This is a genomic window from Candidatus Cyanaurora vandensis (genome assembly GCF_013285555.1).
Taxonomy (GTDB): Bacteria; Cyanobacteriota; Cyanobacteriia; order Gloeobacterales; family Anthocerotibacteraceae; genus Cyanaurora; species Cyanaurora vandensis.
The window spans coordinates 1-41611 of the sequence record NZ_JAAXLT010000147.1 but is presented as its reverse complement, the minus strand read 5'-3'; the positions used below and the strand labels follow the sequence as shown (position 1 = coordinate 41611).

The following is a 41611-nucleotide window of genomic DNA, read 5'->3' as shown; positions in this document are numbered from 1 at the left end:
TGTCGGGCACAGGCGAGCAGGGTAGGGGAGCAAGAATAAGTTCTTTTCTGCCTTGGTCCCCCGTTTACCTGTGCCCGTCAGGGTACGGGGCGGAGGGGCAGCTGTTAGCGAGCTACTGAGATTTTATAATTCAACTCGGATTGCTATATAAGATTGTTGAATCTCTGCTGTAAAAAAGTTTATGGGGATGCTAATTTCAAGCCCAGGACACCCGCCACAATCAGCATTAAACAAAAAAACCGCCCAAGATCGCGGGACTCCCCGAGCAGAACCATCCCCAGCACCGCTGTCCCTACCGTGCCAATTCCTGTCCACACCGCATAGCCCGTCCCAATGGGGAGTGATTTGAGGGCTTGGGCCAGTAAAAAGAAACTGGCAACCATCGCCGCAACCGTCCCTACGCTAGGCCAGAGCTTCGTGAATCCGTCGGTGTACTTCAACCCAACGGCCCAACCTATCTCAAACAGACCAGCCAATACCAAATAAATCCACGCCACAACCTACCCCCTATTGGTCAATCTCCACTACTTTATGGCGAGAGGTAAACCCTGCCACAATCGTCACCTGAGCCTTCGTAACGTTGAAATGGTCTGCCAGCAGATTAACTAACTCCTGATTGGCCTTGCCCTCCGTAGGCGGGGATTTGAGATGAGCGATGAAACTACCGTCCAACGCTCCACTCAAGAGTTGATGTTTCGCATTGGGCTTGACTTTAACTAGCCGCATCATCCTAGAGCCAACCTAGGGCTAGATTCACTAAGATAATTGTCCCGAACCCCAGCCGATACCAGACAAAGACCCAGTTACTTTGCGTCTGTAAAAACCGCAATAACCACGCAATGGAAGCATAGGAAAAAACAAAGGCCGAAATAATGCCGACTAGGACTAGCCCTAAATCCACCCGTCCTGGAGCCTCCTGAATAAACTCATAAAGGGTGGCAATCGTCAACGCGGGGATGCCCAATAGAAACGAAAACCGCGCCGCCGCCCGTCGTTCCAGTCCCAGGAACAACCCTGCCGTCAAGGTTGAACCCGACCGTGAAGCTCCCGGTATCAGAGCAATCATCTGGCCTAACCCCATCCATAACCCATCTCTTACCCGCAACTGCTCAAAGTTCCGCTTGCGTGTTCCCAATTGTTCTGCCAGACCCAAAAGTAAAGCCATCACAATCGAAGTTACGGCTATCGTCGGTAGACTATTGATATCGGAGCTATCATCATTCAGGACTTTACGGATGATGAAACCCACCGCGAGAATTGGTATCGTTCCCAGGGCAATCCCGACGAGGAGTTGGTATTCAGTGCGCCGCCAGTCTTTTTCGCGGAAGCCCGCCCAACCACCCTTCAGGATGCTGACGATATCCTGCCAAAAATAGAGGACCACCGCAATCACACTACCGGACTGGATCGTCGCCACAAAAGGCTTAGACCCCACCTCCGCCCAACCCAGGACCTTGGTGAGGACCTGGAGGTGAGCGGTACTGCTAATCGGCAAAAACTCAGTCAGCCCCTGCACCAATCCCAGCACGACCGCCTGCAACCATTCCATCCCCACACCCGCGCCTAAACCTGCCTATTTTGGCAAACTTTAGGGCTGGTGCCTATGACTCGACTTCTTCATCGGGACCATAGGGACCGTATTCATGGCTGTACTGTTTCAGTTTCCAGCGGAGGATGTCGAGTCCCAGCCCGTTTTGAGCGGAGATGAAGACAGCTTTGGGGTGGGCTTGGCGGGCGAGTTCCTGTTCGGCGGGAGCCGCGCGGTCCACTTTATTAAAAATCAGCATCTGGGGACCGCAGGCGACGGGCATCTCACTGAGGATCTTCTCCACCGCCTCAATGTGAGCAGGCCAGGAAGGGTTGGCGAGATCCACCACATGCAACAACATATCCGCCTGGGTAATCTCCTCCAGGGTCGCCCGAAAAGCATCTACCAACTGGGGCGGTAGGTCGTGGACAAACCCTACGGTATCAGTCACCAAGACCTTGAGGTTGCGATGGAACTCCAGACGGCGAGTGGTGGCATCCAGGGTGGCGAACAGTTGGTCCGCAACGAAGGTATCCGCCCCGGTCAAGGCGTTGAGGAGGGTGGACTTCCCGGCATTGGTATAGCCGACCAAGGCGAAAACCGGGACATCATGGTGCTGCCGCCGTTGGCGCATCCGGTCGCGGTGATGCTGGAGTTGGGTCACTTGGCGTTGCAGATGACTGATGCGTTGGCGGATGGCGCGGCGGTCGGTCTCCAGCTTGGTCTCCCCCGGTCCCCTAGTCCCAATCCCGCCCCCCAAGCGTGAAAGAGCCTGTCCCCGTCCGGCAAGGCGAGGCAGTAAATATTCCAGTTGGGCCAACTCCACCTGCATCTTCCCCTCGTGGGAGTGGGCGCGACGGGCAAAGATATCCAGGATTAATTCCGTCCGGTCTACGACGCGCACGCCCGTGGACTGTTCGAGGTTGCGGGATTGACTGGCGGAGAGGTCTTCCCCGACGACGACGAGATTTGCCCCGAGTTCTTGGACGCTGAGAGCCACTTCCAGGACTTTGCCCTCACCGATGTAAGTGCGTGGGTGGGGCCGTTCCCGGCGTTGAGAGAAGGTTTTGAGGACTTCACCCCCGGCACTGGTAATCAATTGTTCTAGTTCTTCAAGCTCCAGTTTCAATTCATCCATGGGCAAGTCCGGCGGGAAAACCCCCACCAAAACCACCCGCTCCCGCCCGGTATCCACGGTGCGTGCGGCCCAACCCTCCCGGAACTCCGCCTCCAGCCCGTTCAAAAATTCCTCGAAGTCCTGATCCGTCAACTGGGGTAAGCGCAACGGGGCCGTGACCACCCAACGCACATCCGGTTCAGGGACGAGGTTGGCGATATGGACCTGTCCGATAAACCCCGTCGGGGCCGCACTCTGACGGCGTTTCCCCGCCAAGGAGACCTCTAGGGTTACGAGAGCATCTAATCGTTGTAGGGCCAGGGCGGTCAGATCGGCTTGGGAGGGGCTGTGGGCAGTGAGTTGGGTACTCAGGCAACGCAGGCCACAGAGCCGTTCTGCACCTTGCCGGGGGAGTTCGTGGGCCGGGATTTGCGTCTGGTGGGGGGTCCCCACGGCGACCCGGACGACTTGGCCCCGGCGGTTGAGGTAGACACTAATTCCTTCTTCGATGTCAGCGGTGATTGCGCCGAGCCGTTCAGCAAACTCTAGGGTACAAAAAACCGAGATGGGCTGGGTCCGGCGGTACAGTTCCAGGAGTTGCCGTTCCTGGGCGGACTTGAGACCCCGTGTCTGACCGAAGATTTTTTCGATAGCCGTCACCTGTGGGACTATCTCGATTTTAGCGAGTGGGGACTAACTCGACCAAAAGTCCTCCCCCAAGCGGCGGCGGAGACGGCGGAGAGCTTGGGTTTTGAGTTGGTGGACGCGCACGGGGGAGATCTTCAGTTGTTGGGCGATCTGCCGTTGACTGTGGCCCCAAAAGAAAATACCGACGACGACTACCCGTTCATTAGTCGGTAGTTGGGCAAGTTGGGTTTGTAACCGGGCTTGACAAAAGGAGTCGGTTTCCGGGACCGTCGGCTGGGGCATAGGCAGGGTTTCAGGATAGCGAATCGAGAGAAACCGTTGTCCCTGGGCACGGTGGGTGGTGACGCGCTGGAGTTCGGTCTTGGCTTGGACGGGACTCAAGGCGGCGACATACTCGGCGAGACGGGTCCCACGTGGTAACGCACTTTGGCTGGTCCGCGCTTCTAGTAAAAGTAAGTATTGCTCTAGGGACACCAGCCGGTAATTAAGCTGACGTAAATGTTCGCGGAGGACAGGGCGGACACAGCAGTGATAGAGCCAGGTCGTGAAGTTGCCCCGGCTGGGGTCAAACTGAGGGAGTTTCTGGACCATCTGTTCGAGGGCACGGTTCACGAGGTCCGGGATCTCTTGTTGACTCGCCGGGGTGAGGGGCAGACGACGATGGAAGGTCGCCCGTAGGTAATGACTAGCTTGGACGCTGAGGACCCGGAGGACCCGTTGTTGCTCCAGTCCGGTCAACCCCTGCCATCGGCTCACCCACTCGTCCAAAGAACAGAGGAGAGCCTGGGGCGGGGCTGTGCGGGGGGAAAGGGAAGCATCACAGGTATCTACCTGAAACTACCCGTGACTATGCATGACCTTGAGGGTAACGAGAGGGTAACGAGTTAGCGATGAGCGACAGGGCTGGCGAGGACGGCTTGGGCACAGAGCTTCCCGGAGAGGACCGCCCCTTCCATCGAGTCAATGTAATCCTGAGCTGTGTAGGAGCCTGCCAGGAAAAAGTTAGGAATAGGCGTGGTTTGGCTGGGGCGGTTGCGCTCCATACCCGGTGCCTCCAAGTAGAGAGAACGGGCTAGTTTCACCACATTCCAGCGCAGGAGGCTGTGTTTATGAGTGCTGGGTAACAGTCGGCGGACTTGGGCTAGGGTGTGTTCGGCTACCTTGTCATTCGCCATGGGCATGAAGGGGTCGCCGGGGGTCAGAACTAGTTGCAACAGAGAACCCTCGCCTTTGACGTAGTAATCCTTGGGGCTAGTGAGGGCCAAGTCCGCGAAACAGGAGAAATCCGCGTCGGCGGTGTACATCAGGTTATCCACATCACTCACCCAGCCATCGAAACGCAACTGCACCGTCGCCACAGGGACCGATTTGAGTTGGAAGATGCGGTCAAAAATGCCGTGTTTACGCCAATGAGCGGGCAGGATGCGCTGGATGCCATCGGCGGCGGCGGCACTGACGTAGGCATCGGCTTGAATTTGCTCCCCAGATTTGAGAAGGAGCCCTTCCACGCGGTCGCCAGTACTGACAATCTCCCGCACACTGGCACTGGTTTTGATGACCCCGCCCCGGTCGGTGATGTAGTCTACAAGCGGTTGATGTAAGCGAGTAGCGGGGGCACCGTCCAAGAAATTGAGCTTGGAAGCATCGGTCTTAACCGCAAAAATCTGGAAAATGGTCAGCATACACCGAGCGGAAATATGTTCAGTATCAATGAACCCCAAGGCGTAGGCAATCGGGTTCCACAAACGGGTCAAGCTGCCCTGAGACCCGCCGTGACGACGGAACCAATCGGCAAAGGTCACATCGTCCTGGGCACGGATATCCGCTAGGGCCGCATCGTAGTTAAGCAGTCCTTTCACCAAGGGCACGAGGGCCAAGCCGTTGCGGAGTTTGTCTACCGTGGAGATTTGTCCAGTGGTGACAAAGGCTTTGAGGCCATGGAAGGGTGCCCCACCAAAGTTACGAAAATCGAGGCTGGTCTGTTCGCCACCTTGGTTGATGAAGACGTGGGTGTGTGCCTTGGGTAAGAAGTGGTCGCGAATGCCAAGCTTTTCGATTAGGGCAAAGAAGTTCTCATAGCAACCAAAGAAGACATGGAGTCCCATCTCAAGGTGGTCGCCTTGGGCGTTCTGCCAGCTTGCGACTTTGCCACCGACGAAGGGTCTTTCTTCTAAGAGGGTGACTTGGTGGCCCGCCTCAAGCAGTTGCACTGCTGTACTCATCCCCGCTAAACCCGCTCCAATTACGGCAACTTGCACACGCATTTCCTAACCCTCTGTCCCTTGTAACATTTCTTAGTGTGGGTCGGCCTATGCTGGTAAAAAACAGGGCAGACCGATGCAGGCAGGGATTATCGGGACGGGTTATGCGGCGCGGGCGCGGGCGCGGGCTCTCCAAGCCGATGGACGGGCGGAGTTGGCCTGGGTAGTGGGGCGCACCGCGACGACGGTGACGGCTTTTGCTGAGGAGTTTGGGGTGCAGGGCCGGTTGGATATTCCCGAAGCCCTCAGAGACCCGGCGGTGGCGTTAGTTTTTATTTGTACGGCGAATCATACCCACAGTGCTTGGGTGGAGGCGGGGCTTTTGGCGGGGAAGCACGTGGTAGTGGAGTACCCGTTGGCTCTTGAGTATAAGACGGGCGTGGCGTTGGCTGAGTTGGCGGCGCGGCAAGGGCGACTTTTGCATGTGGAACATATCGAGCTTTTGAGTCCGATTCACCAGAACTTGCGGGCGGGTTTGGCCCAGGTAGGAGAGCCATTGTACGTCCGCTACAGTACCCAGACAGCGACCCGTCCGGCTCCGCAACGGTGGAGTTATCATCCCTTGCAGTTTGGGTTCCCGTTGGTAGGAGCGGTCTCGCGGCTCCAGCGGCTGATTGACTTAGTTGGGCCAGTGGCGCAGGTGAGTTGTGAATCTCGTTATTTGATGCGGGGGGAGTATTTTCACACCTGTTACTGTGCGGCGTTGCTTCAGTTTCAGGGGGGCGCAGTGGGAGAGGTAGTTTTTGCGAAGGGGGAGGGGATCTGGCAGTCGGAGCTATTTTTGTCGGTCCAGGGGACCTTAGGGGGGGTAGTTTTAGCAGGGAATACGATTACGGTCACAACAGCGGCGGGGGAACAGACCTTGGCAGCGGGGGAGCGTCAGGGATTATTTTTGCGGGATACTCAAGCGGTGTTGGATTATTTACTGGGGGGGGTGCCGTTGTACATGTCGTTGGCGGCGGATTTGCGTGGGTTGCGGGTGGCTTCGGCCTGTGCTGAGTCGGCAGCTAGTGGGAAATCAGTGGCAATTCACGGGAGCTAACCGCTGCCCCCTATCCCACCTATGGTCTAGGAGAGAGCAAGCGTGCTTATTTCTGTCTTAACTCCCCCTGTTTACTCGCCACAGTCAGGCACGCCGGGTCGGGGCCGGCGGTTGCTAACCCCGATGCACTCGTAACGAACTGTAACGATTCTCAGTAGAGCATTGGAGACCCCCGGTACTGCACGTTAAGATTCAAGCGAAAGACAGGAGAACGATGTTGACGATCAGAGTTGCGGTGGTCGGGGGCGGTCCGGCGGGTTCCTGTGCAGCAGAAGTTCTGGCAAAGGCCGGGATTGAGACTTATTTATTTGAAAAAAACCTCAACAACAGTAAGCCCTGCGGCGGGGCGATCCCGTTGTGCATGGTCAACGAATTCGACTTGCCCCCGGAGATCATTGACCGTCAGGTGCGGAATATGACGATGATTTCCCCCTCCAACCACCACGTCAACATCAACCTACCCAACCAGGGTGAATATATCGGGATGTGCCGCCGGGAAGTGTTAGACCGCTTCATGCGCGAACGCTCTGCCCACTTGGGGGCTAACCTCATCGAAGGCGTTTTAACCGATATCCAGATGGGCCATCCCTACACCCTCAACTACCGCAACCCCAAGACGGGCCAGAGTGGTTCCGTCAAAGCGGACTTGATTATCGGGGCGGATGGTTTCCACTCCAAGGTCGCCAAGGCGATTGATGCCGGGGATGTGCCTTACGCCATTGCCTATCAGGAGCGCATCAGGCTCCCCGCCGACAAGATGAAATATTACGAAGACCGCGCTGAGATGTATCTCGGCGGCGATGTCTCTCCAGACTTTTATGCTTGGGTTTTCCCCAAAGCTGACCATGTGGCGGTCGGGACCGGGACGATGATCCCCAACAAACACGGCCTCCCCACAATGCAGGAATACCTGCGCCAACGGGCCGGGACCAAGATTGAGGGCGGCGAGATTATCAAAATTGAAGCCCATCCCCTCCCCGAGTGCCCGCGTCCGCGCCGGGTGGTGGACCGGGTGATGTTGGTCGGGGATGCGGCGGGGTACGTCACCAAGTCTTCGGGGGAAGGGATTTATTTCGCGGCTAAATCTGGGCGGATGGCGGCGGAACTCATCGTCGAACTCAGTCAGGGCGGGAAAATCCCGGAGGAAGCCCAACTCAAGGAATACCTGCGCCGTTGGGACCGCGCCTACGGCTTGACCTACAAAGTCTTGAATATCCTGCAAAACATCTTCTATCGTTCCGATGCCAGCCGGGAGGCTTTTGTGGAACTGTGCGGGGACCGGGATGTGCAACGGTTGACTTTTGATAGCTACCTCTATAAAACCGTCGTCCCCGCCAATCCCTTAGTCCAACTCAAACTCACCCTCAAAACCCTGGGTTCTCTAGCACGGGGTCAGGCCCTCGCGCCTGCACCCCGCCGGAGTGCCTAGACACGATTTACCCTGGTCCATAACCCTCCTGCGGAGGTCCATCAAGCGAGACGGGAACCGGGTCTAATTACGCCACTTGAACTGCAGTGAGGCTTTTTTCTTTTTCTCTCTGTTTCGAGAGCGACAGCCTTAACATCCCCAACAGCCTACGAGGACAGGACTAAGGTTCTGCCCTCATGCTCCCGCCGACCCGTGAGGGCCGCGCACGGCCCCCATGTGCAACTAAAGCTAAGAGAGCCCCCTAAATCCCCCTTAAAAAAGGGGGACTTAAGAGATTGTTGAACAGAGCAACTCAGATAAACTCTAACTCCCCTCTTTTTAAGGGGGCTGGGGGGGAGGAGAGCTCTTCTGCCTTGGTCCCCCATTTACCTGTGCCTGGCAGGGTATGGGGCAGAGGGGCCTCTAGCCTGGGAAGCCATGATTAGCACTTAGATCTACAAGTAGCTGTGGGCAAAATGACTATGATGAACATTAATTAGAGCCGGAATCAGCATAAATTAACGAGGTCTTGTCCATTGCATGGCTCTATGACTGCCCCCTTGTCGCAAATCGCCCGTGAAAAAGGCATCCGTTACTTCTTAATCTCCTTCACTGACTTTATGGGAACCCAGCGGGCCAAGCTGGTTCCGGCCCAGGCGATTGATACGATGGTGGCGAATGGGGCGGGCTTTGCGGGGTTTGCGGTTTGGCTCGATATGACCCCGGCTGACCCCGATATCTTGGCGGTTCCTGACCCAACCAGCCTGTTTCAACTGTCCTGGAAACCCGAAGTTGCTTGGCTACCCGCCGACCTCTACACCACCACCGGGGAACCCATCGCCCAAACCCCGCGCCTCGTCTTGAAACGAGTCCTCAAGCAAGCTCAGGACTTGGGTTATACCGTCTGTACGGGGGTCGAGTGTGAATATTTTTTACTTGCTCCCGACGGTCAGCAACTCGCCGACCCCCAGGACCGCCAAACCAAGCCCTGCTACGACCAACAAGCCTTGATGCGTCGCTTTGCCGTCATCGCTGAAATCTGTGATGCCATGCTCGCCCTAGACTGGGGTGCTTATCAAAACGACCACGAAGATGCCAACGGTCAGTTTGAGATGAACTGGAAGTATGCCGACGCGCTCGTGACCGCCGACCGCCACGCCTTCTTCAAGTACATGGTCAAATCCATTGCTGAGAACCACGGACTCCGCGCCACGTTCATGCCCAAGCCCTTCCTCCAATTCACCGGTAATGGCTGCCATACCCATCTTTCGGTCTGGGATAGCACGGGTACCACCAACCTCTTCCACGATCCGGCGGGCGCACTGGGGTTATCGACCTTGGCCTACCACTTCATCGGCGGGGTCTTGCACTCCGCAGCGGCCCTGACCGCCTTCGCCAATCCCACGGTCAATTCCTACAAGCGCATCAACGCCCCAGTGACGGCCTCGGGTGCCACCTGGTCTCCTAACACGATTAGCTACAGCGGGAACAACCGCACCCATCTTATCCGCATCCCTGACCAAGACCGCTTTGAACTGCGCCTCCCCGACGGGGCTGCCAATCCCTACCTCCTCCCTGCTGCCCTCATTGCCCTGGGTCTTGATGGCATCACCCAGCAGCGGGACCCCGGACCCCGCAATGACCGCAACAGCTACACCGACCCGTCCGCAACCAGTACCCTCCCCGCCAACTTGCTGGATGCTTTGCGCTGCCTCGAAACAAACTCAATCTTGTCTGAGCGGTTAGGGCCTGAATTTGTCACTTCTTACCTGAAGCTTAAGCATCGGGAATGGCAGGACTATAGTAGTCACATCAGCCCATGGGAGTTAGAGCACACGCTCGATTGCTAAATCCGTTAGGTGATGCCGGTTGGTACCGCGAGTGTGGACATGTCAATTACCAGACGATAATGCACATCACCCCGCTCAAGTCGTTCAAAACCATCGTTAACATCTGTGGCCTTGGTGGTCTCGATATCGGCTGAGATATTGTGTTTGCTACAGAAATCCAGCATCTCCTGCGTTTCAACGCTACCCCCAGACCCAGAACTCGTCAGCCGCCGCCATCCCATGGTGAGGAGGAGCGGGGTGAACCCCATGCCGTCAGGAATACCAAGACAGCAGAGCGTACCATCCAGCGTGAGCGCGAGCAGATAAGGATCTAGCTGATGTCGGGCTGACACGGTCAGGACTTACGCAGAGCAAGAGGAGTCGATCGGATAGTGGAGCCGTGACCTGCCCCTCAGCTGTGGATGTCAGCTGTGGATGATTGATGCTATGCAGAAGACCGATTCCTGTCCTAGCAAAAGAAATCGGCTTGTGGATGACACCCAAGGGGCACAGCCCGCTCCACGAGTCCGGGCCTTGACTGGGACCGAAACGGAGTTAGACGGTGGCAAAGTCCTCAAGCGTAAGAAGTTCCCTGGTGACCAGCGCGTGAAACGATGGCGGGTCACGGTCTGCTGCGAGCGAAGGGACGATGTTGTACCCAACCACGTGTGATGGCTATTTCTTCATTAGGGACTATGGGCTGTACGTAAGTCCTGTTGCCCTCAGGACTTACCCAAAGCGACTTGGGAGGCTCATTTTGGCAATGCTCCGAAAAATCCCCCCAGCCGGAGCCAGGGGGACTTTTCGGAGCATCGGGCTAGAACGTGGCTTCTACCCCGAACCGGAAGCTGATGGGCGCACCGGGGTAATTGAAGGAGGCGATGGCATCGTACTGTTGGTTGAGCAGGTTGAAGACCCCGCCGTTGATAGTAATCGCTGGGGTAATCGGGACACTGGCGGTCAGGTCAAAGCGAGTGAACTCCCTGGCGATGAAGCTCGTGGCTGCAATCGGCCTTCTACCCACTAAAACCCCGCTCAAGGCCGCATTGAACCCAGAGGAGTTGTAGCGCAGGGCGACGTTGGTGGTGTTGAAGGGCACATCGGCGAACTGTTGCCCATAGAAGTAGCCCCGCGAGATGAAAAATGGCAATCCGTCATCAACTGCGTTACCCACGGGTCGCGCATCCAAAATTGAGTGATTGACCTGGAAGCTGATGGTCGGGTCAATCTGCCATTCGAACAAGAACTCCCACCCGTTGGTGAGGGTCGCCTGTGCGTTGATGGTTTGGCTCTCGGTACGGATTCCATCATTGAAGGTCTGTACGCCCTCTAGAACGGCATTGACGACATCAGTGCGGAAGTAGGTTGCCCGCAATAGAGCTGAAGGTCCAATCTGAATGTCCAGACCGATATCAAAACCCTTACCCAGTTCCGGCTCTAGGTTGGGATTGGGCAAGGCGGTGTTGCGGCCCGAGGTGAAGGTGGCGTAGAGCTGAGAGAGGCCCGGTGCCTTGAAGGACTCGGAGTAGTTAAACCGTAAACCGAAGGGTTCGCGGCCCCTTTCTCCCCCGAAGTTGTACCGTAGCCCCGCCCCCAGGGAAGTGTAGACCCCGAACTGTACGTCAGAAGTGGTCCGTGCCCCGAAGTTGGTAATCAACGCATCGTCAAAGAAGCGCAGGTCCTCCGTGAAGAAGACCGCCACCCGACTAATCTCCCGGTCAAAAGCTAGCCGTAGACCGGGTGGCGTACCGGGCAGCAAGACACTGGGCCGTCCAATCTCCGGGCTTTGGACCGAGCGGTTCGTGATGAACTGAAACCCGGCGTTGAGCGTATTGCCTCGGTACAACTCCGCCACGTAACGGATTTGGGCTTCGTAGGTACGGTTGTTGAGGTACCTTTGGCCCCCGCTCGTGGGGTTAAACGAGGAGGTATGTTTGTAGGAGAATTGAGTAGTAAGGGTGTTGAGTTCGCTCAGGTTCCAATCCCAGGTCACGTTTAGCCCCGTGTCGTCTTCCTGGGAATCAGCATCCCCGAAGATACCCGGAATGGATTGGTAATACTCAGTGGAGAAGACGGCGGCACTGTAGCCCCGTGGGTACCCGAAGTAAGGGTCATTGGGATCAATGATGTCATCGTAATAACTGACCAACCCCGAGCCGGACCCAAAGCCAAGCGAACCCCGGCGGGTATTCTGTTGCTGGGCATAGACAGTAACGGTGTGGTCTTGACCCGGTTTGAAGACTACCTTGCCGAAGTACAGGTCACTGAAGACGTAGTTCTGGATGGCCTTGGACGTGAAGGTGTAGCCGCCGGGTGAGAAAGTAGCTGAACCCCCCGCGCCTAGGACCAGCACATCTTGCCCGTTGTAGCTCTGGACATCGGAGGTAAATAAGAAATCATTGATCGCCGAACGCCGCTCATAACCAATGTCATAGGCGAAGTTACCAGGAGTCGTCAGGGGTCCGGTACTGCCCGAGTAGGACAAAGTGTACTGAGCAAAGCCAAAGCTACCAAAGGTTGCCGAAGCACTGACCTGGGGTGGGCCTTCCGGGACACGGGTAATGATGTTGATGACCCCCGCCACCGCGTCTGCCCCATAACGCAGGGTTGCCCCCCCGGTCACGACCTCGATGCGCTCAACGTTAACAATTGAGAGCTTGGAGATATCCGAGGCGCGGTTGTTGGAGGCCCGGGTCAGGGGCCGACCATCCTGGAGAATAATAAAACGGGCATCGTCTAGACCCCGCAGGAAGTTGGAACCCCGCAAGTCCACCCCGCCCAAGGTCTCAATCAAGGTGAAGCCCGGTACTAGGCGCAGGGCATCGGAGACGGTGGTGGCACCGAGGGCGCGGATTTCTTCGCGGTTGACAATATAGGTCGTCTGGGTGTTCTCCCGTTCCGTGGTCCGGCGGCGTTGGGCAGTGACGTTGAACTCCCCCAAGAGGTCTACAGGTTCCTGGCTTTCATCTTCTTCAGTGGTCGTTGGCGCGGGGGTCTGGGCCATCAGGTCCGGGGTCAAGTCCGAGTAGGTCCCCGTCGCGCCGAGCAACGCTTGGGCTTGGCTGGTCGGTTCGAGATCATTAGCTTGGGCAATCGGTTCAGCTTGGACTTGGCCTAAGCCCAGCCCCGCGAGTAGGGTCACGCAAAATAATTGGGCACTATACCCAAAGCGGCTGTACCCGCGCACCGTGCCTTTACGCAAAAAGTAGCTCATCCTCACACACCCGAAACAGAAAGTTCGTACCATTTATGCTCAATCCTGCACCGCAAAAAGTTCAATATCAACATATTGCTAAATCTCGCCTGGATATTTCTCTCCTGCGATAGCTGAACTTCTCCCAATTGATGGACGTTTACGCCAGCTAGAGTCAGCAAGATGGACTTAAGAACTTAGGGGAATATCATGATTGCACGAGCGAGTGCTTTGCTGTTGGCGGGTTTAATGATGGTGACGATGCTGCCGGCGACCGCACAGAGTAAACAGGAAGCCAATGTCAAGACGAACCAAAAGAAAAAAACCAATACGGGTATCAACAAAACCCTCAGCCCTAACCTATCCTGTGGTCCCGACGAAAAAAACAATAACGTCACCAAGGGCGCACTCTATGGTGCAGGGACAGGTTTGGTGTTGGGTGGCGGTCTCCTTGGGGGAGCTGTCGGGGCTGGAGCCGGGGCCGTGGTCCAACAGGAGCAAAACAAAGACGCTTGCAACAAGGGTTAAGCTCTCTACCCTGTGTACAGCGGGCACAGATGAGCAGGCGAGGAATAAGATATAACCGCCTTGCCTACTGAGAGCATGAGCGGTAAACCGAGTTGTGTCTGATGCTAGACATCGCGTAAAAGCTCGGGTTACCACTTATTCCCTATCAAGCAACATAGTCGCTTCTCTGGCTTAGCTACCCACTATTCACGCTCTTCTGCACTTTTCATAAATCGGGCGGTAAGGTCTGGAGAGCCTGTTCAATTAGGTCCTCAGCTTGGGCCACGGATTCTAGACGGGCGAGTTGACCACGGAGTAGACCCGCTCCCGGCACGCTCTTGACATACCAAGTGGCGTGTTTACGTGATTGTTGCAGACCCCGTTGGCCCTTGTAGCCGTGCAGGAGTTGGATGTGTTCACGGGCTAGGCGGAGTCGTTGAGCGGGGCTGGGGTCGGGCAACTGCTCTCCAGTCTTGAAGAAGTGGTCAATCTGACCGACTAGCCCTGGATTGCCCATCGTCCCCCGCGAACACATTACTCCGTCAGCCCCAGTGAGGGCTAGACATTGTTGAGCTGCGGCAATTGAGAAGATATCCCCATTGGCGATGACCGGGATAGTAAGCTTTGCCTTGACGCGGGCAATCCACTCCCACCGGGCGGGACCATCGAAGCCTTGGGCGCGGGTCCGGGCATGAACCGTAATTAATTGGGCACCGCTATCCGCCATGCGTTGGGCGAAATCCAGGATATTGATGTCCTGGTCAGACCAGCCAATCCGGGTCTTGACCGTGACCGGGACGCTGACTGCTTCGGCCACACGAGCGACAATCTCCCCAGCCAGTCGGGGGTCCTTAAGCAGACTAGAGCCGCCGCCGTTCTTGGTAATCTTATTGACCGGGCAGCCCATGTTGATATCAATAATCTGTGCGCCCTCTCGTTGAGCCAAGACCGCTGCCTCCACCAAAAAGTCCGGGCGGCAGTCAAATAGCTGAATACCAATGGGTGTTTCACCCTGGCCCACATCCATTACGTAGGGCAGTTCCTTGGCGTAATGTAACCCTGTGGCACTGACCATCTCGGTATAGCTCAGCGAATCCGGGGCAAAGCGGCGCACCAATTGCCGAAAAACCCGGTCTGTCACCCCCGCCAAGGGTGATTGGAAGACCCGGCTATGGAGCGTAACACTACCTACTTGGAGGGGCTGGGCCATCATGGACACGGGTAGACACAGAGCGTACGACCCCATCGTGCCATAGGTCCGCTGACCACATGCCCAGACCGACTCACGCTAGTCCACATCCCCAAATACCAGCCCCCTCATAAATGAGTCTTAAAGACTACCGGACTAGTAAAAAAGACTACCGCGCTACCATTTGTTCAGGGAGTGTGAGGAATCAGGAAAGCTGCTGTAACTGACGCTCTAGCTGAGGCTACTAAAATAGGAAAAGCTTTTTAATACGCCACCATGGAAACAACCCCAGAAACTCCCCCTAAATACGGTGAACGGGCCATTGCTGGAGGGGAATTTGTCCTGTTTGACAACCCCCGTCCAGGCCGGGATTACCAGATTCACATCACCCTGCCGGAGTTCACCTGTAAATGTCCTTTCTCTGGCTACCCTGATTTTGCCACCCTCTACTTGACCTACACCCCTTACCTCAAAGTCGTAGAACTCAAGTCTCTCAAGCTTTATATCAACAGCTATCGCGACCGCTACATTCCTCATGAGGAAGTGACCAATCAGATCCTTGATGACCTCGTAGGAGCAATGGACCCCCTCAACCTCCATCTCAAAGCGGACTTCAACCCCCGTGGCAATGTCCATACTGTTGTAGAAGTGCGCCACCAGCGTTAGGTTTTGCGGCCCACCGCTAACCCATCCGCCGTGGGGATACAGACCGCCTCACAGTGCTGGGACAGTAACTCGTGGAAGTGACGCATCCCGGCAATCGCCGCCAGACTAGTCTCACTATCGGGCTCCCGTCCCGCCAGATATCCGAAGAGATAGGCATTGTCCCCAATCACCAAGCCCCCCGGCCTCAGATGTTGCAAGGCCCACTGTCCGTACCGACCATAGTTATGTTTATCGGCATCAATGAATACGGCGTCAAAGGGGGCCTGGTCCTCAATGATGGAGAGGTTAGCCAGAGCCGCACCCACCAAAACCGTCACCCGCTGAGCCAGCCCTGCCCGTTGGAAAACTCCCTGGGCGACAGCCGCATGTTTGGGGTCGTACTCAAAAGTCCAGAGGTGCCCGTCCTCGGGTAAAGCCCCCGCCAGCCACAACCCCGAGTAACCCGAGAGCGTACCCAATTCCACGACTTTTTTGGCCCCGATGAGCTTGAGTAACAGGGCCAACAGCTTCCCCTCCGTGGGCGCGATCTGGATCTGGGGCATCCCCATGGTTTCCAGTTGAGCCAACGCATCATTTAAAGCCGGGGTGGAGGGACTGTACAAACCCTCCAGATAAGCCTTGATTGCCGCAGAACCGTAGGTCCCGGCATTACGTGAGAACTCATCCGCCATGACGGCCTCCCATCGCTGAGCGAATCGCTTGGTCTTGACTGAAATCCGCCGCACTATTCGCCCGTCCGCTCGCTTGGTACCACTGCCAGGAATCCGTCAACCCCGCCACCAGACTGAAGTCCGGCGACCAAGCCAAGTCCCGCTCAGCCTTGGCAATACTGCTGAAAAAATGCTGCTGACGCAACGGGAAGAACTTACGGCCTAGCGACGCACTGTCGAAATAGAGCAGTTGCGCCGATTTTTGACAAGCTTCAGCACAAGCCAGGGCTAGCCCCGTAAAGCTGACAAAATGACTACCCGAGACGTTATACACCTGTCCCACCGCCCGTTCCTTACCCAAAATCGCGGTACAGGCACGGGCGAGGTCTAGGGCATGGCCCAACTGGGTCAAGGTCTGCCCGTCACCGGGGATGAGGATGGGCTGGTCGCGTACCAAACGGTCAAAGAACCAAGCCTCAATATCGTTGTAGTTCTGGGGACCATAGATATAGACCGGACGGATACTCGTCGCCCGGAGTTGGGGGTCACTGAGGAGATAATCGTCGGTCTCCCATTTCCCAATGTGGCGGCTTTTGGGATCAATCGGGCTAGCTTCCGTCAGGGGCCACTCTTCCGCCAAGGCATATACCCCCGCCGAACTGATATAGCCAAAATGCTGTACCTTGCCCCGGAGGAGTTCAGCAAAGAGGGCCGTCTGTTCCCGTTTACGACCACTGGTATCAAACACGGCATCGAACTGTTGGTCTGCGAGCAATTGCCGGACCTGCTCGGGTTGGTCGCGGTCCCCAAGCAAACGTTCAACGCCCTCGGGTAGGACCGCTGCTTGTCGCCCCCGGTTGAAGAGGACCACTTGATGCCCCTCCCGGACCAACTGCCAAGTGAGGTGATAGCCGACAAACCGTGTGCCGCCAATAATGAGTACGCGCATCCCTAGACCTCCAGAACGTCTCCATTCTCCCAAGCTCGGGGCGACTCGTCCATCCTGTCGGGAGCCAATAACTCAGTGAGGACGGGTAATAAGGTCTTACCCAGACCCAAGGGCGGCGCAATCGTCCAACCGGGGTAGGCCTGGACCTGCTCGGCAGCCCAATCTGTCAACCCGCCCGTAAATAAAAACAGGGGTAAAACGAGTCCCGGCCCCCTGGCCTGAGCGAGAAGCTGGGGGAGGCGGTGGGGGTCTTGCTGATGAAACACGGTCTGCGTCGGCCAGCCTCGTTCGCTCAACTGCGCTTGTAATTTCAGAATGGGCGTTTGGGCCGCGATTCGCCGAGAGCCGTGAACAAATAGGATTAGCTGCGCTTGGTCCGTGGCCTGACTCGCCAATATCTCAACTAAAGCCCTACTCTCGCCAATCGTCCTAGTCTGCACCCAAGGCCCGACCACCGCCAACGCCTCGGGTAAGTCGCGCTCCACATGGTTGCCGGGGACCAAAAAGAGCGGCACTACCACTAGTTCCGTACATTGAGTTTCGGCAATCACCTGTTGAACCTGAGCGGTCAACGAAAGCTCCCCCGCCTCCAGGACCCCAGAGCGGACGGGGTGGGCGGACTGGCCTTGAACCAGGGTCGTCAATTGGCTGAGTTGCACAGCGGCCCTGGGGTCTGGACTGCCATGGGCACATAAAAAAATCGTTCGGCCCATTTATCCCCGTACATTCACGGACCCAGCTTAACAAACCAAGAAACTGTGCTAAACATGGGGGGCTATTCTCAAAGCCACCGGCGGGAGTGCAGGATGTCAGCCGTATTTCAAGAAGGGGTCCGGGCTTTTGAAGAAGGCAACTTTGGGGAAGCGCGACGACTCTTTGAGCTTGCCGTCAACGATGACCCCACCGAACTAAAAATACAGGTCTGGCTAGCCCACACCCACCAAAAACTAGAACAACTCCCTGAGGCCCGCCGCCTCTACGAACAACTCGCTAATCATGAAGACCCAGTACTACGCCGTGTCGCCTTGAAGGGCCTGAGTCAATGTCAAGCGGGAGCAGCCTGGGTCACGAGCCCACCACCCGTATCTAGTCGTCCGCGTGACCGTGCCCCAGTCCCGACCCGACCCCGCAGTGCTGGGGATATTGTCTCGGCTGGGGTCAATGCTTACCGGGCGCGATTCAAGGAATATGTACTCCTCTCGGGGATAGCCTATCTGTGGCTCATCTTGGGTTGTACGGCGGGAGGCATTGCCGCTGGGATCGTCTTGGCTGTATTTGGGGGGGCAGCCCTCGGGACGGCCTTCATGGTCAACCCGACGTTTTCGCCCGTCTTATTCTGGCTTTTTCCCCTAGCCCTGCTCCTTGCCTCGGTGCCCTCGACCTTTGGGTTCCGGGAATTCTGGCTCCGGCAGTGCGCGGCCCATCTTGTCAGCTTTGAGGAATTGTCCAACAAGGATTACAGCCTCAAACAAGCTCAAGTCCAGATGCGAACGAAGAGTTGGACCTTAGTTTGGGCCTCTTTTCTCGTCGGCGGGCTGGTTTTCTTGCCCTATATTGCGGTGCTTGTCCTCTCATTCATCGCAATTTTGGTGGTAGGCCTTAACGGAATCATGACAACTGCCCCAGAGCAGGGCATCGTTTTCGCCTTAATCGCGGTGGTTTTAGTCATCGTTGGGTTGGTGGGGACCCTCTACCTCAGTGTCCGGCTGCAATTGGCCTTACCCGTGCTGGCGGTAGAAGACTTGGGGGTGACAGCGGCGGTACGGCGGAGTTGGGATTTGACTCAAGGCCGTTTTTGGTCCACCCTGGGTGTCACCGCCCTACTTTACTTATTAACCCTCGCGGCGACTCTCGTACCTCAGCTTTTGGCCCAAAGTGAGTTACCGGGTCTCAGTGTCCTGGGCTCACTCCTGGTCTTGGCCTTGACCATCATGGCTTTACCTGTCTGGTGGACGACAACAACCGTCCTCTACTACGACCTCAGGGCACGCAAAGAAGGGCTAGATCTCCTGCAACAACTCGGTTAGTTCACGAGATCCAGTCAGCCGTAGGGCATGCTCGACAAGTCGGCCTCGTCCATACCCAGCAAGAGCTGGTGCGTGATGACCTGTAATTGAGTCTGGGAGTGTTCGAGCAAGAGATCCATGGCATTGATGAGAGTCTGGGTGTCTTCGGTGATGGTCTGTAGGCGTTGGGTACAAGCGGCGGAAAGGGCTTCAGCGTAAGTGAGTTGGGCAAGCAATGGGGTGGGGTTCATGGTGTTGAATTCGAGTGCTAACTCATAAAGCGTAACCCGTTGGCAATTCGGCTCATTGTGAGCTAGCGCAGGCTAATTGCGTGATATCACTGTCGCCAATTGTGACAAAAAAGCCTGGGGGGGCTGGGGATAGGGCCAAGCAAAGGCATGGCGGAACGCATTCTCCTGGCATTGTTTAAGTTGCCGAAAATCAATCACATCGCGGGTCAGTAAATTCTCATACTCAAAGGGCAACCTTACGTTGTGTAAACCGGCATTGTCGGTACAGATAGCAATATCTACCCCAGCCGCAAAACAGCGTTGGAAGATTAATTGCAATTGCTCCATATTCTGGAGCGTCCCCGTCTGGAAATAAGTAGTCGGGCAGACCTCCAGACATTGACCGCGCTGGGCTACCTGTTCGAGGAGTTCTGGGTAAAGGAGGGGGATCTGGATGCCATGACCGATCCGTGTGACATAGGGTAACAGTTCTGGGTAACAGCCCTCGGTTGTTTCGTAGAGATGGGCCGTCGTTTTGAGACCCAGGGCGAGGGCATACTTATAAAGCTCAACAAACTCCGCCATCCGCTCACCATAGACACTAGTTCCCCCCGCCATATCAATCCCCGCCACCATCCCCGAGGACTTAGCGGCTAGCTCCACAATTGCCCGGTTGACCGCGTAGGGTAGACGGGTATGGAGGCAGAGGATCTGGGTGGTGATGATGGGGTACTCGGTCTGACGGGCGGCAGTACCGACGGTCTGGATGACTTCGCGCATCTGCTGGATACGCTCGGTCATACTCAAGTTGGCATCAGTGCGGTAGTAGGGCGTATAGCGCAACTCCAAATAGGCCAAGTTTTCAAATACATAGGCCCCCCGGATCAGTCGGTAGACAAAATAGGGCAACTCAGCGATAGTCTGGACGGATTCGACCAGGGTGTGCAGTTCTAGGTATTCCTCAAGGGTGGCGCGGGGACGGGTATAGAAATGTTCAAAATCTTCATATTGAGTAAACTTTTCACTCAGCGGATGGCCCTGACGTAACAGGTAACGCCACAACACACGGGGTACCACGGACCCCCCGAGATGGCGATGCAGTTCAGCATGTAAGGCCATAGGTATCTGTCGCTCAAATGTTAATCTATGCTAAACGCATTTACTTTAAAAAACCTATCTCTGGCTAAAGACGACCTGAAATCCAACTTGAGGGGCATAAATACCTAGGTTCTTGTTGAAAAAGTTGCCTAAGTCAGAGGGCATTTCTATACTGAGGTGGGTCTAGCGGGATGTGACGGTGAGTAAAGTAGTAGAACGACTTCAAAAACACGTGCTAGCCGATGGGGAACGGGTCATTGTGGACCTAGAGCGTTCACGGGGCTCAATCCTGGTGGATGCAGAGACGAGTCAAGAATTGGTGGACTTCCACGGCTTCATTGCCTCCTTGCCCCTCGGCTACAATCATCCCAGCGTGGTCGAAGACGAAGCTTATCAAACTAAACTGCACCAAGCCAGCCAGTACCGCGTCGCTATTCCTGATATTTATCACAGTTATTATGCCGACTTTGTTGAAGTTTTTGCTAGCACTTTGCCTATTGAATTCCAGAGCCATTTATTCTTTATTGATGGCGGGTCCGTGGCGGTGGAGAATGCCCTCAAAACAGCGATGGATTACAAGATCCGGCGCAACTTTGACCGGGATATCCACGGCAAGGGCTATCAGGTACTCCATCTTAGAAACGCTTTTCATGGGCGCACGGGTTACTGTCTCTCGGTGACCAATACCAACGACCCCCGCAAATACGCGCATTTTGCTAAATTTGATTGGCCCCGGGTGGACGTTCCCGCGCTCTACTTTGACCGGGCGGGGACAGCGCACCGCGATGCAATTGGCGAGGAGCAGGCATTACAGGCGATGCGGTCGGCCCTCAGTCAAACACGGGTCCATGATATCTGTGCGATTTTGCTGGAGACGATCCAGGGTGAGGGCGGCGACCGGCACCTGAGTGGCGAATTCCTCCAGGAGGTCTATGGGTTGAGCCGAGAGTTTGATTGTTTAGTGATTTTTGATGAGGTCCAATGCGGGTTTGGGACGACGGGTAAATGGTGGGCTTTTGAACATCAACCGATTGCACCGGATTTGGTTGCTTTTGGTAAAAAAACCCAGGTTTGCGGGATTGCCGCTACCCAACATATTGATACGGTCAATAACACGTTCACTACGCCTTCGCGGATTAGCTCCACTTGGGGCGGACAGCTAGTGGATATGGTCCGCTGCGAGAAGATTATCCAGGTGATCCGTGCGGAGCACTTGCTCCCCCAGATTGCTCAGCAAGGGGCCTACATCCTCGCGCAACTGCGGGAATTTGGGCAACAGACCGGGCTAGTTGCCAATGTGCGGGGCCGGGGGGCGTTTATCGGCTTTGATGTGGTGGATACCCCGACCCGCGACCGGGTGCGCGAACTGAGCAAACAGGCCGGGTGTTTGTTTTTGACTTGTGGGGAGGTGAGCCTGCGGTTTCGACCGGCTCTCACGATCCAGATTTGGGAGATTGACCGGGGGCTGGGCATCCTTTTCAAGGTTTTGCGTCAGACGGCCCGACCCTGGGCAGCGAAATAACTACTGCGGGCTCAACTTTAAAGTTTCTATTTGCTTGAGTTTTTTTGTAGCTATTGATACATGCATAGCCCTGCCTTCTCTGATAATTACTTAGGGTAACCTAAGGGTAAAATCACCATGCGTCGCCCTCGTTTGGTTCAGTCTACATGGGTCATACTTGCTCTACTAACTTGCTTTACGCCAGTTCTGGCTCAACCATTTGTTACTGAAGATAGACGGATCTCTAACCCTAATGACCGTTTTAATGACCAGGAATTTGACCAACCGGGCAAGCAGGTGGTTTGGCAGGACGACTTACGCAATCTCTGGGTCGCCCGGATGGATGCCAACGGTGCCTTCATCCCCGCCGATGGACGCGGGACCTTGGTGGATACGGACGTGGCGAGTCCCCTGCTTAAAGAGGCCGGGAATGGCGCGGAGTGGGCCTATGCCGCCGCCGGTTCGCAGATTGTCTACACCAAACTCATCAATAACGAATACTTCCTCGCGCGGGCTATCCCTGATGCTAGTGCTGGTAATGGCTGGCGTGTTGAACTTATCCCCGGTGGTACCGGCTCTGGCAGTCCCTTTGGCAGCAAGGATGCCGACGATGTGGCCCCGCGCATCCGCTACATCCCTAATATTGTCAACCGGGGCCGGGTCGTCCAATGGCTCGAACTCAACAATCCCGTGGTGAACGGCATTCTAGAGGACCCGTCAGTGTTGGGCGGACGGTGGATTGAGGGCGCGCGGGCGATGACGGTGACGCTTGGGACCGAAACTACCCGTCAGGTGGCCCGCTACGACATTGATACCGGAGTGGTGACACCCCTGACCAACGATGCAGGCCGTAAAGCTGAATCCGCGATGTGGCGAGCCCCCGACTTTAACAATGCCTATGTGCTAACTGCCCTGATTGATGACAAGAGTGTAGGCATCTATGCCGAACTCAATGGAGTCTGGACTCGCGTCAATACAATTGAGCCACCGGACCCCACGGCCTACATCGGCTCTCCCGAGCCCTTTGTTTATAACGGCAAGTCCTATATCTCCATGACCGTCGCCAGCAGTCCGGGTAACAGTGGTGGTCCGTCCACGGTCTGGATTGCCGCCCTCAATCCGGCAACCCCCTTGCTGCGGCGCGTCAGTGGCAAGACAGAGATGATTCGGATGGACCCGGAGACCTACGCTGCAGCCACCGGGATGTATGTCTATTACACTGAGCAGGGCAAATACAACGGCAAGTCGGCTTTGGTCGTCCACCGCTGTGCCACGGGTCTCGGTGCCCCCAATAATCCCAGCCTGGACCCGCCACTTTGGCAGAAATATCAAAACACGCCCTAGCCTGATCTCTCTCGGTTGGTGCGACCCGGACCAAGACGGTCACCTAATCCCATCGGTGGCAAGTTAAACAATAATGGGCTGGGTCGCCTGTAATCCCCGCAAAACCGCCGGACGGGTACGGACGCGCTCCCGCCAAGCCACCAATCGGGGAAAGTCTACCAAGCTCAAGCCCAACCGCTCGGTAAGATTCACCCAGGGCCAGAGGCTGATATCGGCAACGGAATAATCTCCGGCGATATAATCCTGGTCCAACCGCCCTTCGAGGACACCAAATAACCGCATAACCTCCTGTTCACCCCGCACCGGGTCAATCACGGCAGGATCGAGATGGCTTAGCTGGTTGCGCTGGAGGGCTAACCGGCGCACGGTCGGTCCAAAAACTGCCCCTTCAAAAAATAACCACTGCCAGGATTGATGTCGTTGGGTTGCAGATACGGGGAGGAGTTGCCCAGTGAGTTCGGCTAGGTACAGCAGAATGGCTCCTGACTCAAAAAGTGTTTCGCCCATCTGGGAATTGACGAGGACCGGGATCTGATGGTTGGGGTTAAGCTGCAAAAACTCTGGTTTAAACTGCTCTCCCTGGAAGATATCCACCAGATGAACTTGGTAGGGTAACGTTAGTTCTTCTAACGCAATGGCGACTTTGTGACCGTTGGGGGTCTGGGCGGTGTAGAGGTCAAACATGGGGACTCCACCGAGGAACCATGGTCAAGTCTAAAGAGCCTAGGGTTTTCCTGTCAATATTTGATTGTCATAAATCAACAAGCTTTGATATCATAGAACACTGTGCTTAGTTTACTCATGCACCAAAGGATACGGGCATGGCTGCTGTAGAAAAGACCATCCTTCCCACCCCAGAAACCCTGGACCGCCGCTGGCACATCGTAGATGCCACGGGGGTACATTTGGGTCGTTTAGCGACGGCGGTGGCGAATTTATTGCGGGGCAAGCATAAGCCCAACTTTGTCCCCTTCCAGGACACCGGGGATTTTGTCATTGTCATCAATGCTGAAAAAATTACCGTCACGGGCAAAAAAGCGGAGCAGAAACTCTATCGGCGCAACTCCGGTCGTCCCGGCGGGATGAAGGTCGAGACCTACACCAACCTCCAAAAGCGGATTCCTGAGCGGATTATCGAGAAGGCCATTGGGGGGATGTTACCCCACACCCGTCTTGGTCGTCAGCAGTACACCAAGCTCAAGGTGTATAAGGGTCCCAACCACCCCCATGAAGCCCAACAACCGAGTGTTTTCACCGTGGGAGAGAAACTATGAGTGCTAACACTGCCGTCTATTGGGGGACGGGTCGTCGTAAAGATGCCGTGGCCCGTGTCCGTCTCATTCCCGGCGATGGCAAGATGACCATCAATGGCGTACCGGGCAATCAGTACCTCCAGTTTCGCGAGACCCTGATTGGGTTTGTGCGTCAACCCCTGGAGATCCTGGGTTACGAAAATGCCTACGACATGATTGTGAACGCCCACGGCGGCGGGATCTCCGGTCAAGCGGGGGCGATCCGACTTGGAGTTGCCCGTGCGCTCTTGGAACAGGACCCCGACAACCGGGTGCCGATCAAACGAGAAGGCTTACTCACCCGCGATCCCCGGACGGTCGAGAGCAAAAAATACGGTTTACGCAAGGCCCGCAAAGCCAAGCAGTACTCCAAGCGTTAACCCAGGGAGGCCACCATGCCAAAAGAGAACTTGCATCCCCAGTACAACCCCATCCTCATCTCTTGTACGAGTTGCAAAACTGTTTACAATACCCGCTCTACTAGTGCCACCAACATCTCCGTGGAAATCTGCTCCGCGTGCCATCCCTATTACACGGGCCAGCAACGCCTGATTGACACTGAGGGCCGGGTGGACCGCTTCAACAAGAAGTACAGCCGCGAAGCTATGGCCCAACGGGGCCGCGCTGCTCAACCGAAGAAGTAACGTTATTTTGGACTTGGGGGGAGCTACGGCTCCCCCTTTTTTTTGGCATTGGCTATTTTAGGATGGTTTACCAACGTTTGCCCCAGGGATAGTTAATCCTGGCCCGTGATGTCCTTACACCCAAGCATTATGGAGTGTATTTGACTGTGACAAAATCGAATTCCGTTCCGGGTTCCTGTGACCGACCCGTAACAAAGACATTGCCAGAGTTATCTAACGTAATGCTGTTACCATCAGCAGTTTTCCCGTCAGCACCATCCTCATAGAACCGAGACCAAAGAAGTACTCCGTTCGGGTCGTACTTCAGAGTGCCGTAGTCTGAATCAGTCAACTGCTGTGTAGGTCTTGGGCTAAAGGTATAGCCAGCACTCCCAGTGACGTAGACATTACCTGTAGCATCCAACACAATGTCGCTTGCCTTATCAGTGTCACCGATGTTGAAGACCCTCGACCACTTTAATTTACCTAAAGGACCGTACTTAATGGTCAAGTACTTAGCCAATTTTCTTTCTGGTGAGCCGGAAATGGATTAGGTATAGCCAGTAATCACCACATTACCCGCACTGTCTAAGGCCAGCGCAGCAGGAATGTCAACGGATGCATCTGTGAAGTTGAGCCGGTCGGCCCATTTCTCAACGCCATTGGCATCGTACTTAACTGTCAAAATATCTGCTTCAATGGTGCTGTCATCGAATTGTCCCGTGACATAGACATCACCGTTGGAGCTATGCCAAGCGCGACGGGATCATCAAAGCCTGGAGTAGAATAACGCTATCAGGACTTACGCAAAGCGACGGGTGATGATAGCCGATGTATCGTCAGAACCCTAGCTGAGACTTCTTGCCAAGCACCGGTTACCCACAGCCCATTTAGGCCCGGATGGGGTTCAAGATGCGGCTCACAGCGGTTTTTTAACGGGGAGAAGCAATAACCAGTAAGGCTAAAGTGCCAGCCAGCGGCTAACTCTGGCTGCGACAGGCTTTGTTTTTTCTGATTCAAAGTGTGATGGCTATTTCTTCCTTAGGGGCTATCGGCTGTGCGTAAGTCCTGAGCAAGTAGGGTATCGTCTATCTGTTCCTGGAATTGCGCGATCAGTTGCAGCACCTCGGTCAAGGAATTAGCCAGGGCACAGTCTTGGGCATAATCATCGAGGCTAAAACTAGGCGGAAGAATCTCAGGATTGCTCTGCGCCGCGTTGAGTCCTTTGGTCACAAAGGCAAGGCTCTTGTCTCCCATCTTGTAGAGTTTACGCCGCTCCTCCGTAGTGAGGGTGATAAGGAAAGGCATCTTTTGTTTAAAGGTAGCAATGGTGGCTTTGACGTCCTAGAGTTCGCTATTGGTAAGAGCAGCCTGGAGGTTCTGGTAAGGCATGATTTTCCTAAGGGGGGTTAATGGTCATTATTAAGTTACCCTGCTGACTTAAATATTTATCCTCAGCCCTAGCCAGAGGTAATATCAATCAGATGGTAGTAGGGGTACTATCAGTCTTATGTTTCAGTTCAGCTTCCAGATCCGTTAGCCAAAAATCCTCGGGTTGTAGATCTAAATAACCTCTCTCTTCAAAGAAAGATACTACTCCCAAGCTTTGAGGGAACTCTGCTTTAAAACTAGTCACTAACTTCTCCATAGGAGGAGTAGCCAACCGTGTTGAAAATTCTCCACGTAGACATTTTTCGTACCATGCTACAAGCTGTGACTCTTTTACAATTCCTCGTACACGCTTACCCCAACTAATTTGTGTGGCTACTATTTCTAGGACTTTAGCATCTGCATCTTTGCATACAACAACAATGTGATCACTTTCCACCTGATCTACTATGCCTTCGGCTTTTTTTTCATTAAGAGTCAAGTGTTTCACCTGGACAACTGGACCAAAATTAGTCCACATATCCAGTCCTCTGTCGGCATTATTCGTGACTCCTGCTCGATGTATGTGAGCGAATTGTTCCCATTCTAGATTATTCTCATCTAATCCTAAAAGCACTTTTGCTAGGTCAGAAAATTCATTGATTAAGTCCCTGTTTATCTCAGGTACAGTAACTTTTATTTTTGCTTCTAGAGAAGTTACTACAATCTCGAAGAGGCTATAGGTAACGATTTCATACATTTTATCAACACTCCGACGTATAGATTCTTACCTAATAAATACGTCAATTAAAGCTTGCAAATAAAATTCTTCAGGTTTAGCTGCCTCAATGATTGAAATAGCAGTAGTTACGATACTGCAACGTTCAATGTAACGCTGATATATGTACCTCTCGACTATTCCTGGTACACGCTTGTTTTCAGCGTCTAATACTAAAAGCATCTGGGGAGGCATGGCAGTATTGTTCCAGAGATCGTGTTGGTAGTTTGCAGATGATGTTGATCTTTTACCTGACAACCTAAGTGTGACGATATCTCGCCAGCGTAGGGATTCGTTTTTGTACGAATTTACGTCTAGAATATTTACATCTTCCTGCAACCGTGACCTATACAAAACTTCAGCAATCTGAATTATCTTGTACATATCAGTACGAGCTTTACCAATTATCTTATCAAGACGTGATTTTGCTTCATTCAGCATATTGGCTGCTCACTGCTCCTAGCGAGATGACCGAAGGAGTTCTAAATGGAATAGTTGATTGAAGAGATTGTTCTGAGACCAAGGGCTGAGGAATTCGCGTTGGAATAGAACGTCCTCTTAGTGCATCTAGAACTGCTCCAGCAACAGCAGAAACGCAGGGTATTGCGACACTATTACCCACTAGCTTACGCATTGCCGAGTAGCCCCCCTTGATACAATATTCATCAGGAAATCCCTGTAGACGTAACATTTCGCGTTCAGTTAAACGTCTTTTACCATTGACTAGTAGATAGTTGTAGGAGGCTCCGGCCCTCATCGCACAGGAGTACGGATGGATGCCGATATTGCCAGACTTATTTTCGTGCCAGAGTGTCAACTCTTCATAAGCGAATCTACTAGTCACGCTTTGCAGACGGTTTTGGCGTATTTTTGCTGAAGCATAGTAAAAGTTGTCAACCTCCGGTTCGAGTAATTCAAGAAGTGGTCTCATGGGCAGGCCACCCTCAGGCCATCGGTAGGGACAGGTGTCACGAAAACCGACGATAAAGATACGTTCACGTTTCTGGGGTAGACCAAAGTTAAGCGCGTTTAGAATACGCCATTCTACTTGATAGCCAAGATTAGCTAAAATCTCCACAATCCGTCCAAGGGTCCGGCCTTTATCATGGGTCCGAAGTTGCTTAACATTCTCTAAAATAAAAGCTGGGGGCCGCTTTACGGTTAGAATCCGAGCGATATCAAAAAACAATGTTCCCCGTACATCGGCGAAGCCACGACGGTCTCCACAGATGCTAAAAGCCTGACAGGGAAAGCCTGCTAACAAAATATCATGGTCTGGAATCTCAGACTCATTAACTTGGGTAATATCTCCGGCGGGTCTCTCACCGAAATTAGCTTGATAGATAGCCTGTGCATCAACATCTATATCACTTGCGAAAACCCATTGTGGGTTCATGTCTCGCTCTTGACAGGCAATCTGAGCCGCAATACGAAATCCGCCCAGGCCACAGAACAGGTCAATAAAGCGTAAGGGTGTGCGTTGCTCCACGGAGTTGACCATATTTCTACCGAATATACCATCCCCCCGCTAAAAGCTCTGGGTTTTGAGTCTAGCCGTCCGGTAGCTTTCACTTAATACACTGAAAAGACATTCATGGAACTCAGCCATGACCCAACCCAGCGAATACCCGGTCGTGGATAGGCTCATCACCGAAGACGACACCCCCGTGGACCATCTCCCCTCCGAAAAACAGCAACGCCTGCTCACCGAACCCCTCTATAGTTCCTGGGTAGGACCCGGCCTAGACCGGACTTTTCTAGTTGCTGCCAATATGGGTATTTTCACCTCGACCAACGAACCACCCATCATCCCCGCTGTCTTCTTGAGCCTTGATGTACAGCTAGCCGAGAACTGGTGGGAGCGGAAACACCGCTCTTATTTTGTCTGGGAGTTCGGTAAAGTCCCGGAAGTTGTCATCGAAATCGTCTCCAACACCGAGGGGAACGAGGACATCAAGAAGAAAGCGCGTTATCGGCGTATGAGAATTCCTTACTACGTCATCTTTGACCCGACTAGGCAGTTGCGGGGTCCGGTGTTGCAGATGTGGGAATTACAGGGCCTCCAGTACGTGACCCTGACAGACTATTGGTTGGCAGAAGTGCAGTTGGGGTTGACCCTGTGGGAGGGGAGTTTTGAGGGCCGGGAGGAGGTATGGTTGCGCTGGTGTGATGAGCACGGGACGGTGATTCCCACGGGAGCAGAGCGGGCTAACCAAGCCCAGCAACGGGCGCAACGACTGGCAGAGCGATTACGGGCCTTGGGAATTGATCCCGAGGCGGACTAGGGTCACGCCCTCGTCGTCCTACTGCTGTCCGGTCGTCTTTTTGGCTAGTCGGATAGCCCTAGAGACTCGGGCAGTAGGCTCTAGGACTGGCGGGGGCTAGGGCAGGACAGCCCAGACGCGAATTCGGACTCATGCTTTCCTTTATTCCCTTACCATTCAGGGGTGGTTTGTGGTGGGTGGCATGGAGTTTTTGTTTGTGATTGACCCGATTGAGCGGCTGATTCCGAATCACGACACGTCGCTGGCATTGATGGAAGCGGCGCAGGGGCAGGGGTATCGGGTCTGGTGTTGTACGGTGGCGGACCTTTTTGTGGCGCAGGGGGGGTGTGGGTGCTGGGCCTGTCCCGTGCGGTTGCAGTCGGAACCGCCTTTCTATGAATTGGGGGCACAACAGCGGCTGCGGTTGGAACAGATGGCGGTGGTCTTTATGCGGAAGGACCCACCAGTAGACCGGGCCTATCTATTTGCGACCTACCTGTTAGACCGGGTGGACCCCCGGCAGACCCTGGTGGTCAACTCGCCCGAGGGTCTGCGGCGGGCCAATGAGAAGATGTATGCTCTCAACTTTGCCCGTTATCTACCGGAGGTAATTGTCACCAGTCAGGCCAAAGAAGTATTTACCTTTTTGGAGCAGCACCCCCAAGCCGTCCTCAAACCGCTGGATGGCAAGGGCGGGGAGGGAATTTTCCTGCTGAGTGCCCAGGATAAAAACCTTAAGGCTCTAATTGAAGTGAGTACCCAGTTTGAGACCATCCCGGTGATGGTCCAACGCTACTTGCCGGAGGCACGGCTGGGTGACAAACGCATTATTGTCTTGGCGGGTGAGCCGCTGGGCGGGGTGTTACGGGTGCCCCAAGCGGACGATGTGCGCGGGAATCTACGGGTAGGCGGTCGGGCAGTTGCGACAGAGGTGACGGACTACGAGCGGGAACTATGCGCGGCCTTAGCACCACAGTTGGTAGCAGACGGGCTATATTTCGTCGGGTTAGATGTAATTGGCACGTACCTAACCGAAGTGAATGTGACTAGTCCCACGGGCATTCAGGAAATTGACACATTGAATGGCACCCACTTGGCCCAAACGGTGATTACTTGGGCGGCAGCACAGCGTTTGGGGTAGCCAAATGACGTGGGGTTTGGTTAACTTGATTAACCCCTAGTTGTAGCTGGATGCGCGTCCTGGTATGTCCTGAGTCCTTTTCGGGTGGCTTATCTGCCCACCGCGCCGCCCAGGTGATAGCTGATGGTTTGAGTTCGACCAGTGCTGATTTTGATATTCGTACCATCCCGCTCAGTATGGATGACCAAATTATCGAAACCATCCTCGCCGCCTGTCCCGGCGAATGGCGTGAAGCGGTGGTCCTGGGCGAGGAAAACACTTCAATCCGGGTGCGCTACGGCTTAATCCAAGCGGGAACTGCGGCGGTTATCCTGCCCCACCGCGTTTCAGCACGGACCTTTGGCAGCCCAGATATGACCAGTTTTGGCGCGGGGCAACTCCTCAAGGCGGTTCTCCAGGAAAAAAACGTGGCGCGGGTGTTCTGGTACTTGCCCGAGGGGACTTGGCCTGTGGATGGCGGGGTCGGTTTTTTGCAGGCGTTGGGCGTGAGTCTACTGGACCCGAACGGCAAATCGGTGAGTTGGGCGGCGGGTAGTCTGGCGCGGTTGACCAGGGTAGATTTTCGGGGAATCTTGCCCCGGTTGCAACAAGTCGAGGTCGTGGTAGCCTACCCCACCCCGGCGGCTCTTTTGGGTCGTCAGGGGGCAGCTTGGCATTGGGGTTCGCGCACTGGGGCCAATCTCATCACCATCGAGCGTGTGGAGCAGGGCCTCTCTACTCTGGCCCAAGCAATCCAGCGCACCCATGGCGGGGCGTGTCATACCCTGACCGGGACGGGGGCGGGGGGCGGGCTCGGCTATGGATTAGCCCTAGTGGGCGCGAAGTTGCGTCCGGCGGCTCAAGTTTTGTTAGAGAATCTCGACCTACTGGCACAGATCCGTCAAGTCCAATTGGTCATCACGGGACAGGCCCAGACCGACCGCCAGACCTTGCCCCAACAGATCGTCCCCTCGGTCCTGCGCTTGTGTCAACAGACCGGGACCCCGGCGGTAGTCCTCTCGGGGAGTGTGCGTCCCCAGGAGTTGGAGACGGTTTTTAATAGTGGAGCTTGGGCTGTCCTCAATACCCTCCCTAGCCTGATGTCTACCGCCCAAATGCTGGAGGAAGCAAGCACCAACCTTTATTTCAGTGCTCAGCAGTTGGGCCGACTTTTGTTGTTGGGCAAGAAGCTAAACCCGCCCAGTGTTCTATAGTTAAAAAAACCTTGGACCACCATGAGCCCTAAATCGCCAGATGAGATCCTGACTGAGCTCCAATCCCTCGTTGGCTGGGAGGTCAAGGACGGCAAACTGCATAAAACCTATCGCTTTGCCGATTTTGTCCGGGCCTTTGGGTTCATGACCCAGGTCGCTTTGGTGGCTGAGACGATGGAGCATCATCCCGAATGGTTCAATGTTTACAGCCGTATTACTGTAGATTTAATCACCCATGATGCCGGGGGAATTACGGAGAAAGATTTTGCCCTGGCACAAAAAATGGATGAATTGGCAGGGAGTTGAAATTAGGTTAAGTCATTTTGGCTGAAGGTAGCAACCACGAGTAAGATATCAATTTAATCCCAGAAAAAATAAGTATATAAACGTATAACTCTACGCAATTCCTCCTACAAATTTCAAGTCAGTATGACCCAGTATTTATACAGACTGTAATGTAACTGACATCATTTCTAATGACTAAGCGTTATTCTCAATCTAAGATAAACCCTAGTCCATCGGGTCTGGGGCTACCTTTTGGGACTTACGTGATGAAGCTGCCTCTTGAGTGTTGAGATCCTTCTCTTGCCTCCGGTGGAAACTTCTCCTTGGCACCGGCTCACCCTACGGTACTCTCATGAACGCAAACTCTTCAGCCTTGGATATTGCGATTGTCGGTATGGCGGCTCTGTTTCCAGGAGCGCGGGATCTAGATAGCTATTGGCGCAATATTCTCGCTGGAACCTGCTACATCCAAGATGCACCCCCTGCCTGGACGGGTCCCTACCTCGATGCCAACGAGCGGGTTTTGGAGCGCATCTATACCCAGAAAGTAGGTTTACTCGGGGATTTAGCCCAGTTCAACCCCTTGGAATTTGGCATCCCGCCCCACGCGGTAGACGGTGGGGACCCAGATCACTTTTTGGCTCTGAAGCTGGCTCGCGATGCTCTGCAGGACGCGGGTTATCTAGAACGGCCTTTCGCCCATGACCGTGCTGGGGTGATCCTCGGGCGCGGGGTCAATCCCAACCGGGGTTCGGTAACTGCCCTGCAACATAGTCTGGTAGTGGACCAGACTGTCGGCATCCTTCAACAGCTTTTGCCAAGTCTGCCCGATGACACCGTCGCCGACCTGCGGCGGGGCCTGAAAAAGAGTCTGCCGGACTTACCCTCGGAAGCGGCCCCCGGTCTGATGTCCCACATGGTCAGTGCCCGGATAGCCAACCGCCTTAACCTGCTGGGTCCCAATTACACCGTGGACGCGGCCTGTGCCTCTTCTTTGATTGCGGTGGAGCTCGCCTGCCAAGAACTCGTCCAGGGCCGCTCGGACCTGATGCTGGCTGGCGGTGTCCAAGTCCCGATGCCCGCCCAAGTCTATATGTTGTTTTGCTATCTAGGTGCCCTCTCCCCCACCGGGATTCGCCCCTTTGACCGCGCCGCCAACGGCACCACCCTGAGTGAAGGGGCCGGGATGGTGGTCCTCAAACGGTTGCGTGATGCCCAAGCTGACGGCGACCGCATCTATGCCGTGCTCAAGGGTATCGGGACGGCGAGTGATGGACGGGCTTTGGGTCTGCTGGCTCCCCGCTTTGAAGGTCAAGTCCTCGCCCTCGAAAAAGCCTACGCCCAAGCTGAGGTTGACCCCGCCAGCATCGGGCTAATTGAGGCCCATGGGACCGGGATTCCCATCGGCGACCAGACCGAGATTCGGACCCTCCAAGCGGTCTATGGTGCCAGTCGGTTCCCCTGTGCCATCGGCTCCGTAAAGTCTATGATTGGGCACTGTATCCCGGCCTCCGGGACTGCCAGTCTAATTAAAACCGCCCTGGCTCTTTACCACAAAATCTTGCCCCCGTCGCTTTGTGAACAGGTAAACTCGGACTTGGGACTGACGGGCTCCCCCTTCTACCTCAATACCCAGACGCGGCCCTGGGTCCACGGTCGGCCCACCCCGCGCCGCGCTGGGGTCAATGCTTTCGGGTTTGGGGGGATCAACGTCCATGCCATTTTGGAAGAATCCCCGGCCCCGGTCCCGACTCTCCACCCCCCGGCTGAACTGTTGTTATTGAGTGCCGACACGCGCTCTGCCTTGGTCCGGTTAGTCCACCAACTCCAGGCTGTCCTTACACAAAATTCACAGTCTGACCTCGGTACTTTGGCCCAGACCTTAGCTAAGGCCGCCCGTGGTGGTTATCGCTTAGCCCTGGTGGTAGCCGACCAGACCCAGGCCCTCGCCCGACTCCAGCAGGCGGACCAATACCTGAGGGGTCAGCAACCACTTCTTGCCGCAGGCAGCTATTACGGGGAACCAAGTGACCAAGTTTCGGGGCTAGTGTTCTTGTTTCCTGGTCATGAGACGGCCTACCCCAATATGGGCCTCGGTCTCACCTTACATTTTCCCCAGATCCGGGCTTGGTTTGACCGGATGGATGCTGAGGATGGTGATCTGCCCAGTACCTACATCTTTCCCCGGCCCACAGGCTTGACCCCACTAGAAACTGGCAAACTTGCCGTTCAACTCAAAACCCCAGCCTTGGGTTTTTTGACCACAGCGACCCTGAGTTTGGCCCTGGCGGAACTCTTGGCGGATTGCGGGGTCCGACCGACGGTCTTGGTGGGTCATGGGAGTGGTGAACAGACAGCGTTGCTAGCGAGCCAAAGCGCGACTGCGGCCCAGGTTCAAGCGCGGACACGGGTCTATCGGCAGCTAGCGGGTCCCAGTTCACTCCGGGGAACTCAGTTAGAGATCGGTGTGGCCCCGGCCCAGTTCTTGACCAAGATTGTTCAAGAGACGCCCGACCTGTATTTAATGGCGGACGATGGTCCCGAGCGGGTCGTCCTTTTTGGTGAAGATGAGGCGGCGACCCAGGCGATGAGCCAATTACGCGCCCAGTGGTGCTTGGTGACGCGGACGACGGACGCACTCCCCCTCAATACGCCACTCTTAGAACCGATGGTCGAGCAGTTTGCAGCCCTCTACCAGGATTGGGAATTGCCCGTGACTACAATCTATAGTTGCGTCACTGCCCAGCCCTTCCCCGCCCAACCCCAAGCCTTCCGCGCCCTCGCCGCCCAGGGCGTGGCCCGTCCCATTCAGTTCCGGCAGACCCTTGAGAACCTCTATGCCCAAGGGATGCGGACTTTTGTTGAGGTAGGACCGGGCCGGACCCTCACCGACCGGGTGGGCACACTGCTCAAGGGCCGCGACCATTTGGCCTTGGCGGTGGACCAGTCCTATACCGGTTGGCTCGACTGCCTAGGGCAACTCTTTAGCCGGGGTACAGACCTCGACCTCACGCCCTTGGCCCATAGCACGCCGCCTACGCCCCAACCAGTGGCAGGGACGCGTACCCTCAACTTGGCTCTCCCGCTGCTGCATCTCGGCCCTGTCGCGCTGGAACGGCTCAAACAAGAGATCTAGGGTGAAAATTTGTTAAGATTCGTGTGGCCCTGGAGTCGTCATGCTCAGACTGGAACGGATCAGTAAAATCTATCCCACCGGGGAAGTCCTCAAAGACATTAACTGGGAAGTAAAATCCGGCGACCGCATTGGTCTCGTCGGGGCGAACGGGGCTGGGAAATCCACCCAACTTAAAATTATTGCCGGGGAGACCGAGCCGACTTCCGGGGAGATCATCCGTCCCGCCAGTCTCCATATCGCCTATCTCAACCAAGAATTTGAAGTAGACCCGGCCCACACGATCCGCGAGGAATGCTGGACGGTGTTCAAAGAGGCTAACCGGGTCCAACTCGCCCTCGCTGACCTGCAACGGGAGATGGATGTTGCGGGTCCCGCCGAGCTAGACCGGCTTATCCACAAGCTTGACCGTCTCCAGCGCGAGTTTGAAGCCCAAGACGGCTACACCCTAGAGACCCGCATTGACAAGGTTCTCCCCGAAGTGGGTTTTCAACTAGAAGACGCTGAGCGGTTGGTGGGGGCCTTCAGTGGCGGCTGGCAGATGCGTTTGGGCTTGTGCAAAATCCTCTTGCAACAACCCGACCTCTTGCTTTTGGATGAACCGACGAACCACTTGGACCTAGAGACGATTAGCTGGCTCGAAGAATACCTGCGTAGTTTGAGCACCCCGATGGTAATTGTCTCCCACGACCGGGAATTCCTAGACCGGCTCTGTACTCAGATTGTCGAGACGGAGCGCGGGGTTTCAGCATCCTACCTGGGCAATTACTCGGCTTACTTACTCCAAAAAAGTGAAGGCCGTCAAACCCAACAGAGTGCCTACGAACGCCAGCAAAAAGAACTTGAAAAACAGCAGGCTTTCGTAGACCGCTTCCGGGCCAGTGCTACCCGCAGCACCCAGGCCAAGAGCCGGGAGAAACAACTCGATAAGATTGAACGCATCGAAGCTCCGACTGGGGATGCCCGGACGCTGCACTTTCGCTTCCCGACCGCCCCGCGCAGTGGTCGTGAAGTTGTCATGATCAAAGACCTCACCCATACCTACGGTGAGAAGATTCTGTTCCTGGGTGCGAACCTACTGGTCGAGCGGGGGGACCGGATTGCCTTCCTCGGTCCCAATGGCGCGGGTAAGTCCACCCTGTTGCGCTTCATTGCCGGGATGGAAACGCCCCTAGAGGGCTTAGTTAAACAGGGCGAGCACCATGTTACCCCTGGTTACTTTGAGCAAAATCAAGCTGAAGCTTTGGACTTGGCTAAGAGCGTGATGGAGACTATCCACGACGAAATGCCCCAGTGGACCAATGAGGAGGTACGGACATTGTTAGGCCGATTCCTATTCAGTGGCGATACCGTCTTCAAAAATGTCGCCGCCCTCAGTGGGGGAGAGAAAGCACGGCTTGCCCTTGCGCGGATGCTCCTGCGCCCCGCTAATTTACTCATGCTCGACGAGCCGACCAACCACCTCGATATCCCCGCCAAGGAAATGCTCGAAGAAGCCCTGCAACACTACGAAGGGACGGTATTACTGGTCTCCCACGACCGCTATTTTCTCTCCCAGGTCGCCAACAAAATCGTCGAACTCCGCGATGGTGAGCTACGGCTCTACGAAGGGGACTACCGCTACTACCTCGAAAAGATTGCCGAGGAAAAAGAAAAAGTCCGCGTGACCCAAATCACCGCCGAGAAGTCCGCCAAAGACGCAACTAAACGTACCAAGCAAAAAGCCAAAAAAGCTTGAGTTTAGTCCAATACACTGCCATGAACCCCACAGGCGGTCAATTTTGGCATGGGTAAAGAAATACGAACTTCCCTGTAGGTTCTATCCACTAAGCAAAAAAGAGATCACTTTTTATCACTTTTCAATTCAGAATAGCTCTCTATACTCTAGTTAACTTCTTCCGAATCAGTTAGCCCTCGCCCAACCTGAGCTTGGGCCGACTAATTCCTAATCTGTTATGTTCAGAATAGACACTGAAGAAGTTAGCAACCCATTCAAAAGGTCAATTTTATGCAACTCAAATCAATGTTCCTGAGCCTCTTGGCTCTGACGGTCATTTGCGTACCTACGGTCATGGCCCAAGAAGATGACCGCTCCGATGCTCCCCATGCTCGCTTTCAGCCCTTGATTGTTGTTCCCCTCCCGAACATCTTGTATGACGTGGCCTATGCGCGGTCTGCCAACCAAAGTAGCGAGATGGTGATCTCAATTAAGAACCCCAATACCTTTTCCTGTGGGGTGCAAGTGGAGTGGATCTTTGGGGGTGGGGGAACTCAAGTGGGGGTTTCTGGTCCTTTCACCCTAGCTCCCCAAAATACCCTTGAGTTCACGACGGCTAACTCAGGGGAATCCATCTCACCCTTCATCCTAAACGTGTTCCGCGATACCACCACTGAATTTGAGGGGAGTGCCCGGATTCGTTCGGGTTGCTCCACGACCACCAAGCTCGGGGTGAACGCGCTCTTGGTTACGGGGATCAATACGGCTACTAACACAGGGATTGACTACTCGCCGGTCAGTGTCGCTCGTCCCACAGGACGGGTCGGCGACTAGCTTTTCTGGGGTTAGTGGTTCCCGACTACTGACCCCTACCCATCCTCATTGACTATCTTGAAATTCCTCGTACCAAGCCATTTGAATCCGTTCTAAGATCCCCTCATTGGACTTCTTGGGGTCGTCCTTGAAGTCAGGTAGCTCAGTTACCCAGCGGTGGAGCTCGGTGAAGCGGACATCCAAGGGGTTTACCTCGGGATACTGGTCCAAGAGAGCCAAGGCAATATCTTCGCTATCCTGCCAAGTCATTGTTCTTGCATCAAACGCAGGTAATTCTGTTGGAGCCGGATGTGTTGGTCAGAGAGGGCTTTCGAGAGTTCGCCCTCGGCCTCCCCCAGACTACGCCAGAACTGGAGTGAACGCTGGGTCCGCCATAGTTCATCCCATAGCAATTGACTCAACTGGGTGCCCTGCGGTCCCTCGGCGCGGGCTGCTTCCAAGAGTTGTTGGAATACTAATTGCGCCTGTTCGCGGTTGAGGTCATGTAGGGCCTCACGTAAAGCTTGGAATTGTTCTTCACTTGACATGGCAGTGACTCCTGAGCATAATGCACTATTCCAGTTTAGATCTTCATGGTGCTAGCGATTAGATTCGTGTTGGGGCTGGTGCTAGCTTTGCCGACGGGGGCAGCACCCCTGTATCAGGCGGGGTCCGAACGGGTGCCCTTTGTCCTCCAGACCCACGCTCGTCCAGGACTTGCGGCAGACCATCTGTACTGGGGGATGCTCCAGGCGGAATTTCTCACCTACGCTGACCAGCAACAGTGGGAACGGCGCAAGGGTAGTTTTAGTTTAGGCGGGAGCGGACTTTATACTCCAGAAGGCCAGTTGGTGTTCACCCAGGATGCCACGGTGCGGGCCTACTTTCGGCAAGGGCGGTTGGTGGGTCTGTTGGTCCTCCCCACAGCTCCCCTAGACCCCTTGACCCTGACCCAGTGGGGGCGGGCTTGGTTTCCCGATGACCGCATAATCCTGGCCTACCAAAGTGAAGCTAATGGCGGTAGTCAACGGGTCCTCCAAGCCATTCTCGGCGAGATCCCCAGTGAAGGCCAGGGGGATGTCCTCAAGTTGTTACTTCCTTTCCGTACCATCCAACTCGGCGGTCCCTAGTCCCGGCGCGTGTGGCTAAATATTCGACAGCGTCAGGAATGATAAAATTTCCGGTTGATTAAGCAGTCGATAGGCTTCCGTGGCCGGAGGCCATGCCGCTACGCATCAAGAAGTAACTCTAGGGGTCCAGTACCGGACCCCTGATGAGCAAGCTTTCTCGTGGAACCAAGAGCTGGGCGGTGCCGCCCAGCTGTCCTCGTGCACTTATGCCGGGGAGTGTCAACCAGTTCATCCCTTGCGCTTAACGTTTCAACTGTGCTTTAAATACAAAAAAAGACCCTGAGCTTACAGGGTCTAACAAAGTTCAAACGTAATTAAGCGCGGCTAGTCTGACGTTTCTCGTAGTCGCTAATCACTTGCTCAAGCTCCTCAGAGTCCAGGGTTTCGCGCTTAAGCAACTCCTCGGTTACACGGTCCAACAAACCCCGGTTCTCCGTCAGAATCAAGCGGGCTTTGACGTAGGATTCCGAAACGAAACGCTTCACCTCACCATCCACCCGTTGGGCCGTCTCTTCACTAAAATCGCGCTCGCTCATGATGTCGCGCCCCAGGAACATCGAACCCCCACCGCCCCGGCCCAAAGCCAAAGGTCCAATCTCCTCACTCATCCCGAAGCGCGTCACCATCGTCCGCGCCATCGCCGCTACCCGCTCTAGGTCATTGGAGGCCCCAGTGGTCACTTCTTCAGCCCCGTAGACCAGTTCTTCAGCGACCCGACCGCCGAGAGCCGCCACCATCCGGTCCAAAAGCTGGGCCCGGGAGACCAGCATATCGTCGTCCGTCGGGGTGAACCAAGTCAGACCTGCTGCCATGCCCCGAGGAATGATGCTGATCTTCTGGACCGGCTCGTGGTTGGGCAATAACCGACCTAAGAGCGCGTGACCGACCTCGTGGTAGGCGATGAGTTGCTTGGTCCGCTCGCCGAGGATGCGGTTCTTCTTCTCCGGCCCTGCTAAAACCCGGTCAATCGCGTCGTTGATCTCATCCATCGAGATTTCACTGAGACTACGCCGCGCCGCCAGGATTGCCGCTTCGTTGAGCAAGTTCGCCAAGTCTGCCCCGGTGAAGCCCGGGGTCCGCCGCGCCACTTTCTCCACATCCACGTCCCGTGCTAGGGTCTTGCCCCGCGCATGGACCTTCAACACTTCCAACCGTCCCTTGAGGTCCGGGCGGTCCACTACTACCTGTCGGTCAAAACGACCGGGACGCAACAGAGCCGCATCCAAGACATCCGGGCGGTTGGTGGCAGCGAGAATAATCACCCCGCCATTGCCCTCGAAACCATCCATCTCGACGAGCAACTGGTTAAGCGTTTGTTCACGCTCATCATTGCCGCCGCCCAATCCGGCCCCACGCTGACGACCCACTGCGTCAATTTCGTCAATAAAGACAATACAGGGCGCGTTCTTCTTGGCTTGCTCGAAGAGGTCGCGCACCCGGGAGGCCCCGACCCCGACAAACATTTCCACAAACTCAGAACCGGAGATGGAGAAAAAAGGCACCCCCGCTTCGCCAGCCACGGCCTTAGCCAGCAAGGTCTTACCCGTACCCGGCGGACCCACGAGCAATACACCCTTGGGAATCTTGGCTCCGAGCGCGTCGAAACGGTCACGGTTCTTCAGGAAATCCACCACTTCCGCCAATTCAAGCTTGGCCTCGTCCACCCCAGCCACATCCTGGAAGGTCGTCTTGGTCTGGGACTCCATCTGGACGCGGGCCTTGGACTTACCAAAGTTCATCGCCTGATTGCCGGGGCCATTCTGGGCACGGCGTAACAGGAAGAACAACCCGCCCAGTAGCAACAGCGGGAACAGGAAGGTCATCAACACCTGGAACCAAGCGGTGTTGGAGTTATCGGTACGGATTTGATAGGTAACGCCCGACTTCTGGAGGATCTGGAATAACTGGGTATCGAGGGGCGGGACTGTGACCTTAGCGGTCGAACCGTCCTTAAACATAATGTTGGCGCGGGCACCGTCGGCGGTAAATTCTACCGAAGAAACCTCCCCGGACTGGGTGCGCTGGACAAATTCGGAGTAGACAATTTCTTTGCGGTTATCGGACGAGGAGCCGCTGAAGAAGGCGGTACCAAGGGAGATGACAACAATGGCAAGCAAAACGTAAAGTCCAGTGTTGCGCCAGTTGTTATTTTTGTTGGGGTCATTCACGGGGTCACGCCTCCTAGCGGCTCTGACGTTAACTATTGTAACGATAGCTTAAATCCGCGAACCGCGCCTAGAGGTTGGTTGTGGGCGTTCTCGGGCAAGATTGAAAGTTGACACTCCCCACGGCTAAAGCCGGGGGATTCTTGCTTCCACGAGAGAACTTGCTCATTAAGAGTTACCTCCTGATGCGTAGCGGTTCGACTCTCCACAAGCGTTCCTGGGCCGACAGCGGCCCATGCTTCCCGTATGCCCTACGGTACTTCTGCCCTTAGCTAAGATATTCAGAGCCGCGTTAACGTCTCTATCCAATACGCATCCACACGGACAGGTGTGAGTACGGGTACTAAGAGACTTTTTAACAATAACGCCACAGCTAGAACATGCTTGGGATGTGTATTGTGGAGCCACCGCAACTACTGTTCTCTTAAATACCTTCGCAAAGTATTCTAGCCAAGTGGTGAACTGTGACCAGCCTGCATCAGAAATACTCTTAGCCAGATGATGATTCTTCACCATGTTTTTCACTTGCAATTTCTCGTACAC

At 55.1% G+C, this 41611-nt stretch carries 43 protein-coding genes and 1 pseudogene; 20 read left to right on the top strand and 24 right to left on the bottom strand.

The genetic code is table 11. The features are described from left to right. Window positions 1–179: 179 nt before the first annotated feature. From sugE to zds, 6 genes are all read right to left on the bottom strand, one after another. Window positions 180–497 carry a quaternary ammonium compound efflux SMR transporter SugE gene (sugE, locus tag HFM78_RS10130; RefSeq protein WP_287129324.1) on the bottom strand — a complete coding sequence of 106 codons (318 nt, stop codon included), beginning with the start codon at window positions 495–497 and terminating at the stop codon, window positions 180–182. Between the two features lie 10 nt (window positions 498–507). Further along, on the bottom strand, window positions 508–729 hold the full coding sequence (locus tag HFM78_RS10125; RefSeq protein WP_287129323.1) for a DUF167 domain-containing protein: 222 nt from the start codon (window positions 727–729) through the stop codon (window positions 508–510). 1 nt (window position 730) lies between these two features. Next, window positions 731–1549, bottom strand: a complete 819-nt coding sequence (locus tag HFM78_RS10120) for an undecaprenyl-diphosphate phosphatase (RefSeq protein WP_287129322.1) — start codon at window positions 1547–1549, stop codon at window positions 731–733. A 52-nt stretch (window positions 1550–1601) separates the two neighbouring features. After that, window positions 1602–3305, bottom strand: a complete 1704-nt coding sequence (hflX, locus tag HFM78_RS10115; RefSeq protein WP_287129321.1) for a GTPase HflX — start codon at window positions 3303–3305, stop codon at window positions 1602–1604. 33 nt (window positions 3306–3338) lie between these two features. After that, the gene (locus tag HFM78_RS10110; protein ID WP_287129320.1) at window positions 3339–4049 is read right to left on the bottom strand and encodes a sigma-70 family RNA polymerase sigma factor; all 711 of its coding nucleotides are present in this window, start codon (window positions 4047–4049) and stop codon (window positions 3339–3341) included. Between the two features lie 128 nt (window positions 4050–4177). Continuing rightward, window positions 4178–5551 carry a 9,9'-di-cis-zeta-carotene desaturase gene (gene zds / locus HFM78_RS10105; protein ID WP_396032679.1) on the bottom strand — a complete coding sequence of 458 codons (1374 nt, stop codon included), beginning with the start codon at window positions 5549–5551 and terminating at the stop codon, window positions 4178–4180. A gap of 79 nt (window positions 5552–5630) precedes the next feature. Here zds and HFM78_RS10100 point away from each other — a divergent pair, with 79 nt between their 5' ends. From HFM78_RS10100 to glnT, 3 genes are all read left to right on the top strand, one after another. Continuing rightward, complete coding sequence (locus tag HFM78_RS10100) at window positions 5631–6596, top strand: Gfo/Idh/MocA family protein (RefSeq protein ID WP_287129318.1); 966 nt, start codon at window positions 5631–5633, stop codon at window positions 6594–6596. 217 nt (window positions 6597–6813) lie between these two features. Continuing rightward, window positions 6814–8025, top strand: coding sequence for a geranylgeranyl reductase (gene chlP, locus HFM78_RS10095; protein ID WP_396032677.1), 1212 nt, complete (start codon window positions 6814–6816; stop codon window positions 8023–8025). 527 nt (window positions 8026–8552) lie between these two features. Further along, window positions 8553–9854: a type III glutamate--ammonia ligase gene (gene glnT / locus HFM78_RS10090; RefSeq protein ID WP_287129316.1), complete on the top strand. Its 1302-nt coding sequence runs from the start codon at window positions 8553–8555 to the stop codon at window positions 9852–9854. A 5-nt stretch (window positions 9855–9859) separates the two neighbouring features. On the opposite strand, the gene HFM78_RS10085 is transcribed toward glnT, so the two are convergent. Beyond that, window positions 9860–10186, bottom strand: a complete 327-nt coding sequence (locus HFM78_RS10085) for a hypothetical protein (protein WP_287129315.1) — start codon at window positions 10184–10186, stop codon at window positions 9860–9862. Window positions 10187–10268: 82 nt separating this feature from the next. On the opposite strand from HFM78_RS10085, the gene HFM78_RS10080 reads away from it, so the two are divergent. Then, entirely contained in the window at window positions 10269–10505 is a 237-nt protein-coding gene (locus tag HFM78_RS10080; RefSeq protein WP_287129314.1) for a hypothetical protein, read from the top strand. Window positions 10506–10650: 145 nt separating this feature from the next. On the opposite strand, the gene HFM78_RS10075 is transcribed toward HFM78_RS10080, so the two are convergent. After that, a complete protein-coding gene (locus tag HFM78_RS10075) occupies window positions 10651–13047 on the bottom strand; it encodes a TonB-dependent siderophore receptor (protein ID WP_287129313.1) in 2397 nt (798 codons plus the stop codon). Between the two features lie 189 nt (window positions 13048–13236). Between HFM78_RS10075 and HFM78_RS10070 the strand changes: the two genes are divergently transcribed. Continuing rightward, window positions 13237–13554, top strand: a complete 318-nt coding sequence (locus HFM78_RS10070) for a hypothetical protein (RefSeq protein WP_287129312.1) — start codon at window positions 13237–13239, stop codon at window positions 13552–13554. 205 nt (window positions 13555–13759) lie between these two features. Here the strand turns inward: HFM78_RS10070 and dusB are convergent, their stop codons facing one another. Then, a complete protein-coding gene (gene dusB, locus HFM78_RS10065) occupies window positions 13760–14746 on the bottom strand; it encodes a tRNA dihydrouridine synthase DusB (RefSeq protein WP_287129325.1) in 987 nt (328 codons plus the stop codon). A 252-nt stretch (window positions 14747–14998) separates the two neighbouring features. On the opposite strand from dusB, the gene queF reads away from it, so the two are divergent. Then, window positions 14999–15388, top strand: a complete 390-nt coding sequence (gene queF, locus HFM78_RS10060; RefSeq protein ID WP_287129311.1) for a preQ(1) synthase — start codon at window positions 14999–15001, stop codon at window positions 15386–15388. On the opposite strand, the gene HFM78_RS10055 is transcribed toward queF, so the two are convergent. Genes HFM78_RS10055 through HFM78_RS10045 form a run of 3 tightly spaced genes read right to left on the bottom strand, consistent with a single transcriptional unit; the run spans window position 15385 to window position 17700 of the window. Continuing rightward, a complete protein-coding gene (locus HFM78_RS10055) occupies window positions 15385–16059 on the bottom strand; it encodes an O-methyltransferase (protein ID WP_287129310.1) in 675 nt (224 codons plus the stop codon). The two genes, queF and HFM78_RS10055, sit on opposite strands and share 4 nt — an antisense overlap. Next, window positions 16049–16987 (bottom strand): NAD-dependent epimerase/dehydratase family protein, encoded by a 939-nt coding sequence (locus HFM78_RS10050; RefSeq protein WP_287129309.1) that lies wholly within the window; start codon window positions 16985–16987, stop codon window positions 16049–16051. The genes HFM78_RS10055 and HFM78_RS10050 overlap by 11 nt, the downstream gene beginning before the upstream one ends. A 2-nt stretch (window positions 16988–16989) precedes the next feature. Next, on the bottom strand, window positions 16990–17700 hold the full coding sequence (locus HFM78_RS10045) for a sirohydrochlorin chelatase (protein ID WP_287129308.1): 711 nt from the start codon (window positions 17698–17700) through the stop codon (window positions 16990–16992). Window positions 17701–17793: 93 nt separating this feature from the next. On the opposite strand from HFM78_RS10045, the gene HFM78_RS10040 reads away from it, so the two are divergent. After that, complete coding sequence (locus HFM78_RS10040; protein ID WP_287129307.1) at window positions 17794–19014, top strand: glycerophosphoryl diester phosphodiesterase membrane domain-containing protein; 1221 nt, start codon at window positions 17794–17796, stop codon at window positions 19012–19014. Window positions 19015–19028: 14 nt separating this feature from the next. Here HFM78_RS10040 and HFM78_RS10035 read toward each other — a convergent pair whose 3' ends face one another. Further along, complete coding sequence (locus HFM78_RS10035; RefSeq protein WP_287129306.1) at window positions 19029–19244, bottom strand: hypothetical protein; 216 nt, start codon at window positions 19242–19244, stop codon at window positions 19029–19031. Window positions 19245–19316: 72 nt separating this feature from the next. Then, entirely contained in the window at window positions 19317–20342 is a 1026-nt protein-coding gene (locus HFM78_RS10030) for an adenosine deaminase (protein WP_287129305.1), read from the bottom strand. A gap of 178 nt (window positions 20343–20520) precedes the next feature. Here HFM78_RS10030 and HFM78_RS10025 point away from each other — a divergent pair, with 178 nt between their 5' ends. Beyond that, window positions 20521–21843, top strand: a complete 1323-nt coding sequence (locus HFM78_RS10025) for an aminotransferase class III-fold pyridoxal phosphate-dependent enzyme (RefSeq protein ID WP_287129304.1) — start codon at window positions 20521–20523, stop codon at window positions 21841–21843. 117 nt (window positions 21844–21960) lie between these two features. After that, entirely contained in the window at window positions 21961–23166 is a 1206-nt protein-coding gene (locus tag HFM78_RS10020) for a hypothetical protein (RefSeq protein WP_287129303.1), read from the top strand. A 63-nt stretch (window positions 23167–23229) separates the two neighbouring features. On the opposite strand, the gene HFM78_RS10015 is transcribed toward HFM78_RS10020, so the two are convergent. Then, the gene (locus tag HFM78_RS10015) at window positions 23230–23850 is read right to left on the bottom strand and encodes a glutathione S-transferase family protein (RefSeq protein ID WP_287129301.1); all 621 of its coding nucleotides are present in this window, start codon (window positions 23848–23850) and stop codon (window positions 23230–23232) included. A gap of 137 nt (window positions 23851–23987) precedes the next feature. On the opposite strand from HFM78_RS10015, the gene rplM reads away from it, so the two are divergent. Genes rplM through rpmE form a run of 3 tightly spaced genes read left to right on the top strand, consistent with a single transcriptional unit; the run spans window position 23988 to window position 25102 of the window. Next, window positions 23988–24440, top strand: a complete 453-nt coding sequence (gene rplM, locus HFM78_RS10010) for a 50S ribosomal protein L13 (RefSeq protein ID WP_287129300.1) — start codon at window positions 23988–23990, stop codon at window positions 24438–24440. Next, window positions 24437–24838 (top strand): 30S ribosomal protein S9, encoded by a 402-nt coding sequence (gene rpsI / locus HFM78_RS10005; protein WP_287129299.1) that lies wholly within the window; start codon window positions 24437–24439, stop codon window positions 24836–24838. Before rplM ends, rpsI begins: the two co-directional genes overlap by 4 nt. 15 nt (window positions 24839–24853) lie before the next feature. Continuing rightward, entirely contained in the window at window positions 24854–25102 is a 249-nt protein-coding gene (gene rpmE / locus HFM78_RS10000; RefSeq protein ID WP_287129298.1) for a 50S ribosomal protein L31, read from the top strand. 127 nt (window positions 25103–25229) lie between these two features. On the opposite strand, the gene HFM78_RS16325 is transcribed toward rpmE, so the two are convergent. The 5 genes and pseudogenes from HFM78_RS16325 to HFM78_RS09980 form a co-directional block, all read right to left on the bottom strand. After that, the gene (locus HFM78_RS16325; RefSeq protein WP_396032675.1) at window positions 25230–25508 is read right to left on the bottom strand and encodes an SBBP repeat-containing protein; all 279 of its coding nucleotides are present in this window, start codon (window positions 25506–25508) and stop codon (window positions 25230–25232) included. A gap of 123 nt (window positions 25509–25631) precedes the next feature. Beyond that, a complete protein-coding gene (locus HFM78_RS09995; protein ID WP_287129297.1) occupies window positions 25632–25766 on the bottom strand; it encodes a hypothetical protein in 135 nt (44 codons plus the stop codon). A 356-nt stretch (window positions 25767–26122) separates the two neighbouring features. Continuing rightward, a complete protein-coding gene (locus tag HFM78_RS09990) occupies window positions 26123–26389 on the bottom strand; it encodes a hypothetical protein (protein WP_287129296.1) in 267 nt (88 codons plus the stop codon). A gap of 172 nt (window positions 26390–26561) precedes the next feature. Beyond that, window positions 26562–27668 (bottom strand): annotated as a pseudogene (locus tag HFM78_RS09985) (HaeII family restriction endonuclease). Beyond that, entirely contained in the window at window positions 27658–28728 is a 1071-nt protein-coding gene (locus tag HFM78_RS09980) for a DNA cytosine methyltransferase (RefSeq protein ID WP_396032665.1), read from the bottom strand. Before HFM78_RS09980 ends, HFM78_RS09985 begins: the two are co-directional and overlap by 11 nt. 106 nt (window positions 28729–28834) lie before the next feature. On the opposite strand from HFM78_RS09980, the gene HFM78_RS09975 reads away from it, so the two are divergent. From HFM78_RS09975 to HFM78_RS09945, 7 genes are all read left to right on the top strand, one after another. Beyond that, the gene (locus tag HFM78_RS09975) at window positions 28835–29512 is read left to right on the top strand and encodes a Uma2 family endonuclease (RefSeq protein WP_287129294.1); all 678 of its coding nucleotides are present in this window, start codon (window positions 28835–28837) and stop codon (window positions 29510–29512) included. A gap of 181 nt (window positions 29513–29693) precedes the next feature. Further along, entirely contained in the window at window positions 29694–30632 is a 939-nt protein-coding gene (gene gshB, locus HFM78_RS09970) for a glutathione synthase (protein ID WP_287129293.1), read from the top strand. A 50-nt stretch (window positions 30633–30682) separates the two neighbouring features. Continuing rightward, window positions 30683–31825 carry a glycerate kinase gene (locus HFM78_RS09965; protein WP_287129292.1) on the top strand — a complete coding sequence of 381 codons (1143 nt, stop codon included), beginning with the start codon at window positions 30683–30685 and terminating at the stop codon, window positions 31823–31825. A gap of 21 nt (window positions 31826–31846) precedes the next feature. Continuing rightward, window positions 31847–32131: a 4a-hydroxytetrahydrobiopterin dehydratase gene (locus HFM78_RS09960; RefSeq protein WP_287129291.1), complete on the top strand. Its 285-nt coding sequence runs from the start codon at window positions 31847–31849 to the stop codon at window positions 32129–32131. 331 nt (window positions 32132–32462) lie between these two features. Beyond that, window positions 32463–35246: a type I polyketide synthase gene (locus HFM78_RS09955; RefSeq protein WP_287129290.1), complete on the top strand. Its 2784-nt coding sequence runs from the start codon at window positions 32463–32465 to the stop codon at window positions 35244–35246. A 40-nt stretch (window positions 35247–35286) separates the two neighbouring features. Beyond that, the gene (locus HFM78_RS09950; RefSeq protein ID WP_287129289.1) at window positions 35287–36981 is read left to right on the top strand and encodes an ABC-F family ATP-binding cassette domain-containing protein; all 1695 of its coding nucleotides are present in this window, start codon (window positions 35287–35289) and stop codon (window positions 36979–36981) included. Between the two features lie 270 nt (window positions 36982–37251). After that, window positions 37252–37794, top strand: a complete 543-nt coding sequence (locus HFM78_RS09945) for a hypothetical protein (protein WP_287129288.1) — start codon at window positions 37252–37254, stop codon at window positions 37792–37794. Window positions 37795–37839: 45 nt separating this feature from the next. Here HFM78_RS09945 and iscX read toward each other — a convergent pair whose 3' ends face one another. Beyond that, the gene (gene iscX, locus HFM78_RS09940) at window positions 37840–38043 is read right to left on the bottom strand and encodes a Fe-S cluster assembly protein IscX (protein WP_287129287.1); all 204 of its coding nucleotides are present in this window, start codon (window positions 38041–38043) and stop codon (window positions 37840–37842) included. Further along, a complete protein-coding gene (locus HFM78_RS09935) occupies window positions 38040–38321 on the bottom strand; it encodes a hypothetical protein (protein WP_287129286.1) in 282 nt (93 codons plus the stop codon). Before HFM78_RS09935 ends, iscX begins: the two co-directional genes overlap by 4 nt. Window positions 38322–38366: 45 nt before the next feature. On the opposite strand from HFM78_RS09935, the gene HFM78_RS09930 reads away from it, so the two are divergent. Further along, window positions 38367–38903 carry a hypothetical protein gene (locus HFM78_RS09930; protein ID WP_287129285.1) on the top strand — a complete coding sequence of 179 codons (537 nt, stop codon included), beginning with the start codon at window positions 38367–38369 and terminating at the stop codon, window positions 38901–38903. A 314-nt stretch (window positions 38904–39217) separates the two neighbouring features. Here HFM78_RS09930 and ftsH read toward each other — a convergent pair whose 3' ends face one another. Together ftsH and HFM78_RS16320 are read right to left on the bottom strand one after the other, a co-directional pair. Then, entirely contained in the window at window positions 39218–41071 is a 1854-nt protein-coding gene (gene ftsH, locus HFM78_RS09925; RefSeq protein WP_287129284.1) for an ATP-dependent zinc metalloprotease FtsH, read from the bottom strand. Between the two features lie 165 nt (window positions 41072–41236). Beyond that, the gene (locus HFM78_RS16320; protein ID WP_396035003.1) at window positions 41237–41584 is read right to left on the bottom strand and encodes an RNA-guided endonuclease InsQ/TnpB family protein; all 348 of its coding nucleotides are present in this window, start codon (window positions 41582–41584) and stop codon (window positions 41237–41239) included. Window positions 41585–41611: the final 27 nt, after the last annotated feature.

Bases quoted from the DNA above. Each gene is read 5' to 3' on its own strand.
- HFM78_RS09975 (WP_287129294.1), top strand. From the start codon at position 28,835: ATGACCCAACCCAGCGAATACCCGGTCGTGGATAGGCTCATCACCGAA.
- HFM78_RS10080 (WP_287129314.1), top strand. From the start codon at position 10,269: ATGATTGATGCTATGCAGAAGACCGATTCCTGTCCTAGCAAAAGAAAT.
- HFM78_RS16320 (WP_396035003.1), bottom strand. From the start codon at position 41,584: ATGGTGAAGAATCATCATCTGGCTAAGAGTATTTCTGATGCAGGCTGG.
- queF (WP_287129311.1), top strand. From the start codon at position 14,999: ATGGAAACAACCCCAGAAACTCCCCCTAAATACGGTGAACGGGCCATT.
- HFM78_RS09950 (WP_287129289.1), top strand. From the start codon at position 35,287: ATGCTCAGACTGGAACGGATCAGTAAAATCTATCCCACCGGGGAAGTC.
- HFM78_RS10075 (WP_287129313.1), bottom strand. From the start codon at position 13,047: ATGAGCTACTTTTTGCGTAAAGGCACGGTGCGCGGGTACAGCCGCTTT.
- HFM78_RS10050 (WP_287129309.1), bottom strand. From the start codon at position 16,987: ATGCGCGTACTCATTATTGGCGGCACACGGTTTGTCGGCTATCACCTC.
- HFM78_RS10100 (WP_287129318.1), top strand. From the start codon at position 5,631: ATGCAGGCAGGGATTATCGGGACGGGTTATGCGGCGCGGGCGCGGGCG.
- gshB (WP_287129293.1), top strand. From the start codon at position 29,694: ATGGAGTTTTTGTTTGTGATTGACCCGATTGAGCGGCTGATTCCGAAT.
- HFM78_RS09945 (WP_287129288.1), top strand. From the start codon at position 37,252: ATGCAACTCAAATCAATGTTCCTGAGCCTCTTGGCTCTGACGGTCATT.
- HFM78_RS09960 (WP_287129291.1), top strand. From the start codon at position 31,847: ATGAGCCCTAAATCGCCAGATGAGATCCTGACTGAGCTCCAATCCCTC.
- HFM78_RS09955 (WP_287129290.1), top strand. From the start codon at position 32,463: ATGAACGCAAACTCTTCAGCCTTGGATATTGCGATTGTCGGTATGGCG.
- HFM78_RS09965 (WP_287129292.1), top strand. From the start codon at position 30,683: ATGCGCGTCCTGGTATGTCCTGAGTCCTTTTCGGGTGGCTTATCTGCC.
- HFM78_RS10040 (WP_287129307.1), top strand. From the start codon at position 17,794: ATGTCAGCCGTATTTCAAGAAGGGGTCCGGGCTTTTGAAGAAGGCAAC.
- HFM78_RS10035 (WP_287129306.1), bottom strand. From the start codon at position 19,244: ATGAACCCCACCCCATTGCTTGCCCAACTCACTTACGCTGAAGCCCTT.
- HFM78_RS10020 (WP_287129303.1), top strand. From the start codon at position 21,961: ATGCGTCGCCCTCGTTTGGTTCAGTCTACATGGGTCATACTTGCTCTA.
- dusB (WP_287129325.1), bottom strand. From the start codon at position 14,746: ATGATGGCCCAGCCCCTCCAAGTAGGTAGTGTTACGCTCCATAGCCGG.
- HFM78_RS09930 (WP_287129285.1), top strand. From the start codon at position 38,367: ATGGTGCTAGCGATTAGATTCGTGTTGGGGCTGGTGCTAGCTTTGCCG.
- HFM78_RS10125 (WP_287129323.1), bottom strand. From the start codon at position 729: ATGATGCGGCTAGTTAAAGTCAAGCCCAATGCGAAACATCAACTCTTG.
- rpmE (WP_287129298.1), top strand. From the start codon at position 24,854: ATGCCAAAAGAGAACTTGCATCCCCAGTACAACCCCATCCTCATCTCT.
- HFM78_RS10070 (WP_287129312.1), top strand. From the start codon at position 13,237: ATGATTGCACGAGCGAGTGCTTTGCTGTTGGCGGGTTTAATGATGGTG.
- HFM78_RS10045 (WP_287129308.1), bottom strand. From the start codon at position 17,700: ATGGGCCGAACGATTTTTTTATGTGCCCATGGCAGTCCAGACCCCAGG.
- HFM78_RS09980 (WP_396032665.1), bottom strand. From the start codon at position 28,728: ATGGTCAACTCCGTGGAGCAACGCACACCCTTACGCTTTATTGACCTG.
- HFM78_RS10120 (WP_287129322.1), bottom strand. From the start codon at position 1,549: ATGGAATGGTTGCAGGCGGTCGTGCTGGGATTGGTGCAGGGGCTGACT.
- glnT (WP_287129316.1), top strand. From the start codon at position 8,553: ATGACTGCCCCCTTGTCGCAAATCGCCCGTGAAAAAGGCATCCGTTAC.
- rplM (WP_287129300.1), top strand. From the start codon at position 23,988: ATGGCTGCTGTAGAAAAGACCATCCTTCCCACCCCAGAAACCCTGGAC.
- iscX (WP_287129287.1), bottom strand. From the start codon at position 38,043: ATGACTTGGCAGGATAGCGAAGATATTGCCTTGGCTCTCTTGGACCAG.
- HFM78_RS09990 (WP_287129296.1), bottom strand. From the start codon at position 26,389: ATGCCTTTCCTTATCACCCTCACTACGGAGGAGCGGCGTAAACTCTAC.
- rpsI (WP_287129299.1), top strand. From the start codon at position 24,437: ATGAGTGCTAACACTGCCGTCTATTGGGGGACGGGTCGTCGTAAAGAT.
- HFM78_RS10055 (WP_287129310.1), bottom strand. From the start codon at position 16,059: ATGGCGGATGAGTTCTCACGTAATGCCGGGACCTACGGTTCTGCGGCA.
- HFM78_RS09935 (WP_287129286.1), bottom strand. From the start codon at position 38,321: ATGTCAAGTGAAGAACAATTCCAAGCTTTACGTGAGGCCCTACATGAC.
- HFM78_RS10030 (WP_287129305.1), bottom strand. From the start codon at position 20,342: ATGGCCTTACATGCTGAACTGCATCGCCATCTCGGGGGGTCCGTGGTA.
- HFM78_RS10015 (WP_287129301.1), bottom strand. From the start codon at position 23,850: ATGTTTGACCTCTACACCGCCCAGACCCCCAACGGTCACAAAGTCGCC.